This window comes from Planomonospora sp. ID91781 (genome assembly GCF_015711595.1).
Classification (GTDB): Bacteria; Actinomycetota; Actinomycetes; order Streptosporangiales; family Streptosporangiaceae; genus Planomonospora; species Planomonospora parontospora.
In genome coordinates this window covers 1530523-1586852 of sequence record NZ_JABTEY010000001.1, presented here as the reverse complement: position 1 = coordinate 1586852, position 56330 = coordinate 1530523, and the positions used below count along the sequence as shown (strand labels likewise).

The window sequence follows — 56330 nt, the reverse complement described above, 5'->3', positions numbered from 1 at the left end:
TCGGTGGTCTCCGCCGGATCCCCCGGAGCGCGCTCATCGAATTCGTCACCCACCTGGAAGAGGAGAACGCGGCATGAGCGGCAAGAAGAGGCGTGGTCAGAACGAGGACTCCATCTACAAGGACGGCGACCGGTGGCGCGGCGCGCTTTCCCTCGGCTACGGCCCGGATGGCAAGCGCATCCGCAAGAAGGTCTCGGGCAAGACCCGGGCCGAGGTCGTCGAGAAGATCCGGAAGATCCGCGAGGGCATCACCAAGGGCCTTCCCGTTCCCGACGACAAGATCACCGTAGGCGCGTTCCTCGACCGGTGGCTGTCCATGCTCCCCGGCCACATCGCGGACTCGACCTTGGACGACTACGAGGACACGGTACGGCTCCACCTCAAGCCGGGACTCGGCCGGCACAAGCTCACCGCGCTGACCGTCGCCCACGTCGATGCCCTCTGGCAGGCCAAGCGGGAGAAGTACAAGCCCAACAGCGTGCGGAACATGCGGGCCGTACTGCGCAAGGCACTCGGGCAGGCCGAGCGTGAGGGCTTGGTCGGGCGGAACGTCGCCGCGCTGTCCATGCCGCCCCGAGTCAACAACGACGAGGGCCGGACGCTCACCGTCGACCAGGCGCGCATGCTCCTCGACCAGGTGAGCGGGCACCGGATGGGGACGCTCGTCCTCCTGGCGCTCGTCTTCGGGCTCCGCCGCGGTGAGGCGCTCGGGCTGATGTGGGACGCCTTCGACCCGGAGGCCGGAACCCTGCGAGTCACGCACGCCGTGAAGCGGCTCAAGAACCGCACCCCCGGGACCGAGCGGAGAACCCGGCTCGTGATCTCCGAGCTCAAGACCAAGAGGTCACGCCGTACGCTCTGCCTGACTCCGGAACTGGTCGACGTGCTCAAGCGGCACCGGGCCGCGCACAACGCCGAGCGCCTCCAGGCCGGGAAGGAGTGGGCCGAACACGGGCTGATCTTCCCGACCGCTTTCGGCAGCCCCTCGGATCCGGACAACTTCTCGCGCCTGTTCTCCCGGCTGTCGCAGAAGGCCGGCCTCGGCCACTGGCACCCGCACGAGCTGCGGCACTCGGGTGCCTCGCTCATGCTCGCCCAGGGCACTCCCCTGCACGTCGTCTCTGAGATCCTCGGGCACGCCAGCATCGCCATCACGAAGGACGTCTACGGGCACCTGATGGAGGGTGACAAGCGGGCCGCGACGACGGCGATTTCCGGAGCCCTGCTGGGTGGGCAGACGCCGGTGGCTCCCAGGATGGCTCCCAGCGACGCCGAGGACACCGGTTGACCACCGGAAGCAGGAAGGCCCCTGACGGCGTATCGCCTGTTCAGGGGCCTTTCTCTTTACGAGCCGACGAGGGGAATCGAACCCCTGACCTTCTGTTTACAAGACAGATGCTCTGCCGATTGAGCTACGTCGGCACGGTCGCCTGACGAGTGTAGTCGGCCTGAGCCCCTGACGTCACTGAGGAAGGGGCGCGAACCGCGAGTGGAATCTACCGCTTGCGGTGGCGGGCCACCTCGTACAGGGCGATGCCTGCGGCGACGCCCGCGTTGAGGGACTCGGCCGCGGCGCTCATGGGGATGCGGACGACCAGGTCGCAGGCCTCCCGGACCAGGCGGGACAGGCCCTTGCCCTCCGAGCCGACGACCACGACCAGGGGGCCGTCGAGCAGGTTGGCGTCGCCGACGTCGACCGTGCCCTCGCCGTCCAGGCCGATCACGAACAGCCCCGCCTCGCGGTAGTCCCGCAGGGTCGCGGTGAGGTTGGCGGCACGGGCCACGGTCATGTTGGCCAGCGTGCCCGCCGAGGTCTTCCACGCACCGGCGGTCACCCCCGCCGAGCGGCGGGAGGGCACGACCAGGCCGTGGGCGCCGAAGGCGGTGGCCGAGCGGGCGATGGCGCCGAGGTTGCGCGGGTCGGTGACGCTGTCGAGGGCCACGATCAGCGGCACCTCGGCGGCGTCCTGGGCCGCGTGGACCAGGTCCTCGGGGTGGGCGTACTCGTAGGCGGGGATCTGCAGGGCCACGCCCTGGTGCACGCCGCCCTCGGTCAGCCGGTCCAGCTTCTCCCGGCCGGCCTCCAGCATCGCGATGCCCCGGTCGGCGGCGATGCGCACCGACTCCTTGACCCGGTCGTCGTTGTCGATGCGCTGCGCGATGTAGAGCGCGCTCGCGGGCACTCCCGCCCGGAGCGCCTCCAGGACCGGGTTGCGGCCGCCGATGTACTCCGGCGCGTCCTCGCTGCGCCGGGTGCGGGCCTGGGCGGGACGCTGCGACGAGGACCTGCCGGTCTTCTCCTCGCGCTCCAGCCGCTCCGCGCGCGCCTTGTCCTTGTACCAGTGCCGCATGTGCGCCGGCGGGGTCGCGCCCCTGCCCTCCAGGCCACGGCGGACGTTGCCGCCCGTGCCCTTGGTCGGACTCTTCTTCTTCGCGGGTCGCCCGGACCCTCTACCCCCACCAGCCATGGTCCCTAGCGTACGGCCTGCCCCGCCGAGCCCGCGCCGCCCGCGACCGCCGGAGGGCCGCGGGCTCGGCGGCGCAGCGGAACACGGGGCGACGCGGAGGCTGAGCAAGATCGGGACCGAGGCCTCGACGGCGGCCCCGCGTCCGGGGCGGTGTCGCGACCGCCCCGGGGCCTACCTCGACAGCTCCCAGCGAGGGCCCTGCGGGGTGTCCTCCACGGCGACGCCCGCCTGGGCGAGCCCGTCGCGGATGGCGTCGGCCGCGGCGAAGTCCTTGCGGGCCCGGGCCGCCTGCCGCTGCTCCAGCGCCACGGCGACCAGGGCGTCCACGGTCGCGCGCAGACCGGAGTCGCCGCCCGAGGAGCGCCACTGCTCCGAGCGCGGGTCGAGGCCGAGCACGTCGAGCATGTTCTGCGTCTCGGCCAGCAGCCGGGCCACCTGCTCCTTGTTCCCGTGCGCCAGGGCGACGTTGCCCTCGCGGACCACCTCGTGCACCACGGCCAGCGCCTGCGGCGTGCCCAGGTCGTCGTCGAGCGCGTCGGTGAACGCCTGGGGCAGCGGGGCGTCGGCGTCCACGTCGTGGATCACCTCGGCCGCCCGGGTGACGAAGCCCTCGATGCGCTGGTAGGCCGCGGCGGCCTCGAACAGCGCCTCCTCGGAGTAGTCGATCGCCGAGCGGTAGTGCGGCGCGGCCAGGTAGTAGCGGAGCTCGACCGGCCGGACCTTCTTGGTGACCTCGGGGATCAGCAGGGAGTTCCCGAGCGACTTGCTCATCTTCTCCGCACCGATCTTGAGCATGCCGTTGTGCATCCAGTAGCGGGCGAAGCCGTCCCCGGCGGCCTGCGACTGGGTCAGCTCGTTCTCGTGGTGCGGGAAGATCAGGTCGACGCCGCCGCCGTGGATGTCGAAGGTCGCCCCGAGGTACTTCGTGGCCATCGCGGAGCACTCGAGGTGCCAGCCGGGACGGCCCCGGCCCCACGGGGTCGGCCAGGTCGGCTCGCCGGGCTTCTCTCCCTTCCACAGGGCGAAGTCGCGCGGGTCGCGCTTGCAGGAGTCGGTGTCGGTGTCGCCGGCCGCCCGCATGTTCTCCAGCCTCTGGTTGGAGAGCGAGCCGTACCGGTCGGCGTAGGAGACCACGTCGAAGTAGACGTCCCCGTCGGCGGCGTAGGCGTGGCCCGCGGCGATCAGCCGCTCCATGAGCTCGATCATCTCGGGGACGTGGCCGGTGGCGCGCGGCTCGACGGTCGGCGGCAGGCACCCGAGCACCTGGTAGGCCCAGGTGAAGGCGCGCTGGTTGCGCTCGGCGACCACGAACCAGGGCACGCCCTCCTCGGCGGCGACCCGGATGATCTTGTCGTCGATGTCGGTGACGTTCCGGCAGAAGGTGACGTCGTAACCGGACCGGGTCATCCAGCGGCGGAGCACGTCGAAGTTGACGCCGGACCGGATGTGGCCGATGTGCGGTGGGGCCTGCACGGTGGCGCCACACAGGTAGATCGACGCCCGGCCGGGCTCCACCGGAACGAATTCGCGGACCGTGCGTGTGCTGGTGTCGTAAAGGCGCAGGCTCACGAGAAAAGGCTAACGCCTTCCCCCGCCCGGCAAGCCGGGTTACGCGACGTTGAAATCACGGCCGCATCGGTCCTCTCCGCGCCATCCGGGACATCCGGCCTCCGCGGACCAGGAAGAACGCGGTTCGGCCTGCACCGAAGGCCTGGGGTGCGACGGCATGATCGCGGTAGGGTCGGAGGGCCATGGACGTGAAATCCCCCGCGGCGGCAGGTCCGATCTCCCGCCCGTCCTCTGCCCTGTCCTCCGCTCCGGCCTCCCCCGGCCGGACCGCCGTAGCCCTGCGCCACGCGGGCGTCGCGCTCGCCGGGATCGGCGTCGCCGCGCTGACCGGTACGGCGTGCGTGCTGTCCTTCGAGACCCTGCGCGCCCTGGCCGTCACCGGCGGGGCCCGCGCCGACCTGGCCTACCTCTACCCGGCGGGCTTCGACGCGCTCCTGGTCATCACCATGATCGGCGTGCTGCTGCTGCGCGGTGCGCGCTGGCCGATCCGCCTGCAGGCCGGGGCCGTCCTGGTCCTGCTGTTCGCCGCCGTGGTCGCCGCCGAGGTGATCAGGGCCGCCGGAACGGCGGTGGACGTACGGCGGGCGGCCGTCGTGGTCGCCGTCGCGCCCTGGGCGATGCTGGCCCTGGCTCTGTGGCTCTGGCTCGTGCTGATCAAGCACGCCCACGTACGGCGGGCCGCCCTGGACGCCCGGCGGACGGGTCCGGAGCGGGACGGTGACATCGTGCCGTTCCCCGACGCCGGGCCGGAGGCCGCGGACCGTTCTTCCGCCCGCCCGGTCCAGCATCCGGCGGTGGAGACCCCGCTCGACCCGCAGGCCGCCCCGCCCCTGGAGTCCGCGCCGCTGGACCCGGTTCCGCTCCACGACCTGTCCACCGAGCCCGTGGTCGGGCCCACGCCCGCACCGGAGACGCCGGAGGTGGACGAACTGCCCGGGCCGGACCCCGTGGCGGACCGGCCCGCCGGGGGTCGCCGCGGTGAAGAAGACCCGGACCGCGCGGGGGACTCGGACCGCGCTGGGGACCTGGCCCGTGCGGGAGACCCGGAGCGAGCTGGGGACCTGGCCCGTGCGGGAGACCCGGAGCTCGTGGCGGAGGAGCCCGCGGACCGGCCCGCCGGTCCCTCCTCGGCGCCCGAGCCCGAAACGGCCGCTCCCGAGGCTCCGGAGCCGGTCCCCGTCCCCAGGGACAAGCCCGTGCGCTGGGGTGACCTGGTCCGCCCGCACCCGGGTGACCTGCTCGTGCACCCTCCTCGCGGCGCCGTGCGCGATCCGGAACGCGAGACCGTACCCGATCCGGAAGGCGGCGCCGTACAGGACCGGAGGCCCGGGGGCGGCCGGACCGGGGAGCGTGTGGAGACCTGGACCGCCGCACCGCACGCGGAGGCGGAGGCGGAGGGCTCCGGGACGGGCCTCCGGCCGAAGGCGTCCCCCTCGGATCCCGGTGACCCCGCCGGCCGTGACGCCGACACCCGGCCGATGCGCGTGATGGACGACGGCTCACCGGCCCCCGGTCCCGAGCCGGATCCCGACCCCGATCCGGCGCACGGCGCCGAGGCCGCCGATCCTCAGGAGGACGAGGTCGCTGCACCGCCCTCGGGCCGCATGCGCAGCACCCCCGTCCCTCCGGAGGGGTGAAGCACCCCGATCGGCCGTAGCCGAGGCCGGCTCCGGGCCCCGTGGAGCTCGACGGGGCCCGTGGAACTCGATCGGCCGTATGCGGGGCCGACTCCAGGGCCCGGGAGCTCGACCGGCTGTAGGCGGGGCCGGCTCCAGGGCCCGTGGAAGGAGCCGGCCCCGCCTACGGCCGCGACCCGCCCGGCGCGCCGTGTGGGCGCCGGACGGGTCTCTGTGCGGAAGCCAGGACATCGAGCCTGCCACCGCGGGCGTCTCCGGAGCGGACGGTGCCCGCCCGGACCGCGGCCGGTCACCGGGAAGGTGCGCTCGGCTGTCAGACCCTGGAGCGGCGGAGCCCCGCGACCAGGCCGACACCGACGACGGCCAGGACGACCTGCATGACGAGCTCGATCCAGTCGATGCCGTCGGTGGTGGCGACGCCCAGCGACTGGGCGATCGCGGTACCGATCAGTGCGGCGACGATACCGACGACAATGGTCAGGACCCATCCGATCGCCTGTCGGCCAGGAAGCAGGAGACGACCGATTGCGCCGATGACGGCGCCGATGACGATGGCCCCGAGAATGGATGCGATAGTCATATCAACCTCCCCGTGAGGGTGAGACCTTCACTCTCACGGAAAGAGGGCTACCCCGTACTCCAGGATTACTCCTGGAAATATAAAATTCCTGCCGGATCAGGTCCGGGTGGTTCCCCCCGGGTGGGTCTTCCCGGGACGCATCTGCGTGACGAGCAGCACCCCCACCACCGCCAGAGCGAGCTGGAGGATGTGCTCCCACCAGTCGATCCCCCCGGTGTTCGCGACGCCCAGCGCGCCTGCGATGAGCGTTCCGATGAGCGCGGCGGCGATTCCCACGATGAGCGTCAGCGCCATGCTGATGCTCTGCCTGCCCGGAATGATGAGACGCGCGAGCGCGCCCACAATGGCTCCGATCACGATTGCGCTGATGATCGACCAAAGCATGTCCAGCTCCCCCCTGTGACGGGACACGGTCATTGGAGGCGTACCCAGGACATACGTGATTATCCGAAGAAAAAGAGGCGACCCGTACCGCGCCAGGAAACGGGCCGCCCCGCAGGGGTTCCGGAGGGTTTTTCCGCGCCACCCGCCGGAACGCGACGAACGCTCACGCGCTCCGCATTACAGGACGCGCGGCCCGCCGTTCAGGTTCACCACGATCGCGGTGGCGATCGCCGCCACGCCCTCTCCGCGGCCCGTGAGCCCCAGCCCGTCGGTCGTGGTGGCGCTGACGCTCACCGGCGCGCCCACCGCCGCGCTGAGGGCCTTCTCGGCCTCGGTACGGCGCGGCGCCAGCTTGGGGCGGTTGCCGACCACCTGGACGGCCACGTTGCCGATCTCGAACCCGGCGGCCCGGACCTGCCGGGCCGTCTCCTCCAGCAGGGAGGCCCCGGAGGCGCCGGCCCACCGGGGATCGGACGTGCCGAAGAGACCGCCGAGATCACCGAGACCGGCCGCGGACAGCAGCGCGTCGCAGGCGGCGTGGGCCGCGGCGTCACCGTCGGAGTGCCCGGCCAGGCCCGTCTCGCCCGGCCAGTGCAGTCCCGCGAGGTGCAACTCGCGCCCGGATGCGAACGGGTGGACGTCGACCCCGACGCCCACCCGTGGAAATGTCGTGTTCAGGAGTTGAGAACCTCGTCGAGCAGGGCCTCGGCCTTGTCCTCGTTGGTCTTCTCCGCGAGAGCCAGCTCGCTGACCAGGATCTGCCGCGCCTTGGCGAGCATGCGCTTCTCTCCGGCGGAGAGTCCGCGCTCCTTGTCTCGACGCCACAGGTCACGGACGACCTCGGCCACCTTGTTGACGTCACCGGACGCCAGCTTCTCGAGGTTGGCCTTGTAGCGGCGGGACCAGTTGGTGGGCTCCTCGGTGTGAGGCATGCGCAGCACGTCGAAGACGCGCTCAAGGCCCTCCTGGCCGACGACGTCGCGAACTCCGACGAGCTCGGCGTTGTCGGCTGGAACCTGGACGGTGAGGTCGCCCTTGTCGACCTTCAGAACCAGGTAGGTCCTTTCTTCGCCCTTGATGGTCCGAGTCGTGATCGCCTCGATCCGAGCAGCCCCGTGGTGGGGGTAGACGACAGTGTCGCCGACCTGGAAAGTCATGTGACAAGTACCCCTTCCGCTGTACTCCAGAGTACCACGTATCCACAGGCTCCCGGAACAGTGAAATCACCATAACTGCAGGTCAAAGCCGCGTTTTAAGCCTTGACAAGCGTCCGACTGTGTGAATCAAGGGTTGGAAAAGCACTCATGACCTGCACGCCCCCGATGCCCGCGATCCGCCAGGCCGCCGGAAAACCCGGGAAAGCGGACGGATAGGGTTGGCGCTGCCCTATCTCTAGTGTGACAAGGAGAACCCGCACCGTGACCCGCAACAGCCGTCACCGGGCGATCGCCGCCGCCGCGTTCCTCGCAGCCGCTCCGGCGCTGGCCGGCTGCGGCGCCGGATTCGACGCGATCACCACCCAGCCCTACGCGCCGACCGAGGCCACGAGTGTCAAGGTCAAGGGGCTGGACATCACCCAGGCCTTCCTCCTCGGCCCGGACTCCGGCGGGACGCTGCCCGCCGGCGCCAGCACCCCGCTCTACCTGTACATGGTCAACACCACCGGTCAGCCGGACCAGCTCGTGGGCGTGGGCGTGGACCCCGCGCTCGGCACCGCCAAGGTCCCCGCACCCGTCCCGCTCCCGGCCGGAGGCAAGCAGGCCGCCGTCGTCGGCAGGCCCGCGCACTCGATCGTCATCGAGCAGCTGAAGAAGCCGCTCAGGGGCGGCGAGGAGATCCAGGTGCAGCTGCAGTTCGAGAAGGCCGGCATCGTCCCGCTGCGGATCCCGGTGGTCACCCGGAGCCGCGAGTTCGCGACCCTGCCCCCCGCGCAGGGCGCCTCCGCCGCCCCCACGCCGACCCCGACGCCGTCCGCCACCGCGGAGCACGGCGAGGGCGACCACTGAGCCACTGAGCCGCTGAGGTGCGGTCACCGGCACGCACGTCGAGGGGGGTACGGCTCGCGGAGCCGTACCCCCCTCGACGTCGCACGCGGGCGCGGAGCCCCGCGGGTCACTCCTCCACGGGGTCGAACTTGTAGCCCAGGCCGCGCACGGTGAGGATGCAGCGCGGGCTGGAGGGGTCGGCCTCCACCTTGGCCCGCAGGCGCTTGACGTGGACGTCCAGGGTCTTGGTGTCGCCCACGTAGTCGGTGCCCCAGACGCGGTCGATGAGCTGGCCCCTGGTGAGCACCAGGCCGGCGTTGCGCAGCAGCACCTCCAGCAGCTCGAACTCCTTCAGCGGGAGCTGGACCGCCTCGCCCCGGACCGCGACGACGTGCCGGTCCACGTCCATCCGCACCGGCCCGACGGTGAGCACCGACGACTCCGGCTCGTCCACGTCGCCCTGGCGGCGCAGCACCGCGCGGATGCGGGCCACCAGCTCGCGGGAGGAGAAGGGCTTGGTCACGTAGTCGTCGGCGCCCAGCTCCAGCCCGACGACCTTGTCGATCTCGCTGTCCTTGGCGGTCAGCATGATCACCGGCACGTTGGAGCGCTGCCGCAGGGACCGGCAGACCTCGGTGCCGGGCAGGCCGGGGAGCATCAGGTCGAGCAGGACCAGGTCGGCGCCGCCCCGGTCGAAGGTCTCCAGCGCCTCGGGGCCGGTGGCCGCCACGGCGACCTCGAACCCCTCCTTGCGCAGCATGTAGGACAGGGCGTCGGAGAACGACTCCTCGTCCTCGACGATGAGCACGCGGGTCACTTCGAGGCCTCCAGGGGGATGGTGCTGATGTCGGGTGTCGCGGGGACCGCCACGCCGCCGAGGGCGGGCAGGCGGAGGGTGAACGTGGAGCCGGAACCTTCCTTGCTCCACACCGTGATCGCGCCGTTGTGGGCAGCGGCGACGTGCTTGACGATGGCGAGGCCGAGCCCGGTGCCGCCGGTGGCGCGCGAGCGGGCGGTGTCGACCCGGAAGAACCGCTCGAAGATCCGCTCCTGGGCGCTCTCCGGGATGCCGATGCCCTGGTCGCTCACGCTGATCTCGACGGAGTCGCCCGCCGGCCGGGCGCTGACCACGACCCGGGTGTGCTCGGGGCTGTAGGCCACCGCGTTGTCGATGAGGTTGCGCAGCGCGGTGACGAGGAGCTCCTCGTCACCCCAGATCTGCAGGCCCTCGACTCCGCCGGCCACCAGGGTGATGTCCTTGGCCGCCGCCGTGGTGTTGCAGCGGTCGATGGCGTCGTGCACGGCCTCGTCGACCGGGACCGGGCAGGGGGTCGGGACGGGCTCGGCGCCCTGGATCCGGGAGAGCGTGATGAGGTCCTGGACGAGATAGGTGAGCCGGGCGGCCTCGTGCTGCATGCGCCCGGCGAAGCGGGTGACCGCCTCGGGGTCGTCGGCGGCGTCCTGGATGGTCTCGGCCAGCAGGCTCAGCGCGCCGACCGGCGTCTTCAGCTCGTGGCTGACGTTGGCCACGAAGTCGCGGCGCACCGCCTCGACGCGGTGGTGCTCGGTCTGGTCCTCGGCGAGCACCAGGACCTGGCCGTACGGCCCGAGCGGGGCGACGCGGACCGCGAAGTTGGTCGCCTCCTGGCCGAACCTGTGCCCCGCCACCTCGATCTCGCTCTCGCGGATCTCGCCGTCCCTGCGCACCTGCCTGGCCAGCGCGAGCAGCTCGGCCGCCATCAGGCGGTCTCCCCTGACCAGGCCGAAGGCCCGGGCGGCGGAGCTGGCCCGCAGCACCCGGTCCTCCCGGTCGAGCACGACCGCCGAGGACGGCAGGACCGCCAGCACTGAGGCGACGCCCTGGGGCAGCCCACCGGGCTGGAGGTCATCGATCGGCACCACCGCCCGCTGCCGCCCCGTGACCGGGCGGACGGCCATCACGGCCAGCGCTCCCACGACGAACCCGGCCAGTACGGCCAGGCTCGCCATCAGCTCACTCACGTGGTCCTCCTGTCGGCTTCACGCCCTCGATGGTAGGCGCGCCCCTCCCCCCTCAGGACGGCCCGGGAGGCGGTGCCGCCCTCCTTCCCGCAAAGTTCACCCTTCGGTCGGGGTTCGTTCACGAACGCGCCCGTACGGTGAGGCCATGCGCGACGCCTACCACGAAGAACTCGACTCCCTCACCGGCAAGCTGGTCGAGATGACCCGGCTGGTGAGGTCGGCGATCTCCCGGGCCACCACCGCCCTGCTCGACTCCGACCTCCAGCTCGCCGAGACCGTCATCTCCCAGGACACGGAGGTCGACCGGCTCTTCGCGGAGATCGAAGCGACGATCTTCGACCTGATGGCCCGGCAGCAGCCGGTGGCCGTGGACCTGCGGATGGTCATCACGGCCCTGCGCATGGGCACCGACCTGGAGCGGATGGGCGACCTGGCCCAGCACGTGGCCAAGGTCGCACGGCTGCGCCACCCGGACTCGGCGATCCCGCCGGAGCTGCGCGCGACCATCCTGGAGATGGGCCAGATCGCCGAGCGCCTGGTCACCAAGACCGGCGGCTGCATCGCCTCACGCGACGTGGAGTCGGCGCTGGAGCTGGAGCACGACGACGACGCCATGGACAGGCTGCACCGCAAGCTGTTCAAGACCCTCATGAAGCCGACCTGGCAGCACGGGGTCGAGCCGGCGATCGACGTGACGCTGATCGGCCGCTACTACGAGCGCTACGCCGACCACGCGGTCCGCGTCGCCCGCGACGTCGTCTACCTGGTCACCGGCTCCCGTCCCCACGAGATCAACCTCACCGGCTGACCCGGGACCGCACCCGCCCGGCCCGGGAAGGCCGGAGGACCGGAGAACCGGAGCGGAAAGGGAACGCGAAAAGGGGCCCGCCCGGACGAGCGGACCCCTTTTCGCGTCACCGGCCGGCCCGGGCCGCGCGGCCCGGGACGCCGCCTCACCTGCCCTGGTTGGCCACGGCCTGGATGGCGGCCTCGGCCGCGTCCGGGTCGAGGTAGAGGCCGCCCTTGGCGAGCGGCCGGAAGTCGGCGTCCAGCTCGTAGCGGAGCGGGATGCCGGTGGGGATGTTGAGCCCGGCGATCTCGTCGTCGCCGATCCCGTCCAGGTGCTTGACCAGCGCGCGGAGCGAGTTGCCGTGCGCCACGACCAGGACGGTCCGGCCCGCCGCGAGGTCCGGCACGATCTGGTCGTACCAGTACGGCAGCATGCGCTCGACGACGTCCTTGAGGCACTCGGTCCGCGGCATCAGCTCGCCGGGCAGGAGCGCGTAGCGGGCGTCGCCGGCCTGGGAGTATTCGTCGTCGTCGGCGATCGGCGGCGGGGGGACGTCGTAGGAGCGGCGCCAGAGCATGAACTGCTCGTCGCCGAACTCCTCGCGCGTCTGCGCCTTGTTCTTGCCCTGGAGCGCGCCGTAGTGGCGCTCGTTGAGCCGCCACGACCGGGTGACCGGCAACCAGAGCAGGTCGGCCGCGCCCAGGGCGAGGTTCGCCGTCTGGATCGCCCGGCTCAGCAGCGAGGTGTGCACCACGTCGGGCCGCACCCCGGCCTCCAGCAGCAGGCGCCCGCCGCGCCGTGCCTCCTCCTCGCCCTTGGCCGAGAGTCCCGCGTCCACCCAGCCGGTGAACAGACCCTTGGCGTTCCACTCGCTCTCACCGTGCCGCAGCAGCACCAAAGTCGCCATGCGGCCAAGCTTAGTCAGAGCCGCGGATCACCGGCCCGCCGCACCGGCCGCCCGGCGGATCACCGGCCCGCCGCGCACCGGCCGCCCCGGGTCGTGCATGCCGGGTCGTGCATGCCGGGTCGTGCATGCCGGGTCGCCCGTGCCGGTGCGCCTTTCGCCCGTGCCGGTCGTGCCGGGCGCTTCAGCGGCCCGGGTCGGCGAACCGGGCGAACGCCTGCAGGTTGGCCAGGGACTCCCCCCGCTTGGCCCGCCACTCCCACTCCTTGCGGATGGAGGAGGCGAAGCCCAGCTCCAGCGCGCGGTCGAAGCCCTCGTCGGAGTAGGTGAGCACGCAGCCGAGCAGCCGGTCGATCTCCTCCTCCGAGATCGCCGGCAGGGCGATCCGCCCCACCAGGTAGACGTCGCCGACCGGGTCCAGGGCGAAGTGCACGCCGTACATGGAGCCGTTCTTGGTGAGCAGCCAGCGGTAGAACTCGGCGTGGTTCTCGTCGGGCTGGCGGCAGAAGAACGCCTCGACGTGCAGCGCCTGGTCGCCGACGATCAACCAGGTCATGGTGGCGAGCTTGTGCTGGCCGGGCAGCCTCACCAGGAAGGCGCCCGGCCTGGGCTCCTCGAAGGAGACCTCGGCGCCCTTGAGCGCCGCCTCGATCACTTCGCGCATGGACCCCACCCTACGAGCGCGCCGGCCCGCCCCACGAGCAGGGCACCGCCACCGGGACCCGGCCGGTCCTACGAGCAGGGGACCGCGACCGGGGCGCGGCCGGTCCTACGAGCAGGGGACCGCGACCGGGGCGCGGTGCAGGTGCGCCATGGCCCCGGCGTAGACCTCCGCGAGCCGGGCCGCGGTGGCCGACCAGCCGAAGGCGGCGGCCTGGGCGACCGCGCCCGCGGACAGCTCGTCGCGCCAGGCCGGCAGGCGCACGAACCGGCCGAGGACGTGGGCCCAGTCGTGCGGGTCGTGCCCCTCCACCAGCACTCCGGACACGCCGTCGCGCACGGCGGTGCGCAGCCCGCCCACGGAGGCCGCGGCGACCGGCGTGCCGCACGCCTGCGACTCCAGCGCGACCAGGCCGAAGGACTCGCTGTGCGAGGGCACGACGGTCACGTCGGCGGCGCGGTACCAGTCGGCCAGCTCGTGCTGGGGGGCCGGGGGCACGATCCTGACCACGTCCTGGATGCCGAGGTGCGCGGCCAGGTCGGCCAGGTGGGAGGGGCGGGCCAGGCCGTTGCCGCTGGGGCCGCCGACGCAGGCGACGACGAGCCGCGACCGGAGCGAGGGGTCGTCGGCGAGCATCCGGGCCGCGGCGCGCAGCAGCACGTCCGGGGCCTTGAGCGGCTGCACCCGGCCCACGAACAGCAGCATGAGGGCGTCGCGCGGGACGCCCAGCCTGCGGCGGGCCGCACCGCGGGGACCGGGCCGGAAGACGGTGAGGTTCACGCCGGGGTTGACGACCTCGACACGGCCGGGGGCGGCGCCGTACAGCTCGACGAGTTCGCGGGCCTCGGTCGGCGTGTTGGCCACCAGGCGGTCGGCGACGTCGACGACCTGCTCCTCGCCCAGCACGCGGGCGGTGGGCTCGGGCCGGTCGTCCTCGGCGAGCAGGAGGTTCTTGACCTTCGCCATGGTGTGCATGGTGTGCACCAGCGGCACGCCCCAGCGCTCCTTGGCCAGCCAGCCCACCTGGCCGGAGAGCCAGTAGTGGGAGTGGATGACGTCGTAGCGGCCCGGGTCGTACATCGCCTCGGTGCGCAGCACGCCGGACAGGAAGGCGCAGAGCTGGCCGGGCAGGTCGCCCTTGTCGAGCTCCTCGTACGGCCCCGCGGTGACGTGCCTGACCGAGACACCCGGGACGATCTCGGCGACCGGCGGCAGGTCCCGGGCCGTCTGCCGGGTGAAGATCTCCACCTCGACGCCCAGCTCGGCCAGGCGCTTGGCCGCCTCCACGATGTAGACGTTCATCCCGCCCGCGTCCCCGGTCCCCGGCTGGTCCAGGGGGGACGTGTGCATGCTGATCGTCGCGACCCGGTTGACCCGTCGTCGCCTCACCGACACCACCTCCGAGACGGATATAACCTCACATATCTTCACGGCATTCCCGCGATCTACGGACATACCGGGCCGCACAGGGCGGCGTCCGGCGGTGCTGGCAGGATGGCTGGTCATGAAGAAGACGGCTGTGGTGACGGGGGCCAGCAGCGGCATCGGCGCGGCGACGGCCCGCCGGCTGGCCCGGGAGGGCTTCGACGTGGTGGCGGCGGCCCGCCGCCGGGACCGGCTGGACGAGCTGGCCGCCGAGGTCCCGGGGATCCGCCCGGCGACCCTGGACGTGACCTCCCCCGAGTCGGTGGCGGAGCTGGCCGCCTCCCTGGACCGCTGCGACGTGCTGGTCAACAACGCCGGGGGCGCGATCGGGCTGGAGCCGGTGGCCTCCGGGGACCCCGCCGACTGGCAGCGGATGTACGACGTCAACGTGCTCGGCTCGCTCCGGGTCACCCAGGCCCTGCTGCCGAAGCTGATCGCCTCCGGCGACGGCGTGCTGGTGATGCTGACCTCCGTGGCGGGGCTGGTCTCCTACGAGGGCGGCGGCGGCTACAACGCGGCCAAGCACGCGCAGACCTCGATGACCGAGGTGCTCCGGCTGGAGCTGTGCGGCGAGCCGGTCCGGATCGTCGAGATCGCCCCCGGCATGGTCCACACCGAGGAGTTCTCGCTGACCCGCTTCCGCGGCGACGCCGAGCGGGCCGAGAAGGTCTACCAGGGCGTGCCCGGCCCGCTCTCGGCCGACGACGTCGCCGACGCCGTGGCCTGGTGCGTCACCCGCCCGTGGAACGTGAACATCGACCGGCTGGTCATCCGCCCGCGCGCGCAGGCCGCCCAGCACAAGATCCACCGCGTCACCTCCTGACCGGTGGCGCGCCCGAGGAGACCGGTCGGCGCGATCACCCGCGGCACGACCGGCCATAACCGGCTGCGGCGCTCCGACCGCTGGATCGCCGCGGTCTGCGGGCCGATGCTCCGCTCCGCCCGTCGGCCGCTGGTCGTGGACCTCGGCTACGGGGCCTCGCACACCACGACGCTGGAGCTGTTCCTGCGGCTGCGCCGGGTCCGCCCGGACGTCGAGGTCACCGGGATCGAGATCGACCCGGCCCGGGTGGCCGCCGCCCGGCCGTACGAGCGCCCGGGCCTCGAGTTCCGGCTGGGCGGCTTCGAGCTGCCGGTGGACCGGCCGCCGCTGCTGGTGCGGGCCTTCAACGTGCTGCGGCAGTACGGCGAGGCGGAGGCCTGGGAGCACTGGGACCTGCTCAGGTCCGGGATCGACCCGGGCGGGATGATCGTCGAGGGGACCTGCTCGGAGGTCGGGCACCGCGCCGTCTGGGCCGCCCTGGACGCCTCCGGACCCCGGACGCTGACCCTGTCGGCCCGGTTCGACGCCTTCGAGCGCCCCTCGGACCTGGCCGAGCGCCTGCCCAAGACGCTCATCCACCGCAACGTGCCGGGCGAGCCGGTCCACGCCTTCCTGCGCGACTTCGACCACGCCTGGGCGGTCAGCGCCCCGCTGGCCCCGTACGGCGCGCGCCAGCGCTGGATCGCCGCGGTGGAGGCGCTCTCCGCGGCCTGGCCGGTATTCCTCCGCCCACCGCTCGGCGGCCGGTCCCGCTGGCGGCTCGGCGAGGTCACCGTGCCGTGGGCGGCCGTCGCCCCGCTCGACAGCCCGTAGTACTACCCGACGTGGTGCGGGGTTAGGCTTGTTCACGTGAAGGGTCTCGGTGAGCTTGAACGCAGCATCATGGACATCATCTGGGCGCAGCCGTCCGCGGTGACGGCCCGCGAGGTGGGACGCCTCATCGAGGAGCGGGACCTCGCGCCCACCACGGTGATGACGGTGCTCGACCGGCTGACCCGCAAGGGCTTCCTCATCCGCACCCGGGACGGGCGCGCGTGGCGCTACGCGGCCGCGGCGAGCCGCGACGCCTACGTCGCGGAGCTTATGCTGGAGGCGCTCGACATGACCGGGGACCGGTCGGCCGCTCTCACCCGTTTCGCCCAGGCCGTCTCCGGGTCCGAAGCCGAGATCCTGCGCAGAGCCCTGACGGAGCTGGAGGACGAGTGATCACCGCGGCAGCCCTGGCGTTCCTCGCCTCGGTCTGCGCGGTCGGAGCCTGGCGGCTGGTCCGGGCGCGGTGGACCTACCGCGCCCCGCACGTGGCCATCGTCCTGTGGCAGGCGCTGGGGGTGACCTGGGGCCTGGCCGGCACCGGGGCGCTGCTCGCCTACGCCCTGGAGCCCTACGGCCGGGGCGTGCTGCACGGCCTGGGCGCCTTCGCCGCCTCGGCCGTCGAGGGCGGGTACGGCCCGCGCGGGCCGTACGACCTGCCGAGGATCTTCGCCCTCATCGCCGGACTGACCGCGTTCACCGTGCTGGTCGTGGTGCTGCTGGCCGCGGGCCTGCAGACGTTCCGCGCCCGCCGCCGCCACCGCACGCTGCTGAGCCTCATCGCCCGGGAGGATCCCGGGGTCCCGGGCGTGCACGTGGTCGACCACCCGGGCGCGGCCGCCTACTGCGTGCCCGGCCTGCGCTCCCAGGTCGTGGTGAGCGAGGGCGCGCTGAAGCTGCTCTCCCCGGACGAGCTGCACGCCGTCCTGGCGCACGAGAGCGCCCACGTGCGCGAGCGGCACGACCTGGTCCTGCTCCCGTTCGCCGCGCTGCGCCGGGCGCTGCCCTGGTCCCGCACGGTGCGGGACGCCCAGCACGAGGTGGCCCTGCTGGTGGAGATGGCCGCCGACGACGCCGCCCGGCGTTCCTGCTCGCCGCGCCGCCTGGCCACCGCCCTGCTCCGGTTCGGCACCGCCGGCGCCGTGCCCGCCCCGCACGGGGCCCTGGGCGCCGTGAGCCCCTCCTCCGCCGTGATGGCCCGGGTCCAGCGCCTGGTCTCGCCGGGCCCCAGGCTCCCGCGCCGGTTCCGCTACGGCGTCGTGGTGTTCTCCGTCACGTTGACCGCCTCCGCACCGCTGCTCTGGCTGGTCCCGCACTGATCAGGGCACCGATGACGCACATTTGACCGCTTGCTGGTGTTAGCCAACGCGTTTGCAATTGCAAGCAACGTGGGGCAGACTTGAGGCATGGCACTACCCAAGGTCGGCTCGATCGGCGAGTACATCCGCGAGCAGCGCACGCAGGCGAAGATCTCCCTGCGCCAGCTGGCCGCCGCGGCGGGGGTCTCCAACCCCTACCTCAGCCAGATCGAGCGGGGGCTGCGCAAGCCGAGCGCGGAGATCCTGAACCAGATCGCCAAGGGTCTGCACATCTCCGCGCAGGCGCTGTACATCCAGGCCGGCCTCATCGAGGACCGGGAACCGGACAGCGACGTGCTGACGGTCATCCGGGCCGACACCCTCATCACCGAGCGGCAACGCCAGGTGCTGATCGACATCTACGAGTCGTTCCGCAAGGAGAACCGGGCCGGGGCCCCGGACGAGGACGCGCGAGCCGCCAAGAGCGCGCATCCCGCTCCGGAGCCCCAGAACGGCGACACGGTCTCCCCGCCGGACGACGAGGGGCCGTTCCCCGAGGAGTTCGCCGCCGCGTTGAAGCCCTACACGGCGTCCTCGGCGAACGGCACGACCGAACCGAAACCAGGAAAGGGTAACTCATGACTCTGGCCACCGAGGTCAAGAAGATCACCGACTCCAAGCCGTTCTACGCCGTCGCCGGAGCCGGCGACTTCGCGGTGGAGAAGCTGCGCGAGCTGCCCGAGCAGGTGCAGCGGCTGCAGAGCCGCCGCGAGGAGATCCGCGAGGTCGCCAAGGACCTGCCCGTCAAGGCCAGGGAGATCGCGGGCAGGGCCGAGGGCTACGCCAAGGAGTTCGGCGGCAGGGCCGAGGGCTACGCCAAGGACCTGCCCGTCAAGGCCCGCGACTACGCCGACCAGCTGACCGCCAAGGCGAACGAGCTCTACGAGGAGTTCGCCAACCGCGGGCGCAAGGTCGTCTCCAAGGTGAGCGGCGAGGCCGCCCTGGAGCTGGAGGAGGTCTCCTCCACCGCCGAGCCCGCGATCGCCGCCACCCCCGCCGCCGCCCCCAGGAGGAACGCCCGCGCCCCGAAGAACGCGGTGAAGGCCTGACCTCTCGCCGTGAGAGCCTGACCTCTCCCGGCGAAGGCCCGGCCTCCGCCTGAGGCCACGGCCCCGTCCGCGACGCAGGTCCGCACGGGACCGCACAGGACCCGCCCCGGCACCGGCCGGGGCGGGTCCTGCCGTCTCCGGCCGGTCGGCGGGGCGGGCCTCGCCGTCCCCGGTCGACGCCCGGGCGGGCCTCGCCGTCCCGGGCCGGGCGGTGGGTGACGGGGCCCGGCCGACCGGCGGGAGTCCCGGGGCGGCGCGGGCCGGGAGAAGGGCTTACCGGCGGGTGCGCGGCATCGCCTAGTCTGGGGGCGACCGGCGCGGCGATCCCATGGAGGGACGATGTTCCAGATTTACGGTGTCCTGGACCTGATCTTCCTGATCCTGGGCATCGGGGCCTTCATCCTCTCGGCCTGGGCCCTCGTCCACGCGATCAAGACCCCGGCGCGGGCCTTCGCGGTCACCGGCAAGCAGACCAAGCAGCTGTGGACGATCATCCTGAGTCTCGCCGCGCTGTTCTCCTTCGCCTCCGCCGTGGGCTATCTCCCGGGCATCGGCTTCCTCACCATCGTGTCCGTGATCGCGGCGGGCATCTACCTCGCCGACGTGCGGCCGGCCGTACGGGAGGTCGGCAAGGGCGGCAGCTCGGGCCCCTACGGCCCCTGGTAGGCCCCCGGAGGGCGCCTCGTCCCTCCCCGAACGATGTCCGGTCTGAGCCCGGAAAGACAGCTCTCGGCTTCATCGCGAAGACCACCCGGTTGGTAAGGGCTTGCCCGTAACGTCCCCGAGACGGTAGACACGCGGGTGATGTTCGCCAGAAAACCCACACTCCACGGAGAGCGCGTGACGCTCCGGCCCGTCGGGCCCGAGCACGTCGACGGGCTCTGGGAGCTCGTCAACGACCCCGACGTCGCCCGGCTGACCGGTTCGCACGGCATGTTCGCCTACCAGGCCGCCGAGCTCTGGTACGGCTCCCGCGGCGAGCACGACGACCGGCTGGACCTGGCGATCTGCGCCGCCGAGGACGACTCCTACGTCGGCGAGGTGGTGCTCAACGACCTGGACACCGCCAACCTCTCCTGCAACCTGCGGATCGCCCTGGTCGGCCCGCGCGCGTTCGGCAGGGGCTACGGCACGGAGGCGATCCGGCTCGTGCTCGACCACGCGTTCGCCACCACCGATCTGCACCGGATCGAGCTCGAGGTCTTCGACTTCAACGACCGGGCCGCCCACGTCTACCGGAAGGTCGGTTTCGTGCAGGAGGGAGTCCGCCGGGACGCCCTCCTCTGGAAAGGGGAACGGCATGACTCGATCATCATGTCGATGCTCGCTCCTGACTGGAGGGTCAAGAAGATCTGACAGACATCGCGTGATTTTTCGGAAACGTCTGTTGACAGTTCCGAAACAATGCTACGTTCACTGGGAGCGCTCCCACCTGCACGGAACTAGGTGTGGAGGAAGTTATGTCTGATGTGCCCACACTCGCCCAGGTCGCCGCAGAAGCAGGTGTGTCCCCGGCAACGGCGTCCCGGGTCCTCACAGGCTCTGTCAGGGTCAGCACCTCGACCCGACGACAGGTGCACGACGCGATCTCCCGTCTCGGTTACGTGCGTCACCGCGCACCCCGGGGCGGATCCGGACGGCGGTGCGACCAGACCGTGGCCGTGGTCGTCTGCGAATCCGCACAGCGGCTGTTCACCGAGCCGTTCTACGCGAGGATGATCACCGCGGCGGAGGAGGTGCTCACCGGCCAGGGGATCCCCCTCACCGTGATGACCGCCACCTCTGCCACCTCCACCATCGCCACCCCGCAGCTCGTCGCCGGCGGCGTCGACGGCGTCCTGCTCATCGGCGCACGGGAGCGGCACCCGCTCGTGGTGACCCTGGCCGCCTCCGGCGTCCCGGTGCGCAGCGCGGGCCGCGCCCCCGACGGCATCGACCTGCCGTACGTGGACATGGACAACGCCGACGGCGCCAGGCAGGCCGCCGAGCACCTGCTGCTCGGCGGGCGGCGGTCCATCGCCGCCATCGCGGGGCCGCCCGGCCTCCCCGCCGCCCGGGACCGGCTGGAGGGCTTCACCCGGACGCTCTCCCTGGCCGGCATGACGGGCATCCCGGTGGCCTACGGCGACTTCACCCACTCCTCCGGCGTGCACGCCGCCCAGTGGCTGCTGCGCAGGATGCCGCATCTGGACGCGGTGTTCGCCGCCTCCGACGTGATGGCCGCCGCGGCTGTGCAGACCCTGCGCCGCGCCGGCCGCCGGGTGCCCGACGACGTGGCCGTGATCGGCTTCGACGACGCCCCCATCGCCCGGCGGACCTCCCCCACGCTGACCACGGTGCGCCAGCCGGTGGAGGAGTTCGCCGCACTCGCCACCCGGCTGCTGCTGATGTCGATGAACTCTCCCGAGAGCACCAGGAACAACCCGGTGCTGCCGACGGAGCTGGTGGTCCGTGAATCTGCTTGAACCCGGAGGACTCCGCGCGGGCGACGTGCTCACCCGCAGGTACCTGCTGATGGAGCAGATCGGCCGGGGCGGCATGAGCGTCGTCTGGAGGGGGTTCGACCAGTCCCTCCAGCGGATGGTGGCGATCAAGATCCTGGAGGCGGACCTCGGCGCGGACCGCGAGCTCATCCGGCGCGAGGCCCGGGCCACCGCGCGCCTCATCCACCCGGACACGATCGAGGTCTACGACTACGGCGAGACCGTGACCTCCCACGGCCGCCTCGCCGCCTACGTGGTGATGCGGCTGCTGGAGGGGCGGCCGCTGGCCGACCGGATCGTCCAGGGGCCGCTGCCCTGGCCGGAGGCCGTGGCGATCGCCGGGAGGCTGGCCACCGTCCTGGCCGCCGCCCACGAGCGGGGCGTCGTGCACCGGGACGTCACCGCCGAGAACGTCCTGCTGGCCTCGGACGGCGCCAAGCTGCTCGACTTCGGCATCGCGGCGTTCATCGGGGAGGAGGACGACGACCGCACCGGCGAGTACGGCACCCCGCCCTACGTGGCGCCGGAACGCCTGACCGGCCGGGTCGCCGACCCCGCGAGCGACGTCTACGCCCTGGGCGTGCTGCTCTTCGAGATGCTCACCGGCGCCACGCCGTACCCGGAGCGGACCTGGGAGGAGATCGAGAACGCGCGGCGCGAGGGACCGCCGCCCGAGCTGCGCGTGCCCGGTCTGCCGTCCGAGGTGGCGGCGCTGTGCCGGCGCTGCCTGGCGCACGATCCGGGATCCCGGCCGAGGGCGCAGGAGGTGGCCGAGGGCCTGGCGGCGGCGCGGGCCCGGCGCAGGAGGTCGGGAGGCTCGGCGCGGCGCTCGATCGTCCACCGCACGGCGGCCGTCACCGCTCTGACGATGGTCACCGGCTTCCTGGTCTGGGGGCAGGTCGGCGGTGAGCGGAACGGAGCCGTCATCTCTCTCGGCCCGGCCCCGCAGCCGGGTCCCGCCCTCACCGAGGACCCCGCTCCGGTCCCCTCCTCCGCGGAGCCCGAAGGAGGGGCCGGGACCGCCGGGCCACCGACCGGCGGGCCCACCGGCGGCCCGGACGCCGGACGGGAGACGGGTGCGGGCGGCCTGGACGCCGGACGGGAGCGGGAGCAGGAGACGGACACCGGACGGCGGACCGGCACCGGCACCGGCACCGGCACCGGCGGCCCGGACGCCGGGCGGGAGGCGGCGGACACCGGCGGGTCCGGGGAACCGAGCGCGGAACCGACGGTGCTTCTGGTGGAGAACGTGCGGACGGAACAGCTCACGCTGGACCAGCGCGTACGGCGCTTCAACACCCTGCTGGCGGAGAGCGCGGGCCGGGGGGAGATCCGCCCCGACGTGGCGCTGGACCTGCGGCAGGTCCTGGCCAACAGCGTCTGCTGCGCCCAGGACCTCACGCCGGTCCGGCAGAAGATCGCAGACCGGCACCGGGAGGGCTCGCTCACCGGCCGGCTCCGCGAGTCGCTGGACGCCCAGCTCAAGGCCATGGCGGTGCTGCTGGCCGGATGAGTACGGTCCCGTCCGGGGACACGGGCAGCGCCGTGTCCCCGGACTGGACCGCGAGCGGGCCTTCGGGCGGGGTCGGGACCCGTGAGCGGGGACGGAGCGTCTCGAGGACGTCCGCATCGACGACGCTGTGGAGTCGGAGCCCGTGGGCGGGGGCAGGGCCCTCGGGCGGGCGGGTTCCCCGGGTGGGACCGTGAGACGGAGCCGGGCCTTCGGGCGGGAGCAGGGCCCTCAGGCGGAGGCGGAACCCGTGTACGGGGTCGGGACCCGGGGGCGGGGACAGGGCCCTCGGGTGGACGGTCCGTCAGGCCGGCGCGGGGGGCGAGGCCTGGCCGGAGCGCCGGGCCGGAACATGGCGCATGGCCTCGGCGACGGTCGGATCGGTGGGGAACGCCTCGCTGAGCCGGGTCAGCTCCAGGAGCCGCTGCAGGAAGCCCCGGACGCCCGCCAGCCGGAGCCATCCTCCGGCCTCGAAGGAGCGGCGCAGTCCGGCCAGCAGCAGCCAGACCCCCGTGGAGTCACAGAAGCCCAGGGCGGAGACGTCCACGATGAGGTGGACGTGCCCGGCCCCCAGCACCTCCGAGATCACCTTCTCCAGCTGCGGAGCCGAGACCTTGTCCAGGTCTCCGGAGACGGAGATGACGGCGCAGGCGGGGTGTGAGATCACCTCGATGGACAACTTCGTCAATGGTTCGCCTGCCTTCGAGCTTTACCGCCGAAGCGGCCGTGGTGTTGCGACAGGCGCGATGGCCGTTACCGCCTAACGTACAGGGGCGATCAAGCGAACACAGCCCCGGGTGGAGTGCGTGTTTCCCATCCGGACGGACACCTCCGCAGCTCACCCCGCTGGGGCCTCGCGGATGAAACTTTCACCCCGCCCGCGCCGCCGCGTGAGCCGTACCGGCCGAGCTAGAGGGGGTCGCACGCCCCGCTCGGCGGCGCCGGGCGGGGCGCGCGACGGTTGACGGCCGCCCGGCGGGCACCGAACCATGACGACGCGACCGGCCGCACCCCCACCCACCACGAGGTTCCCGCCTCGCGAGCAGATCCCGTCCTCGAAGGGCATCTCATGAAAGTCCTGCGTGTCCGCAGGTGGTCGGCCGCTTTCGCGGCGCTCGCGACCACCGCTGCGCTGGCCGTCGCGCTCGGCTCCTCCCCCGCGGGGGCGGCGGCCGGGACCGGAACCGGCTACCTGCACACCTCCGGCAACAAGATCGTCGACAGCACCGGGGCGACCGTCCGGCTGACCGGGATCAACTGGTTCGGCATGGAGACCGACAACAAGACCTTCCACGGGCTGTGGTCGAACAACCCCTGGAAGGGCCAGATCGACAAGATGGCCTCGCTCGGCTACAACACCCTGCGCGTGCCGTTCTCCAACGACGCGCTCAAGCCCGGCGCGACCGCCAGCGGCGTCAACGACTTCGTCAACCCCGACCTGGTCGGCAAGAGCCCGCTGCAGATCCTCGACATGGTGATCGACTACGCCGGTCAGAAGGGCATGCGGATCATCCTCGACCGGCACCGCCCGACCTCGGCCGGGCAGTCCGCGCTCTGGTACGTCGCCTCGACCCCGGAGAGCACCTGGATCGACGACTGGAAGATGCTCGCCCGGCGCTACGCGGACGACCCCACCGTCATCGGCGCCGACCTGCACAACGAGCCGCACGCCGAGGGCACCAACCCGGCCGCCACCGGCGCCTGCTGGGGCTGCGGCGACCCCGCCCGCGACTGGCGGCTGGCCGCCGAGCGCGCGGGCAACGCGGTGCTCTCGGTCAACCCGAACTGGCTGATCTTCGTGGAGGGCGTGAGCTGCCCGAGCGGCGGCCTGTCCAACGTCTGGGACAACGACCCGTCCAACGACGAGGACTGCGGCTGGTGGGGCGGGAACCTCTCCAAGGCCAAGGAGTTCCCGGTACGGCTCAGCGTGCCGAACCGGCTGGTCTACTCCCCGCACGAGTACGCCACCTCGGTCCACCGCCAGAAGTGGTTCGACGACCCGTCCTACCCGGCGAACATGCCCGCGATCTGGGACAGGTACTGGGGCTACCTGCACAAGGAGAACATCGCCCCGATCATGATCGGCGAGTTCGGGACCACCATGCAGGCGGCGGTGGACAAGGTCTGGCTCCAGGAGCTGATGAAGTACACCGGCACCGGGGTGAACGGCATGTCGTTCACCTATTGGTCGTGGAACCCGAACTCCGGTGACACCGGCGGCATCGCCAAGGACGACTGGACCTCCATCAACCAGGATAAGCAGGACATCCTGCAGCCCTACCTGATCCCGCCGGCGGGTGACGACGGCCCGGACCCGTCGGCCACCCCGACCGTGACCTCGACGGTGGACCCGCCCTCGTGCACCTCGTCGTACAAGCCGGTGAACTCCTGGCAGGGCGGTTTCCAGGGCGAGCTGACGATCAAGAACACCGGCGGTTCGGCGCTCAACGGCTGGACGGCCACCTGGAAGATGCCGGCGGGCGTGACGCTCGGCAGCGCCTGGAACGCCGTCGTGACGGCCTCAGGGAGCGCCTGGACGGCCAAGGGGCCCGCCTGGGCCGCGAACCTGCCCGCCGGGCAGTCGGTCACCATCGGCTTCACCGCGAACGGCCCGCAGGGCGAGCCCGCCGAGGTCGCCTGCTCGGGCGGCTGAGACGCGCCGCCGGTGCGGCGCCCCGGTTCCGGACTCCGGAGCCGGGGCGCCGCACCACCGGCAGAGCAAGCGCTCGACTGAAAGTTTCACGGGCGGGAAATCACCTCGCCGGGATCGCCGCAGCCTGCCGCCCCTTGACACGAAACCCCGGTGTAACCGGGGATACACGCCATTGACATCCGGGGGGCGGACTCCAGAATCCTGTTTGGGAGCGCTCCCACCCATCTTCTCCCCTGTCCGATCCGACGCGAGGCCGTCACCAGCGGAATCACGACGGGTCCACCCCTGGAGGACCTTTTCGATGTACAGATCCCCCATCAGAGCGGGAGCGCTCCCACGACTCCGGAGACGGGTCGCGGCCGTGGCGCTGCTCAGCCTGGCGGCCGGCACGACGACCGCCCTGGCGGCCTCACCGGCCTTCGCGGCCGTCTCGTGCGACGTAGCCTACTCGACCAACGACTGGCAGGGCGGCTTCACCGCCAGTGTGACGATCAAGAACCTGGGCGACCCGCTGAACGGCTGGACCCTCGGCTTCGACTTCCCCAACGCCTCGCAGAAGCTGGTGCAGGGCTGGAGCGCCACCTGGTCGCAGAACGGCAGCACCGTCACCGCCAAGAGCATGGACTGGAACGGCAGGCTCGCCACCGGCGCCTCCACCAGCATCGGCTTCAACGGCAGCTGGTCGGGGAGCAACCCCAAGCCGGCCGCCTTCACGATCAACGGCACCACCTGCGGCGGCGGTGACCCCGTCAACCAGGCCCCGTCGGTGAAGCTCACCAAGCCGACCGCCGGGGCGACCTTCACCGCGCCCGCCACGGTGGAGATCACCGCCGACGCCGCCGACTCCGACGGCACGGTGGCCAAGGTCGAGTTCTACAACGGCAGCACGCTGCTGGGCAGCGACACCAGCGCGCCGTACGCCTACAACTGGACCGGCGTGGCGGCGGGCAGCTACTCGCTCACCGCCAAGGCCACCGACGACAAGGGCCTGGCGAAGACCTCCGACCCGGTCGGGATCACCGTCTCGCCGGACAGCGCGCCCGCCGTGGTGGTCAGCCCGGCCTCGGTCGCCGTCCCCGAGGGCGACTCCGAGACCGTCTCGGTCAAGCTCTCCAAGGCCCCGTCGGCGAACGTCACCGTGACGACCGCCCGGACCTCCGGCGACGCCGACCTGTCCGTCGGCACCGGCGCCTCGCTGACGTTCACCCCGGCCAACTGGAACACCGCGCAGACGGTGGAGATCGAGGCCGCCGAGGACGCCGACCAGGCCTCCGGCAGCGCCGAGTTCACCGCGAGCGCCACCGGCCACACCGCGGCGAAGGTGTCCGCCACCGAGGTGGACAACGACTCCACCGGCGGCGACAACGAGTACATCAAGCGCTTCACCACGATGTACAACAAGATCAAGGACCCCGCCAACGGCTACTTCTCGCCCGAGGGCGTGCCGTACCACTCGGTCGAGACCTTCATGGTCGAGGCGCCGGACCACGGGCACGAGACCACCTCCGAGGCCTACAGCTACTACCTGTGGCTGGAGGCGGCCTACGGCAAGGTGACGGGCGACTGGAGCAGGTTCAACGAGGCCTGGGCCTCGCTGGAGAAGTACATCATCCCCTCCACCGCCGACCAGCCGACGAACTCGTTCTACAACCCGGCCAAGCCCGCCACCTACGCCGGTGAGTGGGACGACATCAAGCAGTACCCGTCGAAGCTGGACAGCGGCGTCTCGGTCGGCGTGGACCCGATCGCCAACGAGCTGAAGAGCGCCTACGGCACCAGCGACGTGTACGGCATGCACTGGCTGCTGGACGTCGACAACACCTACGGCTTCGGCCGCTGCGGCGACGGCACGACCAGGCCCGCCTACATCAACACCTACCAGCGCGGCCCGGAGGAGTCGGTCTTCGAGACCATCCCGCAGCCGTCCTGCGACACCTTCAAGCACGGCGGCAAGAACGGCTTCCTGGACCTGTTCACCGGGGACGCCTCCTACGCCAAGCAGTGGAAGTACACCAACGCCCCCGACGCCGACGCCCGCGCCGTCCAGGTGGCCTACTGGGCGCACACCTGGGCCAAGGAGCAGGGCAAGGAGTCGCAGATCTCCACCACGGTCTCCAAGGCCGCGAAGATGGGCGACTACCTGCGCTACGCGATGTACGACAAGTACTTCAAGAAGCAGGGCTGCACCAGCACCTCGTGTGCGGCCGGCACCGGCAAGGACAGCGCCTCCTACCTGCTGAGCTGGTACTACGCCTGGGGCGGCGCGGCCGACCCGGCCGCCGGCTGGGCCTGGCGGATCGGCTCCAGCCACAACCACTCCGGCTACCAGAACCCGATGGCCGCCTGGGTGCTGTCCAGCGTGGACGCGCTCAAGCCCAAGGGCGCGACCGCCGTCCAGGACTGGACCACCAGCACCAAGCGGCAGCTGGAGTTCTACCGCTGGCTGCAGTCGTCCGAGGGCGCGATCGCCGGCGGCGCGACCAACAGCTGGCAGGGCCACTACGCCAGCCCGCCGTCGACCCTGCCGACCTTCTACGGCATGGCCTACGACTGGCAGCCGGTCTACCACGACCCGCCGTCGAACCAGTGGTTCGGCTTCCAGGCGTGGTCGATGGAGCGGGTCGCGGAGCTGTACTACGCGACCGGCAACGCCGACGCCAAGGTCGTGCTGGACAAGTGGGTCAAGTGGGCCACCGACAACACCACGATCAACGCCGACGGGACCTACCAGATGCCCTCGACGCTGGTGTGGACCGGCCAGCCCGACACCTGGAACCCGGCCAGCCCCGGCTCCAACTCCGGGTTGCACGTCAGCATCAGGGACTACACGACCGACGTGGGCGTGGCCGGTTCCTACGCCAAGGTGCTGATGTACTACGCGGCCAGGGCCAAGGACACGAACGCGCAGAACGTCGCCAAGGGCCTGCTCGACGGCATGTGGAAGAACAACCAGGACGACAAGGGCGTCTCCACCGTCGAGACCAAGGCCGACTACAACCGCCTCGACGACCCGGTCTACGTCCCGCCGGGCTGGACCGGCAAGATGCCCAACGGCGACGTGATCGACAGCAACTCGACCTTCCTGTCCATCCGCTCCTTCTACAAGAACGACCCGGACTGGCCGAAGGTGGACGCCTACCTGAAGGGCACCGGCCCCGCGCCGACCTTCAAGTACCACCGCTTCTGGGCGCAGGTCGACGTCGCCGTCGCCCTCGCCGAGTACGGCCGACTGTTCCCCTGAGGCCCCCTGAGGCCCCCTGAGGCCCCCGGCGATCCCTACACCCCCTGACGCCGGGTCCGGCCCCTGACCCCGGACCCGGCACCCGAAAGACCTCGGGGCGCGGCGGCATCCCTGACCTGCCGCCGCGTCCCGGGCACCACCTTCTCTCCGAGAGGCACCCCCCACCGATGAAGAGATCCATGGCGGTGCTCGCGCTGGCGGCCCTGGCGGCCGTCCCGGTGCCCGCCGCGACCGCCGCGGCGTCCTCGGCGTCCTCGGCGTCCTCGGCCGCGGCGGAGTTCAACTACGGCGAGGCGCTGCAGAAGTCCATCTGGTTCTACGAGGCCCAGCAGTCGGGGAAGCTGCCGGACTGGAACCGGGTGAGCTGGCGCGGCGACTCCGCGCTCGACGACGGCAAGGACGCCGGGCTCGACCTGACCGGCGGCTGGTACGACGCGGGTGACCACGTGAAGTTCGGCCTGCCGATGGCGTTCACCACGACCATGCTGGCCTGGGGCGCGGTGGAGTACCGCGACGCGTACTCCTCCTCCGGCCAGCTCACCCACCTGCTCAACAACCTGAAGTTCGTCAACGACTACTTCATCAAGGCCCACCCGTCCCCGAACGTGCTCTACGGGCAGGTCGGCCACGGCGGCAAGGACCACGCCTGGTGGGGGCCGGCCGAGGCGATGCAGATGGAGCGGCCCGCCTACAAGATCGACGCCACCTGCGGCGGATCGGACCTGGCCGGGGAGACCGCGGCGGCGATGGCCGCCTCCTCGCTCGTCTTCCGCCCGACGAACGCGGCCTACGCCGACACGCTTGTCAAGCACGCGCGGGAGCTGTACTCCTTCGCCGACACCGTGCGCAAGAAGTACAGCGAGTGCATCACCGACGCCCAGGGCTACTACAACTCCTGGAGCGGCTACAACGACGAGCTGGTCTGGGGCGCCATCTGGCTGCACCGGGCCACCGGCGAGGCCTCCTACCTGGCCAAGGCCGAGTCCTACTACGACAACCTCGGCACCGAGCCGCAGAGCACCACGAAGTCCTACAAGTGGACGATCGCCTGGGACGACAAGTCCTACGGCTCCTACGTGCTGCTGCACAAGCTCACCGGCAAGCAGCGCTACCTCGACGACGCCAACCGGTGGCTGGACTACTGGACGGTCGGGGTGAACGGGCAGAAGATCAGGTACTCGCCCGGCGGGCAGGCCGTACTGGACCGGTGGGGGTCGCTGCGCTACGCCGCCAACACCTCGTTCGCGGCCCTGGTGCACGCCGACTCGATCACCGACGCGACCCGCAAGGCGCGCTACCACGACTTCGCCAAGCGCCAGATCGACTACGCGCTCGGCGACAACCCGCGCAGGTCGTCCTACGTGGTCGGCTTCGGCGCCAACCCGCCGAAGAACCCGCACCACCGCACCGCGCACGGCTCCTGGACCGACCAGCAGACCAACCCCGTCGAGACCCGCCACACCCTGTACGGCGCGCTCGTCGGCGGCCCGCCCGACCCCGACGACGCCTACACCGACAGGCGCGACGACTTCGTGATGAACGAGGTCGCCACCGACTACAACGCCGGTTTCACCAGCGCGCTGGCGCGGCTGTACGGCGAGTACGGCGGGTCCCCGGCGGCGGGCTTCCCCGCGAAGGAGAGCCCCGACGGCCCCGAGATCTTCATCGAGGCCGGGGTGAACGCCTCCGGGAGCGCCTTCACCGAGATCAAGGCGATCGTCCGCAACCAGTCGGCCTGGCCGGCCAGGAACCTGACCGACGGCTCCTTCCGCTACTACTTCACCCTCGACGGCGACACCACGGCGAGCCAGATCACGGTCAGCTCGGCCTACACCCAGTGCAAGCCGCCGACCGGCCCGACCCTGCTGTCCGGCAAGACCTACTACGTCACGATCGACTGCTCCGGCACCTCGATCTCCCCGGCCGGGCAGTCCCAGCACCGGCGCGAGGTGCAGTTCCGCCTCGCCTCCTCCGGCACCTGGGACCCGTCGAACGACTGGTCGTACAAGGGCGTCGTCACCACCCCCGGCGCGACCCCGGTCCGGGTGGACAACATCACCGTCTACTCCGGCGCCGAGCGGATCTGGGGGAACCCGCCCGGCGACGAGCCGCCGCCGGTGGACGACGACACCCCGCCGAGCAGGCCCGGCAAGCCGGCCGTCTCCGCGGTCACCGGGAGCACGGCGAGGCTGACCTGGACCGCCGCCACGGACGAGGTGGGCGTCACCGGCTACGACGTCTACCGCGGCACCGCCAAGGTGGGGACCGCCTCCGGCACCTCCTACGACCTGACCGGACTGACCCCGGCCACGGCGTACAGCGTGCACGTGGTGGCCCGGGACGCGGCGGGCAACGCCTCCGAGGCGTCCGAGAGCACCTCGTTCACCACCACGGAGGCCCCGGCGGGCGGCTGCACCGCCGTCTACAAGGTCGGCAACAGCTGGCAGGGCGCCTTCCAGGGCGAGGTCACCGTCACCAACGCGGGCACGGCCGCCATCAAGGGCTGGACCGTGACCTGGCGGTTCCCGGACGGCCAGGTCATCAGCCAGCTCTGGAACGGCGCGCACACCCAGACGGGCGCGGACGTGACGGTACGGAACGTCGCCTGGAACGGCGCGCTCGCCCCGAACGCGTCCACCTCGTTCGGCTTCACCGCGAGCCGGGGCGGCGCGAACGGCGTCCCGTCGCCGGTGTCCTGCACCGCGAGCTGACGAGCCCGCGGAGCCGGCCGTCCCGCCGGCTCCGCGGGCCTCAGAGCCCCCGGCCGGGCGTAGTGGACCCCTCCGCCCGGCCGGGTCCCACCCTCCCCACAAGAGGCAGGTAATGAGAGCACGACTGGCGGTCCTCGCCGCATTCCTCATCTCACTCGTCGTCCCGTCGATCGTCGCGGTCGCACCCGCCCACGCCGCCACCGGCATCCACGTGAGCGGAACGAAGATCGTCGAAGCCGACGGGAGCGAACTCGTCCTGCGCGGCACCTCCCACGCGCACACCTGGTACACGAGTCAGACGGCCTCCTTCGCCGGCATCAAGTCGCTGGGCGCCAACGCCGTGCGCGTGGTGCTGAGCGGCGGCCGATGGACGCCCAACGACACCGCCGACGTGGCCAACGTCGTCTCGCTGTGCAAGCAGAACAAGCTCATCTGCGTGCTGGAGAACCACGACACCACCGGCTACGGCGAGCAGGGCGGCGCCTACACCCTGGACCAGGCGGTGGACTACTGGGTCAGCGTGAAGAGCGCGCTGGACGGCCAGGAGAACTACGTCATCATCAACATCGGCAACGAGCCGATCGGCAACAACGCCGTCACCCCGGGCTGGACCGAGGCCACCTCCAACGCGATCAAGCGCATGCGCACCGCCGGGTTCGACCACGCGCTCATGGTCGACGCCCCCAACTGGGGCCAGGACTGGTCCTTCACCATGCGCGACAACGCCAAGACCGTGGCCGCCGCCGACCCCGACAAGAACACGATCTTCTCCATCCACATGTACGGCGTGTTCGACACCTCCGCCGAGGTCATCGCCTACATGGACGCCTTCCGGACGGCGGGCCTGCCGCTGGTGGTCGGCGAGTTCGGGCACGACCACTCCGACGGCAACCCCGACGAGGACACGATCATGGCCCAGGCGCAGGCGCGCGGCCTGGGTTACTTCGGCTGGTCCTGGAGCGGCAACGGCGGCGGCGTCGAGTATCTCGACCAGGTCACCAACTTCGACGCGAGCAGGCTGACCAGCTGGGGCCGGCGCCTGTTCGACGGCCCCGACGGCATCGCGCAGACCGCCGTCGAGGCGAAGATCTACGGCGGCGGCTCCGGCGACGACACCGAGGACCCGTCCAGGCCCGGCACTCCCGCCGCCTCCGCGATCACCTCCTCCGGCGCCACCCTGACCTGGACCGCCTCCACCGACAACGTCCGCGTCACCGGCTACGACGTCTACCGCGGCACCACCAAACTCGCCTCCACCACCACCAACTCCGCCACCCTCACCGGCCTGACCCCCGAAACCGCCTACACCGTCCACGTCGTCGCCCGCGACGCCGCCGGCAACACCTCCGCCGCCTCCGAGACCACCACCTTCACCACCCTCGAAGGACCCGGCACCGGCACCGGCTGCACCGCCGCCTACCGCACCGTCAACTCCTGGCAGGGCGGCTTCCAGGGCGAAGTCAAGATCACCTGCGCCGAGCCCGTCACCTCCTGGCGCACCACGCTGACCTTCCCCAGCACCGTCACCATCAGCCAGAACTGGAGCTCCGTCCGCTCCGGCAGCGGCGGCGCCCACACCTTCACCAACGCCGCCTGGAACGGCACCATCGGCGCCGGAGGCTCCACCACCTTCGGCTTCATCGGCTCCTGGAACGGCTCGGGCACCCCGCCCACCCCCGTCATCTCCTGACCCCTCCCCGGGGGTACGGCCCGCCGGGCCGTACCCCCTCCTCTAGGCCTGCCTCCGAAAATTTCGGGTCCAACCAGCAAGTTTCTGCACCACCGGGAAAGGAACACCATGCCTGCACTGTCCAGACTCCGCCGAGCGGTCCTGACCGGGGCGCTCGCCGTACTCCCGGCCGCCGCGGTCGTCGCCCTGCCCGCCTCCCCGGCGCAGGCGTCGTCGCCGCTGCGTGTCCACGCCGAGGCGCAGGGCAAGTTCATCGGCACCGCGCTCGCCACCTCGCCGCTGGCCAATGAGACGGCCTACCGCAACATCGCCGCCACGGAGTTCAACCAGATCACGGCTGAGAACGCGATGAAGTGGGACGCCACCGAGTCCAGCCCGAACCAGTTCAACTTCAGCGGCGCGGACCAGATCATGGCCTTCGCCGAGCAGAACGGCCAGCAGGTACACGGGCACACGCTGGTCTGGCACAACCAGACGCCGAACTGGGTGCAGAGCCTCAGCGCCACCGAGATGCGCTCGGCCATGCAGAACCACATCAGCAGGGTCGCCGGCCGCTACGCGAGCAACCCCGTCCTGAAGTCGTGGGACGTGGTGAACGAGGTCTTCGAGGAGAACGGCAGCCTGCGCAACTCGTTCTGGTACCAGAGGCTCGGCGAGAGCTACATCGCCGACGCCTTCAGGTACGCCAAGGCTGCCGACCCCGACGCCAAGCTCTGCATCAACGACTACAACGTCGAGGGCATCAACGCCAAGAGCACGGCGATGTACAACCTGGTCCGGACCCTGCGCGCGCAGAACGTGCCGGTCGACTGCGTCGGCTTCCAGTCCCACCTGGCGATCCAGTACGGCTTCCCGAACATCCAGGAGAACATGCAGCGCTTCGCCGACCTGGGAGTGGAGGTCCGGGTCACCGAGATCGACGTCCGGATGCAGATGCCCCGGAGCTCGGCCAAGGACGCCACGCAGGCCACCTACTACTCCAACGTGGTCAAGGCCTGCCTGGCGGTGAGCCGCTGCTCCGGCGTGACGATCTGGGGCTTCACCGACAAGCACTCCTGGGTCCCGGACACCTTCTCCGGTGAGGGCGCGGCCCTGATCTACGACGAGAACTACGCCAAGAAGGCGTCCTACACCGCGGTGCACGACGCCCTGGCCGCCGGTGACCCCGGAGACCCGGACGACACGGAGGACCCGTCCAGGCCCGGCACTCCCGCCGCCTCCGCGATCACCTCCTCCGGCGCCACCCTGACCTGGACCGCCTCCACCGACAACGTCCGCGTCACCGGCTACGACGTCTACCGCGGCACCACCAAACTCGCCTCCACCACCACCAACTCCGCCACCCTCACCGGCCTGACCCCCGAAACCGCCTACACCGTCCACGTCGTCGCCCGCGACGCCGCCGGCAACACCTCCGCCGCCTCCGAGACCACCACCTTCACCACCCTCGAAGGACCCGGCACCGGCACCGGCTGCACCGCCGCCTACCGCACCGTCAACTCCTGGCAGGGCGGCTTCCAGGGCGAAGTCAAGATCACCTGCGCCGAGCCCGTCACCTCCTGGCGCACCACGCTGACCTTCCCCAGCACCGTCACCATCAGCCAGAACTGGAGCTCCGTCCGCTCCGGCAGCGGCGGCGCCCACACCTTCACCAACGCCGCCTGGAACGGCACCATCGGCGCCGGAGGCTCCACCACCTTCGGCTTCATCGGCTCCTGGAACGGCTCGGGCACCCCGCCCACCCCCGTCATCTCCTGACCCGCACCCACCCGCCGGGACGCGCGGGCAGCTCACCCGTGAGGGCGGACGGCCCGCGTCTCACCCGTGAGGGCGGACGGCCCGCGCGGGCCGTCCGCCCTCACGGGCCGCGCGCTCCCGCAGGGAGGCGACCAGCCAGCGGGCGATGCGGGCGTGGCCCTCGCCCGTCGGATGGACGCCGTCGGGGAGGGTCAGCCCGCGGCCCCAGCGCATGCCGAGCGGGTCGAGGAACGGCACGCCGGCCCTCTCCGCGGCGAGCGCGACAGCGTTCCTGACGCCGTAGGCCCAGCGCGGCGCGGCCCCCATCCACAGCGGGCCGACCACCACCACCCGGGTGCCGGGCCAGTGCCCGGCGACCGTTCTCAGCAGCCGTGCGGCGGCCTCGTAGACCTCCCCCGGCCGGGTGCGGCGGTCGTTGTGCCCGCCGGAGATGATCAGCAGGTCGGGCGCCGGCCGCCAGGCGAGCTCCCGGACGAAGGAGTCGTGGAAGGTCCGGCCCACCCGGCCCGGGTTGACGAAGCCGGTCCCGCCCATCCCCGCGGTGATCAGCTGCCAGCCCAGCTCGCGCGCGCTCCTGGCCGCGTAGCTCTCCCAGCGCTCGACCGGGCCCGACCCGACGGTGAAGCTGTCCCCGACGACCATCACCACCGGAGCCGCCGCGCGGGCCGCCATGGGCCGCGCCGCGGCCTGCCCGCCGGTCTCCCGCCCGCCCTCCGGCGCCGCCCCGCCCGCCGCCGGGGCGCATCCCGGAAGCAGGCAGCAGAGCGCCACGGCGAATGCGGAGGAAAACGCTCCGCGCCGCTTCCGTGAAAGCCGGTGCATGCCACCTCGGAGAACCGTGGACCGCTGATGTGAACGCGGCTCCCGGGTCGTGCGTCATGCCCGCGACCTCCACCGGACACCCTCATGACGGGTGGATCCGCGGTCACGGCCACCCCGGGGGACCGCCTTGAGCATTCGGCATTCTAGTCAGGCACGGCCACCCGGTCGCGGTGATCCGGAACGAAAGAATTTACCTTTCAAAACGACCGGAAATATCTATCCATTAGCTGAGAAAACGGACCGCACGGCCCTGGAAACGCCAATGTGTTCGTCATGAGACGGCAACCCCGGGGGGTGACGAGCCGTCAACACTCCGTAATCCGTTCGACGGGAGAGGACCAAGCCTGTGCCCCGGGCCGGCGAGCCGACGCCCGTCGGCGCGGCCCGCCCCACCGGGCGACCACGCCCGGCCACGACCACGACCACGACCACGACCACGACCACGACCACGACCACGACAAAGGAGACGACCATGCGGGACCGCTCCGCACCCCCTCCCCGGCCCGAGGGCCGGCGTCTCCGCGCCGGAGGCGATCGATGATCCGCGTTCACGGCCTGCCGCCGGATCCCCGCCCCCATCCCGCCCGCCCGGACCGCGCCTCCCGGCGCTCGCAGCCGGGAAACGGCCTCGGCCTGGCATCGCTCCTGGCGGGCGGCGCGGCCGTCCTGGCCGGCTTCGTCCCGGCCGCCTCCGGGGCCTCGGCCCCCCTGGTGCTCGTCTCCGTCGCCCTGGGCTTCGCCGCCCTCGGCATGGCCCATCACCCGGCGGTCGCCGCCGCGGACCGGGCAGCCGGCGGCCCCGGCCGGACGCGCGGCCGGGCCCTCGACCGGGGGGACCACCGAACCGGCGTCCGGATGCGCGGCCGGGGACACGACGGGGGACACGGCCGGGCGGGCGGTGGGCGGACCGGCTGGGGCCGCGGGCAGACGGACCGCGGGCGGACCGGCTGGGCGAGCCTCGTCCTGGAGCTGTCCGCCGGAGCCCTGCTGGTCTGGAGCGCGGTCGCGTTCCTCACCGTGGTCGCCGACCCGGGGGCCGCACGCCTCGACGGCCCGGACCGGGTCCGCGGCGGTCCCGCCGCGGGCTGCGTGCGGGAGGCCGGAGATCAGCCGACGTGCGAGGCGGGGGCGGTCCAGGTGTTGCAGTAGCCCGGCCGCGCGTACTTCCAGCCGTGGTCCAGCCACCCGGCGAAGTTCTGGCCGTTGCCGTGGTCGCGCAGGCCCAGGCCGTTCTGGTCGTCGCCCCGGCTGTACTCCATCTCCAGCACGGCCTGCCAGCGGGCGGCGGTGACGCCGAGCGGGACCCGGACGGTCCGCATGAAGACCCCGGCGAAGCACTGGGCCTGCAGCTCCGACCGGCGGGAGTGCGCGTTCTGGGCGCTCTTGGACTTGTTGGAGACCTCCCACCACCACGCGCCGCCGATCCCCGCCATGGACTGCACGTGGTGACCGTATTCGTGGGCGAGCACCGACAGGTAGGGCACGTGGTTGCTCGCCGGGTCGATCCGGCCGGTCTGCTGGATCAGGTGCGACAACCCGATGTACATCCCCCGGTTGGAGGGGCAGTAGTAGGCGGCGGCGCCGGAGGCGGGGTAGCTGCCGCACGGGCCGCGTCCCGGACGCGACCAGAAGACCCGGCGGGGCTGCTGGAAGACCGCGCGCGCCTGGGAGAACTTGGCGGCCCAGGCCCGGTCCAGGCAGCCGGTCGTCGCGTTGAGGAAGGCGAGCATGTCCCTCGCCTGGGTCGAGGGGCGCGGCGCCCGGCAGGTGGTGGGGCGCATCATGCCGGTGCCGTACAGCGGGTTGCGCTTCAGCCGGGCGCCGGTCTGGGAGCGCTGCATGTACCTCAGGTCGACGGCCATGGCGCTGCGTGCGGCCCGCCGGTCCGCGGCCGCGCTCCCGCCCGCCAGCACGATCTCGGACTCGCCCAGCGCACCGAGGTCGAGCTTGCGCGGCGGGTTGAAGGCCGGCGGTTCGACCTCCGTCCTCTCCGTCGGGGCGGGCACGGCCCGCTCGGTGGCCGTCGGCGCGGTTCCCGGGCCCGCGGGGACCGCCGCCTCGTCCCCTCCCGCCAGTGCGGCTGCCAGCACGACGGCGGTGAAGGTCGTCGCGAGGACGCCGAAGACACCGAAGACCAGGGGGCTCGACCGGCGCGGGCGCATCTGACCGCCTCTCGGGGAAGACTGGATCACCGCGCGGCAATCTAGCGGATAGACCACCACATACCGTTATTGACCGAAAAATCGTAATAGGGCGGGCCGTCACCTCCCCGCGGTTCTCGATAGGCTGCCGAGCCATGGCGGGATCTTTCTTTCATCGGACGGCCCATCGCGCGGCCGGAAGCCTGGTCGCGGCGGCCGTGCTGGCCCTGGCCGCGGGCCTGTCCCCGGCCTTCGCCGGTACGGCGGGCGCCGCGTCCGCCTGGGCCGACACGGTGAAGAGCGACGTGGTCGAGCTCGAACTGCGGCAGGACGGCGTGCTGCACGTCAAGGAGACCGTCGAGTTCACCGGCGCCCCGCCGAAGCGGACGCTCGTCGACCGGACGCGCTACGACGACGGCAACGACCGGCTCTACCAGGTCACCGGGTTCAAGGGCGACGGCACGCTCTCCGGCGGTTCGATCACCCTGAAGGGCTCCGGCACCGCGACGATCGAGTACGACGTCAAGGGTGCGGTGACCCCGCTGGCCGACATCCAGGAGCTGCGCTGGTACGCCGTGGGCGGCTGGTCCGTCCCGGTGGAGCAGGCCACGGTCAAGGTGACCGGGCCCGCCCAGATGCAGAACCTGTCCTGCTTCGCCGGGGTGCTGGCCTCCGCGGTGGCCTGCACCGCCGCGTCCTTCGACCACACCGGGACCAGCGCGGAGTTCGAGCAGCAGGGCCTCGGCGCCGGCGAGGTGCTGACGGTCGTCGTCGGCTACCCGGCCGGAGCGACCACCGGCGCGCCCGTGCTGGAGCGCCGCTTCGAGCTGTCCAACGCCTTCACGCTGAACGCCGTCACCGGCGGCGCGCTGGCCGGCCTGCTGGTCCTGCTCCTCGGCGGCCTCGGCCTGCTCTACTGGACCCGCGGCCGCGACGCCCGCGTGGTCGGCCACGAGTCGGGCTCGCTCCGCCCGATCGAGAACGGCCACTTCGCCCCGCCGGACGGCGTGCGCCCCGGCCAGATCGGCACGCTCATGGACGAGCAGGCCGACGTGATCGACGTGACCGCCACCATCGTGGACCTGGCCGTGCGGGGCTACATCCGGATCGACGAGCGGCCCCGGCAGACCTACGACACCCCGGACTGGACGCTGGTCCGGCTGCCCGGCGCCCCCGTCGGCTCGCTGCTGCCGTACGAGCGGGCGCTCTACGAGGCCGTCTTCCACGGCCGCGACGCGGTGCTGCTCTCGGAGCTCAAGGGCTCCTTCGGCGCCGAACTCGGCAAGGTCCGCGCCGCGCTCTACCGCGACGTGGTCACCCAGGGCTGGTTCGCCCGCCGCCCCGACACCGTCCGCACCCGCTGGACCACCCTGGGCGTGGCGCTGACCTTCGCCGGGGTGCTCGCCACCGTGGCGCTGGCCTGGTTCACCACGTACGGCCTGCTCGGCCTGGCCCTGATCATCGCCGGCGCGGCGCTGGCCGTCGGCGGGCAGTACATGCCCGCCAAGACCGCCAAGGGCGCCGCCGCCCTCGCCCACACCCTGGGCTTCCGGGAGTATCTCTCCTCCGCCGACCTCGGCGCGGACGTCCCCGTGGCCCAGCGGGTGGAGCTGTTCTCCCGCTATCTGCCCTACGCCGTGATCTTCGACTGCGTGGACCGCTGGGCCCGCGTGGTCTCCTCCGTCACCGGCAACGGGCAGCAGGCCGACCACCTGTACTGGTACCACGGCCCGGCCGAGTGGGACCTGTCGAAGTTCGCCGACTCCATGCGCACCTTCACCATGACGACCTCCGGCGCCATCTCCACCACCCGCCAGTTCCGGTCCCTCTGACACACGCGATACCACGGAAGGTAAAGGGGAAGTAACGTAAAGTCAGGCGGGTGTTCTCCGCCTATGTCGACGAAAGCTGTCGTGTTCGCAAGGACGACGACTGCGTCTACACCCTTGCCGCGGTTCTCCTCCCGACCGAGGACCTCGACCGGATCAGATCGGTGATGGACGCGCTTCGGCATGGCAAGGCACCCACCGTCCACTGGAGAACCGAACGGACACCCAGAAGATCTCTCATCGCCCACACGGTGGCCTCGTTGGACTGCGCATCAGTGGTCGCCATCAGTCTGTACGGCAACGCGAGCCGTTCAGAGCGATCACGGCGGCACTGCCTGCTCAGGTTGCTGCCGGAGCTGTCCGCACGCCGCATCGAAGCCGTGGTCTTCGAGTCGCGTCACGAACAGGACGCGAGCGACAGGGCGATCCTTACCGCTCTGCGCCGGCAAGGGCGGGTCTCTGCTGAGATGGCGGTTCGTTGGGAACGAGCCAGCTCAGACGCCGCTCTGTGGGCGGCTGATGTGGTGGCCGGCGTGGTCACCGGATGGCTCGACGGCGACCGACGATGGTGGCCCCTGTTCGAAAACCGTGTCACCCTCCTGGAAGGCACAGAAGAATGAGCGGGAAAACGCGAACGCCGGGCTCCCGATTCCATCGGGGGGTTCCCGGCGCCACTTTCATGCCCCAGAGGGCATGACACCCTCAGTATCCACTCGGCATCTCCCCGTCGTCAAGCCGTCGGTTCCCGGCCTCCAGGGAGCCGGCCGTCGGGCAACCTCCCGTCCCGGCCGGGCGTATGGACGGGCATGAGAGCGGAGGCGGCCGCGTGAGCGGCCATCGGGGGTTCACCGAGTTCGTCGCGGCGCGCGGGACGAACCTGCTGCGGATCGCCCACCTGACCTGCGGCTCCCGCCAGGAGGCGGAGGACGTGCCGCAGAGCGCGCTGGAGAAGGCCTACCGCCGCAGTGACGACGGCCCGGTGCGTCCCGTGATGCGCCTCTGGGTGGAACGGCCCGGCCTCGGATACGTCCTCGTCGCGAGCCCGGAACTCGCCCTCGAACTGGATCGGATCGCCGACGGCCTCACCACGGCCGCTCCGACGGCGGTTCCGGGCGAGCGAGTCGACCAGGCCGGGCTCTCCTACCTGCCCGCCGGCCTCACCCGGGAGCCGGAGGAGGACACCCGGCTCGGCGACGGCTGGAGCGCGGTGACCGGCCGCTGGTCGGACGGCCGCCGCCGCGTGGAGTCACCGTGGTCCGCGGCGCGGCCCTGCACTCCGCCCGGTGGCTGGACGACTTCCTCCGCGGCTGGAAGCGGCGGACCTCCCCTGTCGCCGGGCCGAACATCACGGGCATCCGGACCACCGGCGCGGACGGCCGGATCGGAGCCTTCCGGGTGGCCTCCTACACCGCCGTCCACGTCACGGTCAGTCCGGAGCTGGCCGGCGAGCTGGACAGGATCACCGCAGCGTCCGCCTTCCCGCCCCCTGATCCCGGGAGCGGCCCGGCCGGCCGTACGGCCTGCGACCGGCCGGGCCCACGGCCTCACAGCCTGATGACCTCGACACCGGGCATCTCGTCGTAGTCCGCATCCTGGGTCACCACGGGAATGCCGTAGGCCAGGGCGGTCGCCGCTATCCAGCTGTCGTTGATCGGAGCCTTGCGACCCGCCACCCGCAATCGCGAGACCAGAAGCGCCCACGCTTCGGAAACGGCCTCGTCAACCGGTAGCGGCTCGAAGCGCTGGGCCAGTTGATAGGTGGAAAGGCGCCGGGCGGCCGACTCGGGATCCCGCGCCTGCAGCACCCCGAGACGCAGCTCGCCCAGCGTGATCGCCGAAACACCCCATTCGTAGTCGGCGAAGCGCTCGATATCGAACCGGCTGGCCTCCAGGCCGATGAAGATCGATGTATCGGCCAGCGCCCGCTGCGGGCTCACCACGGCAGATCGTCAGTGGTCCCGGACAAGGTCTCCCGCAGTTCCTCGGCCCAGCCCGTCCCATCCGGCCCGAGACGGGCGAGCTCTCCCCCGATCTCAGTGGCGGACAGCCAGCGACCGCGGCGGGGGAAAGGAATGATCTTCGCCACCGGACGGTTGTCCCGCAGCACTTCGATCTCTTCACCGGCCTCGACACGCCGCAGCACTTCGGCCGTGTTGTTCCGCAGCTCACGCGCAGGAATCGCAGTCATGAACCCAACTGTAGAACTCTCGCTACGCGTGTAGCAAGGAAACCGGCATCCCGGCTCCCGATCCGAGATCGGCCGGCCCGGGGAGATGAAGCCATTCCGGGCCGACCCGATCCCCGGGCGAGGAGCCCCGCCTCATCCGCCGCCGTGCAGGCGGATCTCGCCCACCGGGCGGCCGCCGCCGTGCAGGACGCCGACGGCGAGCTCGGCGAGCTCGGGGGCGTCGAGGCCGAGGGCGCGCAAGGCGGCGACGGTGACGGGCACGCGGGCGCGCTGGCCGCCGTCCTCGATCTTGACCGTGCCGGCGCGGCCGTCCGCGAAGGCGAAGGCGTCGAACGCCTCGGCGCCGGCCTTGACCAGCAGCCCGGGGATCGCCCGCATCAGCCGGGCTTCGGGGCGGGTCGTGCCGGAGGTCCACTCGGGGTGGTCGCGGAAGGCGTCGGCGACGCGCCGCTCGGGACTGCCGGGCCCGGCCAGCACGAGGGCGCGGAAGGCGCGGGCCACACCCGTCATCGAGACGAAGAAGAGCGGGGCGCCGCAGCCGTCGACGCCGGTGGCGGCGACCTTCTCGCAGGTCAGCTCCTCCACCGCGGCGCGGATCGCCCGCTGCAGCGGGTGCGTGGGGTCGAGGTAGGTCTCCAGCGGCCAGTCGTTGGCCGCGCAGGTGGCGAGCATCGCCGCGTGCTTGCCGGAGCAGTTCATGTAGATCCGCGCCTTGCCGCCGCCCGAGCGCAGCACCTCCTCGCGGGAGGCCGCATCCCCGGGCAGGTCCTCCGGGCAGCGCAGCGCGTCCTCGTCCAGCCCGGCCCCGGCGAGGATCCTGCGGGCGCCGTCCACGTGGAACGCCTCCCCGTCGTGGCTCGCGCACGCCAGCGCGAGCAGCTCCCCCTCCAGGGCGAGCCCGCTGCGCACCATGCCGAGCGCCTGGAAGGGCTTCATCGACGAGCGCGGCGAGACCAGCGCGTCCACCGCCCCGTGCACCCGCACCGCGGAACCGTCCGCCGCGACGGCCAGCATCCGCGCCCGGTGCGTGGACTCCACGAACCCCGAACGGACCACTTCGACGACCAACGACCCTGTAGACACCTTTGTCCCCTTTCGTGCAGAGCCCGCGCAGAGTCTAGAGAGCACCCGGAGCGCGGGATGATGGGGGCATGCGTGCGGTGGTGCAGCGGGTGAGTTCCGCGTCGGTGACGGTGGACGGGGCGGTCGTCGGCGCGGTCGACGAGCCGGGGCTGCTCGTGCTGGTCGGGGTGACGCACACCGACACCCCGGCCGAGGCGGCGAAGCTGGCCGCCAAGCTCTGGGGACTGCGGATCCTGGACGGCGAGAAGTCCTGCTCCGACATCGGCGCCCCCCTGCTCGTGGTCAGCCAGTTCACCCTGTACGGCGACGCCCGCAAGGGACGCCGCCCCACCTGGCAGGCGGCGGCCCCCGGGCCGGTCGCCGAGCCCCTGGTCGAGGCCGTCTGCGCGGAACTGCGCGCGCTGGGAGCACGCGTCGGGACGGGCGTCTTCGGCGCCGACATGAAGGTCGCGCTGACCAACGACGGCCCCATCACGCTGATCCTGGAGGTCTGACCCCCGGCGGATCCAGGACGCCGGGAGGCGATCCGGAGACCGGGAAGCCCGGGAACGCCTCCGAAAGCGGTGGGGCCCCGCGTCCCGAGGAGGCCGATCGGGGCCGGAGACGAGCAGGGCCGGAGCCAAGCGGGGCCGGAGACGAGCAGGGCCGGAGGCAAGCGGGGCCGGTTCCCTGAGCGGGAAGCGGCCCCTTCGGCGTTCCGTCAGCGGGTCAGCGGATGCGGCGGCGCAGGGCCGGGTCGATCTGCACGTTGCGCCCGGCGTCCGGCGGCACGACGACCTCTTGGGCCGCCGCCACCCCGTCGGCCTCCAGCGGCGCGTCCACCGGCACGGTCCGCTTGACCAGGGCCAGGGCGATCGGGCCGAGCTCGTGGTGGCGGGCGGAGCCGCCGACGAACCCGACCTCGTCCTTGCCCGCGGTCACCGGGGCGCCGCGCCGGGGCAGCCGGTCGGCGCTCCCGTCCAGGTGCAGGAAGACCAGCCGGCGCGGCGGGTGGCCGAGGTTGTGCACCCGCGCCACGGTCTCCTGGCCCTTGTAGCACCCCTTGTTCAGGTGCAGGGCCGTACCGATCCAGCCGACCTCGTGCGGGATCGTCTTGTGGTCGGTCTCGAAGCCGAGCCGGGGGCGGTGGGCCTCGATCCGCAGCGCCTCGTGGGCCCAGAGCCCGGCGAGCCGCAGGTCGAGGTGATCAGGGAGCAGGTCGCGCGGGAGCAGCACGTCGCCACCGGCGACGACCGCCCCGGCGGGCGGGGTGAGCCGGGCCGGATCGGCCACGGAGACCACCGCGTAGGCGTCCGTCACGTCTGCGACCTCGACCCGGAGCATGAACCGCATCTTGTCGAGGAAGGCGACCAGGCCCGCCGAGGTGCCCGGCTCCACGTGCGCCCAGACCGCCTCGCCGTCGTCGACGAGGACCAGGTGGTGCTCGACCCTGCCCTGGGCGTCCAGCAGCAGCGTCTCGGTCGCCCGGCCCGGCTGCAGGTCGTCGAGCTTCTGGGAGCTCAGGCTGTTGAGCCAGCTCAGGCGGTCGGGCCCGGAGATCCTGACGACCTCGCGGTTGCTCCGGTCGACCATCGCCTCACCGGCGAGGAAGGCGCGCTGCTCGGCGAACAGGTCACCGTAGTGTCCGGCGACGCCGTCGTCGGGGGCGTCGGCGGCGACCGCGCCGGGGGTGTCCAGCAGAGGGCTTCGCATGCCCCAAGCCTACGAGCCCGCGGCGACGCCCGGAGCCGCGGCCCGCAGGCCCCCGGCGGCGTCCGGAAACACGGCCCGCAGGCCCCCGGCGGCGTCCGGAAACACGGCCCGCAGGCCCCCGGTGGGCACGTGACCGCGGCTCGCGGACCCGGGACGGACGGGCCGCGCCCACGGCCCATGGGCTCGCGGGCGGCTCACGGCAGTGGCCCGGGAGCTCTCAGCGGCACTTGCGGCAGCGGCCGAAGACCGTCAGGTGGTGCACGTCGGTGGCGAAGCCCAGCTCTGCGTCGAGCCCGTCCACCAGGGCCCGCACCAGCTCCGGGCTGACCTCGCTGATGTCGCCGCAGCCGCGGCAGACCAGGTGCACGTGGTCGGCGTCGGCGGCCAGGTGGTAGGTGGGCGCGCCGTGCCCGAGGTGGTTGTGGGCGACCATGCCGAGCTCCTCGAGCAGTTCGAGGGTCCGGTAGACGGTCGAGATGTTCACCCCGCGGGCGGTCTCGCGCACCCGGGTGCAGATCTCCTCCGGGGTGGCGTGCTCCAGCGACTTGACCGCCTCGAGCACCAGCTGGCGTTGCGGGGTGACCCGATAACCGCGCGCCCGCAGTTCCTCATGCCACGACGTCTCGGTCATGGCGAGATTCTATGCCGTGCCCTGGCCGGACCCTCTTGATCATCGCCCGAAGCCAGGCCCCGTGCCCTCCGGCCGCCCGCCCCGTGGTCCCGCCCGTCCCTGCCCCGCGCCCTCCGGCCGCCGGATCCGCGCCCTCCGCCCGTCCATGGCGTCCGGTCGTCCCGGATCCCCTCCAGCGACGACCTCGAAGGCTTTCACCAGCGGAAACCTGCTTGGCGAATATTTACTTGCCCAATCCGGAAGCGGTCGCATAGCGTACGAATCACGCAGAAGGGAGGTGGTCCAAACAATGGTTGATCATACTTGGGCTAGCGAGGTGGCTGTCCGCTAGGACGCCGCGACTCCGGACTCTGTCCGGACGTCTCGCGACGTTCGGCGAATCCACGACAATCACCGGAACCCCGGGCTGCCGGAGGGCGGGCATATCCCGTCTTTGGTCCATCCGGCCCTCACGTCTCGAGCGGAGGAGCGAGCCCGGGGTTCTCTTTTTTCGTTTCCCGCCCTGTTTCTCCCGGCGCCTCAGTGCTCGCCGCGGGCCGGGACGCCGAGGGCCGCGCAGGCCTCCCGGTAGAGGCGGACGACCTCCCGGCGGACCTCGGCCCGCTCGGTCAGCGTCCTCCCCCACGGAACGCGCACCGTGACCTCGTCGCCGTCCACGACCGCGGCGAACTCGATCGCCTCGGCGTCCACGTCCGACGTCGTCGCGGCCGTCGCCTCGGGCCTGCCGCCCAGGCTCCTGACGATCAGCAGCGCGTCGTCGGCGTGGTCGTCGTTCATGTGGCGCTTGATCGCCTCGACCACGTCGGGGGTGAAGGGGGTGCTCATGCCCGGCATCGTATTCGTCCTCGCCCGCTCTCAGTCCGCGTCGGGCACGAAGTCGCCCACCCGCTTGAGCTCGGCCGAGATGTGCGACTGGAGCCCCTGCCCCACGGCCGCCATGTCGTAGGCCCACATCAGGTTGCCGTTGACCAGGCCGTAGAGGCGGTGGCCGCCGGTGTACTCCTTGGCGGTGGCGGTGCGGGCCACCACGTCCGTGTGGAGCTCGATCTTGTGGAAGACCACCTCGCCGACGTAGATCTCCACGATGCCGGTCGGGTGCGACAGGCAGACCTCCAGCTGGCGGTCCGGCAGCTGGCGCCAGAAACCGGTCTCGGTGCCCAGCGGGCGGACCTTGGCGCCCGCCTCGTCCAGCAGCCAGGTGCGGCTGGTGTAGGTCAGGAACGGCTTGCCGTTGTGCCCGAAGACGATCTCCTGACCGAAGTTGAAGCTCTCGATCGTCGGGTATCCCCCCACCCCGGCGCCCTCCCACCGGCCCACGAGGAAGGCGATCGGCTCAAGGTCGGGATGCAGCTCAGGAACGTCCATAGCCATAAAGGGTAGGCCCGGCCGGACCTGGCTCGCGCCGGTGGTCCGGGCCCGAATAGTCTTCGAGCATGGCACGATCATTGGTGATCAAAGTGACCGCGGGCGCGGACGCCCCGGAGCGCTGCAACCAGGCGTTCACGGTGGCCGCGGCGGCCCTGGCGAGCGGGGTGCCCGTCTCCCTCTGGCTGACGGGCGAGGCGTCGTGGTTCGCCCTCCCCGGGCGGGCCGAGGAGTTCACCCTGCCCCACGCGGCCCGGCTCGGCGACCTGCTCGACGCGGTGCTCGCCGGCGGCCGGGTGACGCTGTGCACGCAGTGCGCGGCCCGGCGGGACATCACGGTGGACGACGTGATCGAGGGGGTCCGCATCGCGGGCGCCCCCACCTTCGTCGAGGAGGCGCTCGGCGAAGGCGTCCAGGCACTCGTCTACTGACGTCCACCGTGCCCGGCCGGTCGAGACCGGCCGGGCGGACGGGTCAGGCGGGCCGGACCGCGGTGAGCCGCTCCTGGCGGAGCCGTTCGAACCAGGTGTCGTCGGTCGGCGGGAGCTGCGCGCCGACCGCCCAGGTCAGCAGCAGGTCGGCCAGGCCGGGGTTGCGCGCCAGCGCCGGACCGTGCAGGTAGGTCCCGACGATCCTCCCGGCATAGCAGCCCTCGGTCCCGTCGCCGTTCCCGGTGCCGACCACCGTACGGGAGAGCGGGCGCACGCCCGGTCCCAGCCTGGTGACGCCCATGTGGTTCTCGAACCCCGTCAGGGTCGGGACTCCGAGCGCCGGGTCGGCCTCGGCGACGAGCTCGCCGACCGCCCGAGCGGCGCCCCGGCCGCTGGCGATGTCGAGCAGCCCGATGCCGTCCACCGGCTGCCCCTCCTCGCCGCCGAACGTGCTGCCCATGATCTGGTAGCCCGCGCAGACCGCCAGCAGGGCGGCGCCCCGGGCGACGGCCCGGTGCAGCCCGCCGTCCCGGCGCAACCGCTCGGCCGCCAGGATCTGCGGCCGGTCCTCGCCGCCGCCGATCAGGTAGACGTCCCCCTGCTCGGGCACCGGGTCGGCCGAGCGCACGTGGACGGTCTCGACCGCGATCCCGCGGCGCCGGGCCCGCTGCTCCAGGACCAGGACGTTGCCCTGGTCCCCGTAGGTGCTGAGCAGGTCCGGGTAGATCCAGACAAGGCGCAGGACACTGTCAGACGGCACGACCGAACTCCGATCGGATCTGCTGGAAGGCGGTGTAGTTGGCGATCACGTCGACCTTGCCCGGCGGCTGGACCGCGAGCGCGTGCCCGAAGGACTCCGTCAGCTGGAACGGCACCTCGGCCACGTCGAGCCGGAGGGCGAGGTCGAGCCGGCGCTCCCCGGTCACGTAGACCGGCCTGCCGCGCAGCACCCGGTAGTCGACGTCCCACAGCCAGGAGGTGTCGCGGCCGTCGGGACCCTGCGCGTTCACCGAGAGGATCACCGGCAGCGCGGGGTCGAGCACGTCGAACGCCTCCAGCCAGCCCGCCGGGTTCTTCGCCAGCAGCAGCCGGGCCTGACGGCCCTCGCGCTCCACCGTGGTGTAGCGGCCGGCCACCGAGGTGACCTCGGCCAGCCGGGGCAGCGCCCGCTGGACGGGGAGGCCGAACGCCTCCGCGGTGGCCAGCGCGACCACCGCGTTGGCCCGGTTGGCCCGGCCGGGCAGCCGGATGTCCAACGGCCAGCGCTGCCCTCGGGGGTCGACCACCGTGTCACCGTCGAGGAACCAGCTCGGCGCGGGCCGCCGGAAGGAGCACTCGCGGCACGCCCAGTCGTTCTCCGCCAGCCCGCCGGGGCCCGCCGGGGACCCCGGGGCCGCGGGGACGCCCCCGTCCGCCTGCCGTACGGCCACGCCGGGGGCGTGACCGCCGGGCGGGACGTAGTCCATGCCGCCGCGGTCGAGCGGGCCGCCGCACTCGGGGCAGCACCAGGAGTCCTCCTTCCACGGCTGCCCGACCGAGACCCAGGTCACCCGGGCGGCGGTGGACGCACCCCAGGCCACCAGCGGGTCGTCCGCGTTGGCGATCACATGGGTGTTCCTGGCCACCAGCGCGCGGCGCCACTTCTGGGCCAGCAGCCAGATCTCGGCCGCCCGGTCCATCTGGTCGCGGCTGAGGTTCATCAGGACGACCACGCCCGCGCCGGTGGTCTCGATCACCTCGGGGAGGTACTTCTCGTCGACCTCCAGCACGCCGTACGGCGCGTCCTTCGCCGACGAGAGCGCGGACACGTGCCCGGCGGGCATGTTGGCGCCGAAGGCGTTGGTGGCGACGTCGCCGAGCTCCTGCAGGGCGGAGGTGATCAGCCGCGTCGTGGTGGTCTTGCCGTTGGTCGCGCTCACCAGCGCGAGCCTGCGGTCGCGGGCGAGCTTGCGCAGCAGGTCCGGCTCCAGGGCCAGGCCGACCCGGCCGCCGATCACCGATCCGTCGCCGCGTCCGGTCGCCCGGGACAGCGTCGCGGCCGTCCGGCCGAGAGCACTCGCGAGCTGCGCCCGCAGCGGAAGCTGAGTCATGCCGCCGATCCTAGCCGGGGATGGGCGGGGCGGCCGCCTGCGGGAACGCCGCGGAATCCGCGCCCGTCACTCCGTGAAGGCGAGCTCCACCGAGTCGGAGGACTCGGCGTCGAACGGGAGCACGAACCGGTTCGGCCAGGACAGCACGGTCTCCAGCCAGCCCGCCCCCATCGTCTGCGCGACGTGCCGCAGCCGCTCGGCCGGGTCGATCCCGATCGTGACGGTCAGCACGTCCCGCTCCACGCCCTCGTGCTCGTCGTCGCCCAGCAGGACCCGCCAGGCGAGCGCCCGGTTCCGGTCCGCCTCCATGGAGAGGGGGTGGTGCCGGAGCGCCCGCGCGCGGTGGCCGAGCAGCTCCTCCCCTCCCGCGGGGCGGTCGAACAGGGGGTACTCCATGGCCGGCGCGGGACCGCGCGGGTTGGGGGCGGCCTGCCCGTAGGGGAAGAGGCGCTCCACCTCGTGCAACCAGCGGACCTGCGGGATCACCCAGATGGGCCCGGGCCGCTCGCCGGGTTTGCGGTCGGGTCCCAGCAGCCGGGCGGCGGTCTCGGCGACCTGCTCGGTGAGCAGGGCCGGGTCGGCGACCGTGCGCAGCGCCCACGCCCGGCGGGCGACGGCGCGCTCCACGGCCGTGGCCAGCAGGCACTCGCGCCGGCGCGCGGGCAGCTCCGCCCAGAGCTCGGCCAGCGCCCGGGGCACGCCCGGAACGGGCCGGTTGACGCAGAAGGCCAGCACCAGCGTGTCGGCCCAGATCCGCAGCCAGGCCCATTCGGGGGCCTCGGCGAGCAGGTCGGCCTCGCGGATCTCGACCAGCGTGCACGCCCGGCCGCTCCTGCACTCCTGCCCGCAGGCCACCGAGCGGCGCCCGCAGATCGGCGGGGTCTGCCCGGGCGCCGGGTGCTCGCGGTCCTCGCCCAGCGGCACCCGGATGCGGAGCGGGCGGTCCATCCCGTCGGCGAAGACCGCCGCCGTACCGGGCTGGAGCGAGACGACCTGCCGGGACTGCTCCTCGCTCAGGTTCATCGCGGCGCCGACCAGCCGGCGGTCGTCCTCGGCGGGAAGCCGGTGGACGACCTTCAGCGCGGTGTTCTTCACCACGTCGGGGACCAGCTTGGTGGGGATCTGCTCGGCGACCACGATGCCCTCGCCGTACGCGCGGATCTCGGCGAGCATGCCGGCCAGCAGTTCGACCGCGTGCGTGCTGGCCCGGCCCGCGCCCCGGTCGCGGAGCAGCCGGTGCGCCTCCTCGATCACGATCACGTGCTGCAGCCCGGAGGTCTTCGACGACCTGGCCCGCATCCGCAGGTGCTCCACGATCCGGATGATCAGCGTGCCCATCAGGAACGCCTTGTCCTCGTCGTTGGCCACGTCCTCGATGGCGAGCACGACGTTGCGCCGGAGCAGGTCGCCGATGTCGGCGGGGTGGCCGCCCTCGAAGAAGCGCCCGGCCGAGCCGACCCGGAGCGAGCGCAGCCGCAGCGCGATGAAGCCCTCGACGTCGGCCTGCACCTCCCGGCCGTAGCCGATCTCCTTGATCACGTCCATCGCGTGCCGCTGCAGCTGCTCCAGGGTCGGCACGGCGGGCTGCACGGCCGCCCCCGGGGCCGCCGCGCCGGTGACCACGTCCCAGCCGTTGGCCTCGTAGACCCGCTGCAGCGCCAGCGACATGATCTGCGGGAACGGCTCCTCGGCGTCGAAGGCGGCCATGAACAGCGCCCGGACCATGTCGATGTGGGCCTGGACCGGGTAGCCGGGCTCCGGCGCGAGCGGGTTCACGCTGAACGGCACGGTGTCGGGGTCCGAGGGGTTGATCACGGTCACCGGGGCGAGGTGCTCGATCCGGCCGCCCATCGCGGCGTACTCGGACTTGGCCGGTTCGATCGCCAGCCAGGGGATGCCCGCGCCGGTGAGCTCCTCCAGCAGGTGGCGGACCGTCTGGGACTTGCCGGAGCCGGTGGCCCCGGTGACGAACGCGTGCCGGTTCAGGGTGGCGAGCGGGACCCGGAACGAGCCCACCGCGCGGTCCTGGCCGTCCACGATCGTGCCGAGGTCGACCGAGGGCTCCCCGGCGGGCGTGTCGGCCTCGCTGGTCACGTCGAAGAAGCCCGCCTCCACCACCCGGACGCCGGGCACCTCCCGGCGGGGCAGCCCGGCCAGCGCGGCGAGCGTCCCGGCGGTGGCGGCGAAGGGCGCGACGGCGCCGTCGGCGGGGTCCTGCACGGTCGCCGTGAGCGCGTCCGTGAAGCCGCAGGGCGGGGAGGACAGCGCGCTGCGCAGGCGGTAGGGGTGGTGGCCCAGCTCCGCGGAGCCGACCAGCACCGGGGCGATCTGCCGCAGCTCCTCCGGCCCGGCCGCTCCGGCCAGCACCCGCACGTTCCAGAGCCCGGCCTCGCGGAAGGTGTCGAGCTCCTGCATGCGCCGCTCGGCCCGCTCGGCGTCGTAGCGCGAGCGCTCGGAGGCGTCGCCGTACTGCCGCAGCACGTTGAGCTGGGTCCGCAGGTGCGCCACCTCGGCGTCCAGCAGGTCGGTGGGCTCGGCCACCACCAGCCAGGCGAACGGCCGGGACATGAGCGTGACCAGCGTGGACTCGAACAGGGTGGGCCGCTTGACCTCGTCGGCGTCCGCTTCGCGGCGGCCGCCCAGCGGCGGCGCCTGCCGTCCCGGACAGGTCGTCCAGACGAGGTCGGTCAGGTCGCGCAGCCACTCGTCGCCGATCCGCACGCCGCGGGCGCCGCCGGGGAACAGCAGCGGCTCGGCCTCGGCCGTCCGCCGGTGCTCGGCGGTGACGGCCCGGCGGGGGGCGCGCGGCGGGGTCAGCGGCCCGGCGTTGGTGAGCAGCTCCAGGGGGGCGCCCGCACCCCTGGAGAGCCAGCCGATCACGAAGGGCCGCCCGCGCTGGGCCGCGGAGAGCACGGCGGGCAGGACGGTGACGAAGTCCCACTCGGCCGACGAACTACGCGAAGGCGCCGCGATCGCCTGGATCCGGTACCACGGACCGGCCAGGGTGTGCGGAAGACGGGATACGCTCTGCTGCTGCATGTGGTCTCCACCCGGGGCCCCCGGCTCCGGGCCGGGGGGTTGACGCTTCACCGATCGCTCCGCCGTGCTGGGCGAGGCCTCGCGACAGCACTACGGTCGAACCTCACTCTGACCGGCACCCCGGCATTGACCACTCCATTACCCTGTCCGCACCCTTCGTTGACACGCCCGCGCGTTTCACTGCCGCCGGCGCCAGTCGAGCCGGGGCGGCGGCGGGCCGAGGTTGGGCGGCGCGTCCTCGAAGGGGTTCGGCTCTCGGTCCGGCTCGCGCGGCCGGTCGTCCCGCGCCGCGAAGGGCTCCAGCAGCCTCTCCCGGATCTCCTCGAACTCCCCCAGCGTCGTCTTGGGGAAGGTGAGGATCGCGGGGTTGGCGTCGGCCAGCCGTACCCGGCGGCCCTGCGCGGTGGCGTCGGTGACGATCACCGACGTGGTGGGGAGCTGCTGGAGCTGGTGGGGCTCGACGAGGAACTCCCGGGAGCGGTGCAGCACCCGCTCGGTGTCGCCCAGCGCCTTGGTCGCCCGCCGCCCCCACTCGGTGGACTCGGTGATGTCCTCCTTCAGGTCCGCGTGGCCGGCGGCGTGCGCGTCCTCCTCCTCGTCGGTCTGGCCGACCGTGGAGGTGTAGCCGCCGTCGAGCCCCGCGCCCGCGGCGCTGATGGTCTCGGTGAGCTGGGCGAGCTCCAGCCGGTGCTCGGTGCCGACGTGCTCGCTGGCCACCCGGGCGTCCTCGGCGTTGCCCAGCCGCATGAACGCCACGGCCGCGTGCCCCCGGCCCAGCCGCTCCCGCACGGTCGGCGTCAGCGACCGGTAGGTCAGCACCAGCCCCGTCCTGGAGGTCTCGCAGGCGTCCATCAGCCGGTCGAGCACGTCGCCGCGGAGCTTGTCCGCCCCCGCGACGATGATCGTGTGGTACCAGGGCCGCTCCGAGCCTGGCGACTGGCGCAGGATGTGGGTGAGCGCGGTGGCCACGTAGGTGCCGAGGACCCGGTTGCCGAACACCCCGGCCTGCCGGTCCATGGAGACCACCCGCAGACGCGCGGGCGGGAGCCGTACGGCCTCCGAGCCGAGCGTCTCCAGCTTGCGCAGCTGCGACTCCAGCGCCCAGGCCCGCTCGATCACCACCCGGTCGCTGACCCCGCGGCCGAACAGCGTGCCGATCCGCTCCAGCTGGGTGGCGGTGATCAGGCCCAGGCGCAGGTCCTCGCGGGGGTCGCCCACCTGGGCCAGCGCCCGGAGCGCGGCGGTCACCTGGTTGATCGTGGCCTTGGCGCCGAGGACCTCCAGGACCCGCTCCAGGATCGCGTTGTCGAAGGACAGGTCCCGGGTGGTGCGGTGCTCCTCGCTGACGCTCACCACGTGGGCGAGGACGTCGGCGAAGGCCTCGGGCGCGAGCGTCGCCCCCAGGTCCAGCCGGGGCAGGTCCACCGGGAGCACCCAGACCAGCGGGTCGTCGCCGCCCCGGCGGGCCAGCTCGATCAGGTCCTTGGCGATCGCGCCCTCGGACAGGTCGAGCACGGTCAGGTGGCCGCCGCTGTAGAGGCGGGTCGCGCCGAGCAGGGTGATCAGCGCCGACCAGCCGGGCAGCGTGCCGCCGGCCACGTCGATGCGGTCGATCTCGTCGGGGACGGTCACCGCGTACCAGGTGAGCTGGCGGTCGTAGCGCTCCTTCTGCTCCGCCCACTCGCGGTAGCGGGCGGCGTGCTCCTCCTGGGCGAGGTAGAGCTCCCGGTCGCGCTCCTGCCGCCGCCGGTCCACGGCGGTCCTGCGCTCCTCGATCCGGTAGCGGACCGCCCGGTCGCCCTGGTAGACCGCGTAGGTGCAGAACCCTGCGACGCCCAGGGAGGCCGCCAGCCCGACCGCGGCGAACGACCAGTCCAGCAGTCCGGTGGCGGAGATGACGACGACGAGGAGGGCGAGCGCGACCATGAACCCACGGACGATCTTCACCGGCCGGTTGAGCAGGTCCTCGTTGAGCCGCTCGCGGCGCATCCATTCGGGGTCGATCTCGAAGGCGGGGTCCTCGGCGGGGGACGGGCGCCTGGGGGCCGGACCGGGGTCCGGGTGGAGCAGGGCGTACTGCCAGCCCAGGTAGATCCGGTCCGCCTGGAGCTGCGCATGCTCAGGATGCACGTCCGCCACGGAACCTCCGCCGTCGGGCTCTCGTCCGCCTCCGTGACAGCGTATGAGCTGGACCTGCCGTTGGGGCGGGGTTCAGGTCAATCCGCTGTATTTTCCGCTCGTTCATCGTGACATGTGGGATGAATGAGTCGGACGGTACTGAGATCAGCTATTACCATCCATTGTCATGACGTCTCCCCCCGGCGGCGGTACCCGACGGCGACGCCCCATCGCAGTGCCCGTCACCGCCCTGGTCCTCTCCGCCGGCCTGGGGGTCACCGCCGCCCTCGGCGGCTTCGCCGACGCTCCCAAAGAACCTCCCAAGCAGCTCGGCCCCGGCGCCGTCGTGGATCAGAAACAGTTTCTCACCAAGTTCGTGACGTCGCGGACCGTTTACCAGCCGGACGAGTACGGCCCCGGCGGCAGGCGGTTCCTGGAGGTCGAACTCGAGGTCACGAACAAGGGCGAGGAGACCACCGGCACGGGGACGCCGGGCAAGGACGGCTACTTCTTCGCCAAGGGCCTGCTCGCGATGAGCCCGGCGATCGCGCCCGAGGGCGGCCCCATCGTGAACATCGCCGACGAGGGGGTGCCGAGCCGGCAGCTGCACCCGGGCATGGCCTCCACCGTCGTGCTCCGCTACGAGCTGCCCGAGGGGCAGGAGGCTCCGGAGAAGGTGCGCTTCGACGTGGGGACGTTCGAGTTCCTGGAGCAGTTCACGATCGTCACGGGCAGCTGGATCCTGGAGCAGGACGGGGCGGCGGACGACTCCCCGCCGAAGGTCGTGGCGCAGGTCACCCTGCCCGTCGAGCGCGGGGAGGAGGGCTGATGAGCTCCGCGCCTCCCACGAGCCAGACGGGTCAGAGCCAGACGGGCCCGAATCCGGTGGGCCCGGCCGACGCGCCCGGCCCGGCCGACGGCCGTCGCCGCCGGCCCCGGCGGCCGGGCCGGATGCGCCGCGCGGGCGCCCTGCTCACCGGGCTGGCCCTGGCAGCCGCCGCGGTGGCCCTGCAGTCCACCGCCCTGGGCCGCGAGGAGAGCAGCGCCGCGCTGACCTGGACCGGCGGCCTCGGCGAGGAGGTCGTCGCCTCGCGCTTCTCCGCCCGGGTGAAGGGGGTGTACGGCGCGCGCTCGGTGCAGACCACGGACGCGGCCGAGAAGGTGGAGAAGGCCACCACCTCGGGGATCTTCGTCGTCGTCACGCTGGAGGCGACCGCTCATCGGGAGCCGCAGCAGTTCGCGGCCCCGGTGCTGCTGACCGACGACGACAAGCGCTACCAGGCCACCGACAAGGTCGACTCCTCGCTGACCATCGTCAACCCCTACATCCAGCCGGGCTGGTGGACGGAGGGCGTGGCGGTCTTCGAGGTCCCGGTGAATGCGCTGACCGGCGCCCGGATCGTACTCCCGCTGAAGAACGGGTTCATCGGGGAGACCTACCAGCCGGAGGTGGAGGTCGACCTGGGCCTGGACGAGGCGGGCACGCAACGCCTGATCGCCGATGCGAAGGACGTCTACCCCTTGACGAGTAAGCAGTGACCGGCACCCCGGCCCCGGAGAACGCGGGCCTCCCGGACTGGTCCGCTCCCGGGCGGGAGGAGCCGCCCGCCGAGGCCCCCCGGCGGTCTCACGGCCGCCCCTACGGCGGCTCCCACGGTGCGCCCTACGAGGGCGAGCCCTACCGCGGCGCCCCCTGGCCCGCCTCCGGCGCCTGGCCGGCCCCGCCGGAGACCCACCCCGGGCACCCGACCGCCCCGAACCCCGCCTTCAAACACCCGGCCGTCTCGGCGGCGCCCGCCGTCCCGGCACCGCAGTCGGCCGCCTCCGAACCGTCGCCCGCAGGTCTGCCCTGGATGCCCGCCCCCCGGCAGGTCTTCCCCGACGAGCAGGTCTGGCCGCCCGTGCCCCGGCCCGTGCGCGAGTCACCGGGGTCGTCGACCCAGCCCTTCCCCGCGGTCCCCACGCCGCCGCTCCCGCGGCCCGCCTCCGCCCCCTCGCGGGGTGTCCCCGCTCCCGCGACCGGCGCGTCCCCGGTGGCGGCCTCCGGCGCGGCCCCCGCGGTCCCACCGGAGGCCCCAGAGCCGCCGGAGGACACCCCGCCGGCCCCCGGGGCCGCCGCCCCCGCGCCGCGGCGCCGCACGGCGCTGCGGGTCGGCGGGCTGCTCGTCGCGGTCGCCCTGGCCGTCGGGATCCCGACCTGGGAGGGCTACAGCTTCTACCGGACCGGCATCCCCGCCCTGCGGTTCCACCCCGTGGAGCCCGGCGGCAGCGGCACGCTCATGCGCGTGTCCTGGAGGGCCCAGGTCGAGCCGGCGGACAGCCTGCCGGGTCTGGGGAAGGCCAAGCCCGGCCGGAAGTGGCTCAAGATCACTGTTTCCAGGACCTCCCTGGACACCGAGGGGGTGATCCGG

At 72.3% G+C, this 56330-nt stretch carries 54 protein-coding genes and 1 tRNA gene (2 of these 55 only partly in view); 29 read left to right on the top strand and 26 right to left on the bottom strand.

The window, feature by feature from the left end; all coding sequences use genetic code 11:
• Positions 1–77, top strand: partial view of a helix-turn-helix domain-containing protein gene (locus HS048_RS07470; RefSeq protein ID WP_196466537.1) — the final stretch only. The gene continues 118 nt to the left of window position 1, outside the view; 77 of the gene's 195 nt are visible here — the last part of the coding sequence; its start codon lies beyond the left edge, outside the window; the stop codon is at positions 75–77.
• Positions 74–1288, top strand: a complete 1215-nt coding sequence (locus HS048_RS07465; protein WP_196466536.1) for a site-specific integrase — start codon at positions 74–76, stop codon at positions 1286–1288. Before HS048_RS07470 ends, HS048_RS07465 begins: the two co-directional genes overlap by 4 nt.
• Positions 1289–1349: 61 nt before the next feature.
• Here the strand turns inward: HS048_RS07465 and HS048_RS07460 are convergent.
• The 3 genes from HS048_RS07460 to cysS form a co-directional block, all read right to left on the bottom strand.
• A tRNA-Thr gene (locus HS048_RS07460) sits at positions 1350–1422 on the bottom strand.
• A gap of 74 nt (positions 1423–1496) precedes the next feature.
• Positions 1497–2468 (bottom strand): 23S rRNA (guanosine(2251)-2'-O)-methyltransferase RlmB, encoded by a 972-nt coding sequence (gene rlmB / locus HS048_RS07455; protein ID WP_068896468.1) that lies wholly within the window; start codon positions 2466–2468, stop codon positions 1497–1499.
• Positions 2469–2639: 171 nt separating this feature from the next.
• The gene (gene cysS / locus HS048_RS07450; RefSeq protein ID WP_068896467.1) at positions 2640–4037 is read right to left on the bottom strand and encodes a cysteine--tRNA ligase; all 1398 of its coding nucleotides are present in this window, start codon (positions 4035–4037) and stop codon (positions 2640–2642) included.
• A gap of 182 nt (positions 4038–4219) precedes the next feature.
• Between cysS and HS048_RS07445 the strand changes: the two genes are divergently transcribed.
• Positions 4220–5674 (top strand): DUF2637 domain-containing protein, encoded by a 1455-nt coding sequence (locus HS048_RS07445; RefSeq protein WP_196466535.1) that lies wholly within the window; start codon positions 4220–4222, stop codon positions 5672–5674.
• Between the two features lie 313 nt (positions 5675–5987).
• On the opposite strand, the gene HS048_RS07440 is transcribed toward HS048_RS07445, so the two are convergent.
• The 4 genes from HS048_RS07440 to HS048_RS07425 form a co-directional block, all read right to left on the bottom strand.
• On the bottom strand, positions 5988–6254 hold the full coding sequence (locus tag HS048_RS07440) for a GlsB/YeaQ/YmgE family stress response membrane protein (RefSeq protein ID WP_068896465.1): 267 nt from the start codon (positions 6252–6254) through the stop codon (positions 5988–5990).
• Between the two features lie 96 nt (positions 6255–6350).
• Positions 6351–6638, bottom strand: a complete 288-nt coding sequence (locus HS048_RS07435; RefSeq protein WP_068896712.1) for a GlsB/YeaQ/YmgE family stress response membrane protein — start codon at positions 6636–6638, stop codon at positions 6351–6353.
• Between the two features lie 177 nt (positions 6639–6815).
• Positions 6816–7295 (bottom strand): 2-C-methyl-D-erythritol 2,4-cyclodiphosphate synthase, encoded by a 480-nt coding sequence (gene ispF, locus HS048_RS07430; RefSeq protein WP_068896464.1) that lies wholly within the window; start codon positions 7293–7295, stop codon positions 6816–6818.
• 17 nt (positions 7296–7312) lie between these two features.
• The gene (locus HS048_RS07425) at positions 7313–7795 is read right to left on the bottom strand and encodes a CarD family transcriptional regulator (protein ID WP_012887713.1); all 483 of its coding nucleotides are present in this window, start codon (positions 7793–7795) and stop codon (positions 7313–7315) included.
• 261 nt (positions 7796–8056) lie between these two features.
• Between HS048_RS07425 and HS048_RS07420 the strand changes: the two genes are divergently transcribed.
• Positions 8057–8644, top strand: coding sequence for a hypothetical protein (locus HS048_RS07420; protein ID WP_068896463.1), 588 nt, complete (start codon positions 8057–8059; stop codon positions 8642–8644).
• A 106-nt stretch (positions 8645–8750) separates the two neighbouring features.
• On the opposite strand, the gene HS048_RS07415 is transcribed toward HS048_RS07420, so the two are convergent.
• Together HS048_RS07415 and HS048_RS07410 are read right to left on the bottom strand one after the other, a co-directional pair.
• Positions 8751–9440 (bottom strand): response regulator transcription factor, encoded by a 690-nt coding sequence (locus HS048_RS07415; protein WP_068896462.1) that lies wholly within the window; start codon positions 9438–9440, stop codon positions 8751–8753.
• Positions 9437–10612 (bottom strand): cell wall metabolism sensor histidine kinase WalK, encoded by a 1176-nt coding sequence (locus HS048_RS07410; protein WP_068896711.1) that lies wholly within the window; start codon positions 10610–10612, stop codon positions 9437–9439. Before HS048_RS07410 ends, HS048_RS07415 begins: the two co-directional genes overlap by 4 nt.
• Before the next feature lie 157 nt (positions 10613–10769).
• Between HS048_RS07410 and phoU the strand changes: the two genes are divergently transcribed.
• A complete protein-coding gene (gene phoU, locus HS048_RS07405; protein ID WP_068896461.1) occupies positions 10770–11432 on the top strand; it encodes a phosphate signaling complex protein PhoU in 663 nt (220 codons plus the stop codon).
• Between the two features lie 145 nt (positions 11433–11577).
• Here the strand turns inward: phoU and HS048_RS07400 are convergent, their stop codons facing one another.
• The 3 genes from HS048_RS07400 to mshA form a co-directional block, all read right to left on the bottom strand.
• A complete protein-coding gene (locus HS048_RS07400; protein WP_068896460.1) occupies positions 11578–12321 on the bottom strand; it encodes a phosphoglyceromutase in 744 nt (247 codons plus the stop codon).
• Positions 12322–12502: 181 nt separating this feature from the next.
• A complete protein-coding gene (locus tag HS048_RS07395; RefSeq protein WP_068896459.1) occupies positions 12503–12982 on the bottom strand; it encodes a YbjN domain-containing protein in 480 nt (159 codons plus the stop codon).
• A gap of 105 nt (positions 12983–13087) precedes the next feature.
• Complete coding sequence (gene mshA, locus HS048_RS07390; RefSeq protein ID WP_269435841.1) at positions 13088–14374, bottom strand: D-inositol-3-phosphate glycosyltransferase; 1287 nt, start codon at positions 14372–14374, stop codon at positions 13088–13090.
• 109 nt (positions 14375–14483) lie between these two features.
• Here mshA and HS048_RS07385 point away from each other — a divergent pair, with 109 nt between their 5' ends.
• The 10 genes from HS048_RS07385 to HS048_RS07340 all read left to right on the top strand — a co-directional run bounded on the left by HS048_RS07385 (position 14484) and on the right by HS048_RS07340 (position 22440).
• Positions 14484–15227, top strand: a complete 744-nt coding sequence (locus HS048_RS07385; protein WP_068896458.1) for an SDR family oxidoreductase — start codon at positions 14484–14486, stop codon at positions 15225–15227.
• 3 nt (positions 15228–15230) lie between these two features.
• Positions 15231–16040: a class I SAM-dependent methyltransferase gene (locus HS048_RS07380; protein ID WP_196466534.1), complete on the top strand. Its 810-nt coding sequence runs from the start codon at positions 15231–15233 to the stop codon at positions 16038–16040.
• Between the two features lie 36 nt (positions 16041–16076).
• Positions 16077–16433, top strand: coding sequence for a BlaI/MecI/CopY family transcriptional regulator (locus HS048_RS07375; RefSeq protein WP_084008187.1), 357 nt, complete (start codon positions 16077–16079; stop codon positions 16431–16433).
• The gene (locus HS048_RS07370) at positions 16430–17356 is read left to right on the top strand and encodes a M56 family metallopeptidase (RefSeq protein WP_068896455.1); all 927 of its coding nucleotides are present in this window, start codon (positions 16430–16432) and stop codon (positions 17354–17356) included. Before HS048_RS07375 ends, HS048_RS07370 begins: the two co-directional genes overlap by 4 nt.
• 87 nt (positions 17357–17443) lie before the next feature.
• Entirely contained in the window at positions 17444–17977 is a 534-nt protein-coding gene (locus HS048_RS38475) for a helix-turn-helix domain-containing protein (RefSeq protein ID WP_068896454.1), read from the top strand.
• Complete coding sequence (locus HS048_RS07360) at positions 17974–18444, top strand: hypothetical protein (RefSeq protein WP_196466533.1); 471 nt, start codon at positions 17974–17976, stop codon at positions 18442–18444. Before HS048_RS38475 ends, HS048_RS07360 begins: the two co-directional genes overlap by 4 nt.
• 339 nt (positions 18445–18783) lie before the next feature.
• Complete coding sequence (locus HS048_RS07355) at positions 18784–19110, top strand: DUF2516 family protein (protein ID WP_068896452.1); 327 nt, start codon at positions 18784–18786, stop codon at positions 19108–19110.
• Between the two features lie 174 nt (positions 19111–19284).
• Positions 19285–19800 carry a GNAT family N-acetyltransferase gene (locus tag HS048_RS07350; protein WP_231647267.1) on the top strand — a complete coding sequence of 172 codons (516 nt, stop codon included), beginning with the start codon at positions 19285–19287 and terminating at the stop codon, positions 19798–19800.
• Positions 19801–19904: 104 nt separating this feature from the next.
• Positions 19905–20909: a LacI family DNA-binding transcriptional regulator gene (locus HS048_RS07345; protein ID WP_068896450.1), complete on the top strand. Its 1005-nt coding sequence runs from the start codon at positions 19905–19907 to the stop codon at positions 20907–20909.
• The gene (locus HS048_RS07340; protein ID WP_196466532.1) at positions 20896–22440 is read left to right on the top strand and encodes a serine/threonine-protein kinase; all 1545 of its coding nucleotides are present in this window, start codon (positions 20896–20898) and stop codon (positions 22438–22440) included. Before HS048_RS07345 ends, HS048_RS07340 begins: the two co-directional genes overlap by 14 nt.
• A 301-nt stretch (positions 22441–22741) precedes the next feature.
• On the opposite strand, the gene HS048_RS07335 is transcribed toward HS048_RS07340, so the two are convergent.
• The gene (locus HS048_RS07335; protein WP_191893869.1) at positions 22742–23125 is read right to left on the bottom strand and encodes an STAS domain-containing protein; all 384 of its coding nucleotides are present in this window, start codon (positions 23123–23125) and stop codon (positions 22742–22744) included.
• Between the two features lie 381 nt (positions 23126–23506).
• Here HS048_RS07335 and HS048_RS07330 point away from each other — a divergent pair, with 381 nt between their 5' ends.
• From HS048_RS07330 to HS048_RS07310, 5 genes are all read left to right on the top strand, one after another.
• Positions 23507–25090 carry a cellulase family glycosylhydrolase gene (locus HS048_RS07330; RefSeq protein ID WP_196466531.1) on the top strand — a complete coding sequence of 528 codons (1584 nt, stop codon included), beginning with the start codon at positions 23507–23509 and terminating at the stop codon, positions 25088–25090.
• Positions 25091–25391: 301 nt separating this feature from the next.
• Entirely contained in the window at positions 25392–28331 is a 2940-nt protein-coding gene (locus HS048_RS07325; protein ID WP_196466530.1) for a glycoside hydrolase family 48 protein, read from the top strand.
• A 167-nt stretch (positions 28332–28498) separates the two neighbouring features.
• Positions 28499–31042 carry a glycoside hydrolase family 9 protein gene (locus HS048_RS07320; RefSeq protein WP_196466529.1) on the top strand — a complete coding sequence of 848 codons (2544 nt, stop codon included), beginning with the start codon at positions 28499–28501 and terminating at the stop codon, positions 31040–31042.
• Positions 31043–31154: 112 nt separating this feature from the next.
• Positions 31155–32732, top strand: coding sequence for a cellulase family glycosylhydrolase (locus HS048_RS07315; RefSeq protein ID WP_196466528.1), 1578 nt, complete (start codon positions 31155–31157; stop codon positions 32730–32732).
• Between the two features lie 108 nt (positions 32733–32840).
• Positions 32841–34490, top strand: a complete 1650-nt coding sequence (locus HS048_RS07310) for an endo-1,4-beta-xylanase (protein ID WP_196466527.1) — start codon at positions 32841–32843, stop codon at positions 34488–34490.
• A gap of 60 nt (positions 34491–34550) precedes the next feature.
• On the opposite strand, the gene HS048_RS07305 is transcribed toward HS048_RS07310, so the two are convergent.
• Positions 34551–35261: an SGNH/GDSL hydrolase family protein gene (locus tag HS048_RS07305; RefSeq protein ID WP_196466526.1), complete on the bottom strand. Its 711-nt coding sequence runs from the start codon at positions 35259–35261 to the stop codon at positions 34551–34553.
• A 588-nt stretch (positions 35262–35849) separates the two neighbouring features.
• On the opposite strand from HS048_RS07305, the gene HS048_RS07300 reads away from it, so the two are divergent.
• On the top strand, positions 35850–36461 hold the full coding sequence (locus HS048_RS07300) for a hypothetical protein (protein ID WP_196466525.1): 612 nt from the start codon (positions 35850–35852) through the stop codon (positions 36459–36461).
• Here HS048_RS07300 and HS048_RS07295 read toward each other — a convergent pair.
• Positions 36419–37474, bottom strand: a complete 1056-nt coding sequence (locus HS048_RS07295) for a neutral zinc metallopeptidase (protein WP_196466524.1) — start codon at positions 37472–37474, stop codon at positions 36419–36421. The two genes, HS048_RS07300 and HS048_RS07295, sit on opposite strands and share 43 nt — an antisense overlap.
• Positions 37475–37608: 134 nt before the next feature.
• On the opposite strand from HS048_RS07295, the gene HS048_RS07290 reads away from it, so the two are divergent.
• From HS048_RS07290 to HS048_RS07280, 3 genes are all read left to right on the top strand, one after another.
• Entirely contained in the window at positions 37609–39285 is a 1677-nt protein-coding gene (locus tag HS048_RS07290) for a DUF2207 domain-containing protein (protein ID WP_230880760.1), read from the top strand.
• 50 nt (positions 39286–39335) lie between these two features.
• Positions 39336–39902, top strand: coding sequence for a hypothetical protein (locus tag HS048_RS07285; RefSeq protein WP_196466523.1), 567 nt, complete (start codon positions 39336–39338; stop codon positions 39900–39902).
• A gap of 631 nt (positions 39903–40533) precedes the next feature.
• Complete coding sequence (locus HS048_RS07280; RefSeq protein WP_196466522.1) at positions 40534–40866, top strand: hypothetical protein; 333 nt, start codon at positions 40534–40536, stop codon at positions 40864–40866.
• Here HS048_RS07280 and HS048_RS07275 read toward each other — a convergent pair.
• From HS048_RS07275 to HS048_RS07265, 3 genes are all read right to left on the bottom strand, one after another.
• Entirely contained in the window at positions 40827–41219 is a 393-nt protein-coding gene (locus tag HS048_RS07275; protein ID WP_084008225.1) for a type II toxin-antitoxin system VapC family toxin, read from the bottom strand. The genes HS048_RS07280 and HS048_RS07275 overlap by 40 nt on opposite strands.
• Entirely contained in the window at positions 41216–41470 is a 255-nt protein-coding gene (locus HS048_RS07270; protein WP_068896437.1) for a type II toxin-antitoxin system Phd/YefM family antitoxin, read from the bottom strand. Before HS048_RS07270 ends, HS048_RS07275 begins: the two co-directional genes overlap by 4 nt.
• 132 nt (positions 41471–41602) lie before the next feature.
• Entirely contained in the window at positions 41603–42538 is a 936-nt protein-coding gene (locus tag HS048_RS07265) for an asparaginase (RefSeq protein WP_230880759.1), read from the bottom strand.
• 83 nt (positions 42539–42621) lie between these two features.
• On the opposite strand from HS048_RS07265, the gene dtd reads away from it, so the two are divergent.
• Positions 42622–43047 carry a D-aminoacyl-tRNA deacylase gene (gene dtd / locus HS048_RS07260; protein ID WP_196466520.1) on the top strand — a complete coding sequence of 142 codons (426 nt, stop codon included), beginning with the start codon at positions 42622–42624 and terminating at the stop codon, positions 43045–43047.
• Between the two features lie 214 nt (positions 43048–43261).
• Here the strand turns inward: dtd and HS048_RS07255 are convergent, their stop codons facing one another.
• From HS048_RS07255 to HS048_RS07240, 4 genes are all read right to left on the bottom strand, one after another.
• On the bottom strand, positions 43262–44245 hold the full coding sequence (locus HS048_RS07255; RefSeq protein WP_196466519.1) for a folate-binding protein YgfZ: 984 nt from the start codon (positions 44243–44245) through the stop codon (positions 43262–43264).
• Between the two features lie 217 nt (positions 44246–44462).
• On the bottom strand, positions 44463–44876 hold the full coding sequence (locus HS048_RS07250) for a Fur family transcriptional regulator (protein ID WP_068896427.1): 414 nt from the start codon (positions 44874–44876) through the stop codon (positions 44463–44465).
• A 519-nt stretch (positions 44877–45395) separates the two neighbouring features.
• The gene (locus tag HS048_RS07245) at positions 45396–45701 is read right to left on the bottom strand and encodes a DUF2470 domain-containing protein (protein WP_084008224.1); all 306 of its coding nucleotides are present in this window, start codon (positions 45699–45701) and stop codon (positions 45396–45398) included.
• A gap of 30 nt (positions 45702–45731) precedes the next feature.
• Positions 45732–46241, bottom strand: coding sequence for an FABP family protein (locus HS048_RS07240; RefSeq protein ID WP_068896423.1), 510 nt, complete (start codon positions 46239–46241; stop codon positions 45732–45734).
• A gap of 68 nt (positions 46242–46309) precedes the next feature.
• Between HS048_RS07240 and HS048_RS07235 the strand changes: the two genes are divergently transcribed.
• Entirely contained in the window at positions 46310–46672 is a 363-nt protein-coding gene (locus tag HS048_RS07235; protein WP_068896421.1) for a DsrE family protein, read from the top strand.
• 43 nt (positions 46673–46715) lie between these two features.
• Here HS048_RS07235 and HS048_RS07230 read toward each other — a convergent pair whose 3' ends face one another.
• The 4 genes from HS048_RS07230 to HS048_RS07215 form a co-directional block, all read right to left on the bottom strand.
• Complete coding sequence (locus tag HS048_RS07230) at positions 46716–47432, bottom strand: type 1 glutamine amidotransferase (protein ID WP_068896419.1); 717 nt, start codon at positions 47430–47432, stop codon at positions 46716–46718.
• Complete coding sequence (locus HS048_RS07225) at positions 47422–48762, bottom strand: MurT ligase domain-containing protein (protein WP_196466518.1); 1341 nt, start codon at positions 48760–48762, stop codon at positions 47422–47424. Before HS048_RS07225 ends, HS048_RS07230 begins: the two co-directional genes overlap by 11 nt.
• Before the next feature lie 66 nt (positions 48763–48828).
• Complete coding sequence (locus HS048_RS38470) at positions 48829–51801, bottom strand: ATP-binding protein (protein ID WP_196466517.1); 2973 nt, start codon at positions 51799–51801, stop codon at positions 48829–48831.
• Positions 51802–51978: 177 nt separating this feature from the next.
• Positions 51979–53931, bottom strand: a complete 1953-nt coding sequence (locus HS048_RS07215; RefSeq protein WP_307832383.1) for a hypothetical protein — start codon at positions 53929–53931, stop codon at positions 51979–51981.
• A 175-nt stretch (positions 53932–54106) separates the two neighbouring features.
• On the opposite strand from HS048_RS07215, the gene HS048_RS07210 reads away from it, so the two are divergent.
• The 3 genes in view from HS048_RS07210 to HS048_RS07200 are tightly spaced (each overlapping or abutting the next) and all read left to right on the top strand, a layout consistent with a single transcriptional unit that may run on beyond the window.
• A complete protein-coding gene (locus HS048_RS07210) occupies positions 54107–54748 on the top strand; it encodes a hypothetical protein (RefSeq protein WP_153054162.1) in 642 nt (213 codons plus the stop codon).
• Positions 54748–55458, top strand: coding sequence for a hypothetical protein (locus tag HS048_RS07205; protein ID WP_153054161.1), 711 nt, complete (start codon positions 54748–54750; stop codon positions 55456–55458). The genes HS048_RS07210 and HS048_RS07205 overlap by 1 nt, the downstream gene beginning before the upstream one ends.
• Positions 55455–56330 carry the 5' portion of a hypothetical protein gene (locus HS048_RS07200; RefSeq protein ID WP_196466515.1) on the top strand. Its footprint extends 288 nt past the window's final position, so only the first 876 of its 1164 coding nucleotides appear in the window; the start codon lies at positions 55455–55457; its stop codon lies off the right edge, out of view. The genes HS048_RS07205 and HS048_RS07200 overlap by 4 nt, the downstream gene beginning before the upstream one ends.

What these genes read in the sequence shown, in the direction of transcription:
- phoU (WP_068896461.1), top strand. Translation starts at nt 10,770, where the DNA reads ATGCGCGACGCCTACCACGAAGAACTCGACTCCCTCACCGGCAAGCTG.
- HS048_RS07240 (WP_068896423.1), bottom strand. Translation starts at nt 46,241, where the DNA reads ATGGACGTTCCTGAGCTGCATCCCGACCTTGAGCCGATCGCCTTCCTC.
- HS048_RS07225 (WP_196466518.1), bottom strand. Translation starts at nt 48,762, where the DNA reads ATGACTCAGCTTCCGCTGCGGGCGCAGCTCGCGAGTGCTCTCGGCCGG.
- HS048_RS07310 (WP_196466527.1), top strand. Translation starts at nt 32,841, where the DNA reads ATGCCTGCACTGTCCAGACTCCGCCGAGCGGTCCTGACCGGGGCGCTC.
- HS048_RS07245 (WP_084008224.1), bottom strand. Translation starts at nt 45,701, where the DNA reads ATGAGCACCCCCTTCACCCCCGACGTGGTCGAGGCGATCAAGCGCCAC.
- rlmB (WP_068896468.1), bottom strand. Translation starts at nt 2,468, where the DNA reads ATGGCTGGTGGGGGTAGAGGGTCCGGGCGACCCGCGAAGAAGAAGAGT.
- HS048_RS07235 (WP_068896421.1), top strand. Translation starts at nt 46,310, where the DNA reads ATGGCACGATCATTGGTGATCAAAGTGACCGCGGGCGCGGACGCCCCG.
- HS048_RS07385 (WP_068896458.1), top strand. Translation starts at nt 14,484, where the DNA reads ATGAAGAAGACGGCTGTGGTGACGGGGGCCAGCAGCGGCATCGGCGCG.
- HS048_RS07300 (WP_196466525.1), top strand. Translation starts at nt 35,850, where the DNA reads ATGATCCGCGTTCACGGCCTGCCGCCGGATCCCCGCCCCCATCCCGCC.
- HS048_RS07250 (WP_068896427.1), bottom strand. Translation starts at nt 44,876, where the DNA reads ATGACCGAGACGTCGTGGCATGAGGAACTGCGGGCGCGCGGTTATCGG.
- HS048_RS07210 (WP_153054162.1), top strand. Translation starts at nt 54,107, where the DNA reads ATGACGTCTCCCCCCGGCGGCGGTACCCGACGGCGACGCCCCATCGCA.
- HS048_RS07205 (WP_153054161.1), top strand. Translation starts at nt 54,748, where the DNA reads ATGAGCTCCGCGCCTCCCACGAGCCAGACGGGTCAGAGCCAGACGGGC.
- HS048_RS07360 (WP_196466533.1), top strand. Translation starts at nt 17,974, where the DNA reads ATGACTCTGGCCACCGAGGTCAAGAAGATCACCGACTCCAAGCCGTTC.
- HS048_RS07425 (WP_012887713.1), bottom strand. Translation starts at nt 7,795, where the DNA reads ATGACTTTCCAGGTCGGCGACACTGTCGTCTACCCCCACCACGGGGCT.
- HS048_RS07325 (WP_196466530.1), top strand. Translation starts at nt 25,392, where the DNA reads ATGTACAGATCCCCCATCAGAGCGGGAGCGCTCCCACGACTCCGGAGA.
- HS048_RS07400 (WP_068896460.1), bottom strand. Translation starts at nt 12,321, where the DNA reads ATGGCGACTTTGGTGCTGCTGCGGCACGGTGAGAGCGAGTGGAACGCC.
- HS048_RS07395 (WP_068896459.1), bottom strand. Translation starts at nt 12,982, where the DNA reads ATGCGCGAAGTGATCGAGGCGGCGCTCAAGGGCGCCGAGGTCTCCTTC.
- HS048_RS07435 (WP_068896712.1), bottom strand. Translation starts at nt 6,638, where the DNA reads ATGCTTTGGTCGATCATCAGCGCAATCGTGATCGGAGCCATTGTGGGC.
- HS048_RS07320 (WP_196466529.1), top strand. Translation starts at nt 28,499, where the DNA reads ATGAAGAGATCCATGGCGGTGCTCGCGCTGGCGGCCCTGGCGGCCGTC.
- HS048_RS07290 (WP_230880760.1), top strand. Translation starts at nt 37,609, where the DNA reads ATGGCGGGATCTTTCTTTCATCGGACGGCCCATCGCGCGGCCGGAAGC.
- HS048_RS07255 (WP_196466519.1), bottom strand. Translation starts at nt 44,245, where the DNA reads ATGCGAAGCCCTCTGCTGGACACCCCCGGCGCGGTCGCCGCCGACGCC.
- dtd (WP_196466520.1), top strand. Translation starts at nt 42,622, where the DNA reads ATGCGTGCGGTGGTGCAGCGGGTGAGTTCCGCGTCGGTGACGGTGGAC.
- HS048_RS07330 (WP_196466531.1), top strand. Translation starts at nt 23,507, where the DNA reads ATGAAAGTCCTGCGTGTCCGCAGGTGGTCGGCCGCTTTCGCGGCGCTC.
- HS048_RS38470 (WP_196466517.1), bottom strand. Translation starts at nt 51,801, where the DNA reads ATGCAGCAGCAGAGCGTATCCCGTCTTCCGCACACCCTGGCCGGTCCG.
- HS048_RS07295 (WP_196466524.1), bottom strand. Translation starts at nt 37,474, where the DNA reads ATGCGCCCGCGCCGGTCGAGCCCCCTGGTCTTCGGTGTCTTCGGCGTC.
- HS048_RS07270 (WP_068896437.1), bottom strand. Translation starts at nt 41,470, where the DNA reads ATGACTGCGATTCCTGCGCGTGAGCTGCGGAACAACACGGCCGAAGTG.
- HS048_RS07315 (WP_196466528.1), top strand. Translation starts at nt 31,155, where the DNA reads ATGAGAGCACGACTGGCGGTCCTCGCCGCATTCCTCATCTCACTCGTC.
- HS048_RS07445 (WP_196466535.1), top strand. Translation starts at nt 4,220, where the DNA reads ATGGACGTGAAATCCCCCGCGGCGGCAGGTCCGATCTCCCGCCCGTCC.
- HS048_RS07465 (WP_196466536.1), top strand. Translation starts at nt 74, where the DNA reads ATGAGCGGCAAGAAGAGGCGTGGTCAGAACGAGGACTCCATCTACAAG.
- HS048_RS07410 (WP_068896711.1), bottom strand. Translation starts at nt 10,612, where the DNA reads ATGGCGAGCCTGGCCGTACTGGCCGGGTTCGTCGTGGGAGCGCTGGCC.
- HS048_RS38475 (WP_068896454.1), top strand. Translation starts at nt 17,444, where the DNA reads ATGGCACTACCCAAGGTCGGCTCGATCGGCGAGTACATCCGCGAGCAG.
- HS048_RS07345 (WP_068896450.1), top strand. Translation starts at nt 19,905, where the DNA reads ATGTCTGATGTGCCCACACTCGCCCAGGTCGCCGCAGAAGCAGGTGTG.
- HS048_RS07440 (WP_068896465.1), bottom strand. Translation starts at nt 6,254, where the DNA reads ATGACTATCGCATCCATTCTCGGGGCCATCGTCATCGGCGCCGTCATC.
- HS048_RS07355 (WP_068896452.1), top strand. Translation starts at nt 18,784, where the DNA reads ATGTTCCAGATTTACGGTGTCCTGGACCTGATCTTCCTGATCCTGGGC.